We start from the raw sequence: 57671 nt of genomic DNA on the forward strand, positions 1-57671 counted from the left end.
TCGCGATGGCCGGGCTTTCAGCGCCGAGAAATATCTGCAGGGCCTGCCGGTCGGCGACCAGCAGCAGCCCGGCAAGGCCTTGACGCATGCGTTCTCAAGCATAGCTCAAAGCCGTTACTGATCTTCAATTACGCGGGGGATCGGATGACGAACTGAAAGACGGTTCCAGACGGATGGCCGAGCTATACAACGTACTTCCCGCGAAGCGGCGAACCATTCGTCAAGATCACACTCTAGGAGATTGATTATAACGCCACCTGATGATGTCAGGTTAAGCGTGCAGCCGACCAATGCGGTCAGTCGCTGACGGAGTTCGCGCATACCTCCATTCTACGATTCGCAGACAACGTGGTAAGTGGGCGGTTGATTGTCATGACTTCTGAAAGGTTTTCGGGTTTTTGCTTGGCTTTGTCTGAACCGGCTGCATCGGTTCCGGAAATGGTCTAACTGATCGACCGTGCCATGGCGGGCCATGCCCGCAGCTGGGGCGAAATGCGCGCCAGAAACATCTATGGCAACAGTATCGAGATCGGTAACCTCGATGTCGATGCTTACAGCCTCGGCCTACTGGACGCACAGCTGGGAAGACGAAGCCTATTTCGACGCTATCGTCATGCATTCATGGCTCCGCATTGATACGGAATCAGTCGCGGACTATAGTTCCTGCCTCCATGGCATGAATGGATGGTCTCTCGAAGCAGACAAGAAATTTTCGATCAGCGAAAAATGGGTGATCGAACCGCAGGCACAGATTTATTGGCAATACCAGCAGCCGATATTTCGACATCACTGGAGCGTCGTTTGAATATAGTGCTGGCAGTATTCAACGGCCCTTGGCGCCGCACACTTACTGCAATGGAAGGCAGATCTCCTTCTTAGTCACCCAGATTGATATCGAACAAGGCCATCATTTTTTCGCGCACTCTAGCCGTTCTGGTAGCAGATGATTTGTTTGGTGCAGTAGAACATTCAGGAAGTTCTGTGTAACAGGGTTGTCGGTTGAGAGGCTTACCGCATAGACATCAGCTACCAACGGGGGATGTTGAAGAGTCCGATAAATCACATTGGGACGCGATAGCTGGCTGACGGACTCAGGGGCTAGTGCAACACCGAATCCCGCCGCAACCAAACTGAGAAGCGAATATGACTCAACGACTTGCTGAGTGATACTCGGCACAAAACCGTTAGCGATACAGGCGTTCAGCAAATAGTTTGCAAAGCGGGAGTCCGCCAACCTTAGCGAGACATATTTTTCGTTGTTTAACCACTCAAGCCGAATGCTTTCGTGGTGTGCAAGACGATGATCAGCCGACAGAACAACGACGATCTTTTCGGGCCACGCCAGTTCAAGAGTGAGATCAGAATCTTCGGGCGGACTTCTGAGTATACTAAGCTCGGTTCGCCCGGCCTTCAGCGCAATGATTTGTTCTCCGGGAGACATCTCATGTGTGCGTACTTCAACGTCGGGATATTGAGCACAAAACGTATTCATTATATGGGCGAAATGACCAATCAAAATTGAGCCGGTTAGGCCTATATTCAGCACACCAGAATTTCCCTGACCAATTGATCTCGCGTGTTCAGATGCCATCTTTACTTGTTCGAGGATAGACAGCGCTCTTCGGCGGAACACTTCGCCAGCTTTGGTCAGTGTGACACGCCTGCTGGAGCGTTCGAACAAGTCCACGCCAAGTTCTATTTCCAATAGCTTTATCTGATGACTTAACGGCGGCTGCGATATCCCGAGCCGCTGGGCTGCTGTGGTGAAATTGAGCGCATCCGCCACTGCTAGAAAATACCGAAGATGTCGAAGCTCCATGGTCTCACCTCCATCCATATTTTCTTTGAATAGAGAGTAATCAATAAAATATTGGACGTCTAGGTTGTATCGTCAGATGCTATTGGAGGGCGATGGTGACAGGTAGTCCAACGAAGATACCTGACTGCATCGGAGCGGACCGTGTTGGATAACCCGCAGCGCTGATGCTAATAGCCCCATTGAGAGGGAGGATCAAATGGCGCGTTTTTTCAAGTCCCTGTTTGGGCAAGTTATCTTCGCATTAATCCTAGGTATATTGGTGGGCGTATTCTGGCCCCAGTTTGCTGTATCGTTAAAACCACTGGGCGATGGCTTCATTAAGCTCATTAAAATGATTATCGCTCCCTTGGTTTTCTGTGTTGTGGTCCACGGAATTGTTGGAGCCGGGGACCTGAAGAAGGTTGGCCGCGTGGGCTTGAAATCCCTGATCTATTTTGAAGCAGTTACCACAATCGCTCTCGTTCTGGGAATTATCCTCGCGTATACATTCTCACCGGGCAAGGGAATGAACGTCGACGTCAGCTCGCTCGACGCGACGGCCTTGACGACCTATACCGCAAACGCCGAACAGGTCACTGACACGGTTGGCTTCCTGATGAAGATTATTCCGACGACTGTTTTCAATGCGTTTACCACCGGAGACATTCTTCAGGTTCTGCTCATTTCGATTCTTTTCGGCGCTGGCCTGGCTCTCATGGGAGAAAAAGGCAGATCTGTGGGAAACATGATCGAAGAAGTGGGGGCCGTACTCTTTAAAATCATTGGGTTTATTGTGCGTCTTGCTCCGCTCGGCGTTCTGGGTGCGGTTTCCTTTACTGTCGGACGCTACGGCATTGCGTCGCTGCAACAACTCGGGTTTCTTGTATTGTTGTTTTACGCTGGCGTGTTTTTTTTCGTATTTGTTGTACTTGGTGCGATCCTGAGGATGGCCGGGTTCAGCATTATAAGCCTCATCAAGTATTTCCGGGAAGAATTGGCCGTCGTAACGGGAACAGCATCCTCGGATAGCGTCCTGCCGCAGGTCATGCGTAAACTGGAGGGATTGGGGATCAAGGATTCGACAGTTGGGCTGGTCATTCCAACGGGATATTCATTCAATCTGGATGCATTCTCACTCTACCTCACGCTTGTCGTTGTCTTCATCGCACAAGCGACCAATACCGATCTGTCATTCGGTCATATGCTGCTGATCCTTGGCGTCGCCTTGCTTACATCAAAAGGTGCGCACGGAATTCCAGGCTCAGCAATTGTCGTTCTCGCGGCGACGCTCTCGGCTATTCCCGACATTCCAATGATCGGGCTGGTCCTTGTCCTGTCGGTGGACTGGTTTGTCGGCATCGTCAGAGCTCTTGGAAACCTGATCGGAAACTGCGTGGCGACCGTGGTTATCGCGACCTGGGAAGGTGACATAGACAAGGAAAAGGCTGACCGCGTCCTTGCCGGCGAAAGAGATTTCGATACGTCGGTCGTTCTGACCGAACCAGCCTCGACCGTCGCCGTCAAAGTCAACAGCTGAGGACTAGCAATAAATCTAAAGAAATTGCGCCCGGCACCGTGCTGGGCGCGAGCCTCCCTTTTCCCGCGATCTACTCGCTGCATTTTAGAATTCGTGGAGAACGATTGTGAACAAACCAGCGTATTTTGCGCCTATCGGCGGTCATCCGGGTCAAACAGAATTATTGACAGGGCGTTCAATATTTACCCAAGCGTATGCCGTATTGCCAAAAGGAACAATGCGGGACATTGTCACCAGTTATCTTCCATTCTGGACTGGAACACGTCTCTGGGTTTTGGCGCGTCCCCTATCGGGATTTGCAGAAACATTTTCGCAATACATAATGGAAGTCCAGCCGGGAGGGGGAAGCGATCATCCTGAAACTGACGGCCGTGCGCAAAGCGTAATTTTTGTTCTCGACGGCACGGTGACACTGACCATTGAAAATGAACATCACGAGCTGGAGGCCGGGGGCTATGCATATATTCCAGCGGGAGCAGGCTGGAAGCTCCATAATACCGGTGACGTGGTCACTCGTTTTCACTGGATACGCAAACAGTACGAGATGTTGCATGGACTTACTTTTCCAGACCCAATAGTGGCAAACGAACGTGATATTCTGCCCACCCCTATGCCAGACACTGACGGGCGTTGGGCAACCACCAGATTTGTCGATCCCTCCGACATGCGGCACGACATGCATGTTACAATCGTTACGCTGGAGCCCGGCGCAGTAATCCCTTTTTGCGAAACCCACGTGATGGAACATGGGCTCTACGTGCTGGAGGGAAAAGCAGTTTACAAACTCAACAAGGATTGGGTTGAGGTAGAAGCAGGCGACTTTATGTGGCTTCGAGCGTTTTGCCCCCAGGCCTGCTATGCAGGTGGCCCGGGCAAGTTTCGATATCTGCTTTACAAGGATGTCAATCGACACGCCGAACTTCGGTACGGTTCCAGATAGTAGGCCCCGATGTCACTGGCATGGATTGCGTCTACTTGTGTAACGTAGCGAGGCCCGCGACGGCAACAGGCCTGGTTATAACGTTCGAGTTCGATTTTGAGAATTGCGACGGCCCGTTTGTGGCAAGTTCCCGTCATTAGAGCTAGGCTAGGTTCACCCAAATAGAAGGACTCGACTTCCGCCTCAAGTGATTGCCCATCACAGGATCTGTTCAAATGCCCTCTATTCGTTGCAGATACTGATCGTAGTTCCGCAAAATCCGTCATAACATTCCGGCTTCTTTTGCGTGAACGCCAGATCAATTCCAGCCGATGGCAGGGAGATGGCTTCGCGATCCAGCCGAGTTAGTTCTCCTGTCTCTGAATTTCCTTCAACATCAGCAAAGCAATCATCTCTGCCGACGGCATCAGGTCTCGCTAAGAAATTGGATGGCGAATGAACTGGATGACGGTACCCACGAGACACGTCGCGAAGAACTCGGGGTGACGTCGGCGCGAAATGTCCTGCCCTGCCTGCGCCGGAAGCAGTCGATCACACGGTAATGCTTGAACACGGGAAACTGGAACAGTTGATGTGTCGGACGGCGCGAAAGGTGGTCCTTTCACGGCTGCAGCAATCGTGGCAGGGCCTAAACACGGAAGCGCCACAGTTGCCGGAACTCATGTATCGTTCGTTCTTGAGACAGGTTTCCGCGGAACAGCAGTCGTCAAATATACGCTAGCGAATTCATTTGGCACGTCTGCTGTCCATACGATCAAGTTCCTCATGGCAGCAAGGCCGGGATATAGCCAAGGATCAGGAAGTGATTGGCATCCTTACGGCGCAAGTACAGTCAACGCGACGCATGGCACGCGACCAGTCTAACAATTTCGCCAGCCGAATGGAGAAACTGCACAATGAAGGAGACGGAGCCAGACGGAGTGATCTCGGTGGCGTCCGGTTGGGTTTTGCATCGGAAAAGGATGACCAATTAGCTAAGGCGTCTCGAACATCGCTGAACGAATTTGGAGAGACGGGGCAGACCGCATTCAACAACAAGATAGCTATCTGGTCTGGAGGATATGTGAACTTTGGTGACTTCAACGCCGACGAAACCGCGATCTCATCCACGACCGTCGGTGCCTCAGGAGGCATCGATTACCGTTTTTCATAATCCTTCGTTGCGGGCTTTGGTTTTGGTTACGGACGTGACAAATCCGATGTCGGTTCGGAAGGTCCTGAAAGCGAGGCGAAGGCTATTTCAGCAGCGGTATATGGATACTATCATCCATCAACCGGTATCTTCATTGACGGTCTTGCGGGCTACTCGTCGCTGGACTTCTCCAGCAGGAGATTTGTGACGCCCACGGGAGAGTATGCAATCGGTGATCGGAAGGGAGGTCAGCTTTTCGGGGCGATCACGTAGGATATGAATTCCGGAAGCACAAGCTCCTCATTTCTCCGTATGTCCGCGTTGAGGGCGCTTATGCGAAGCTAGATGCTTTTGACGAACTAAGTGGTCCCCCATGCTATCAGTTACAGCGACCAAGCTGTATCCAGCCTGGCCGGTGTGCTCGGGTGCGCCTCAAATATGAATTCGATATCAGGTTCGCCAGCGTCCAGCCCTCAGTTAGGATTAAATACACCTGCGACTTCGATAGTAGTTCACGTGCCAATGCTGGGCACACTGACCTCGTCGGGTTGACCAGTGTCATCGATATTGATGGCTCCGATAATGAACGCTTGGCACTTGGTTTGGTGTCGACACGAGCTTTGACAATGGGCTCACTTGGCATCGATTACCGCTACAGCACAGGCAATTCAGAAGGTAATCATGGCATCGGCTTGAGGTTGAAATCAACTTTTTGAATTTTGAGAAAAAAGCGTCGTGTTTTTGAAAAAACAAGTGGTGCTCAAAAATCGCCTTGAACCTGCAGATTGGGAGGCTTGTACCATTGGCTTTCGTCAATCTGGACCATGAACCCCTTTGGGTGCCAAAAGGACCAATACCCCACCTCATCTGGACAACGCCGAATGCTTGCGTCGCCGATGGTTTTGAAATGGGGAAGACCGACCGATCTGGTTCCAAGCTAATCATCGCTGTACTTCTGGAGCTTGCGCACAGCAATGCCGTCGTATCCTCGCCGGATTTCGTGCACGCCGGCAAGCCCATCGTTCCCACCGACCTCAACCGCTTCCGCTGTATCTGGACGCGCTTACAAGACGGAGCGATGTTTCGATGGCGTTTGAAAAGGACTGGCTGCCGTTGATATGCAAGGCTCCATAATCCTTGACGAGCCAAGCCTTGTTCGCGCTGCCGCTTAGAATGGAAGCGGCCCTAGCTATCTCATGGAAGCCGATGTACGTGAGGACATTGGGGACGGGTTCGCGCGTGTTTTCGGGGATTGGACGCCGCCCCTTGTGTCTCGCGCGCTCTATTATCTCAAAGCCGAGGCTTCGAGATAGGCCAGGTCCGACGTCAGTGCGCAGTGTGTTTTCGCCCAAGCTTAATTGACCAGATGACACAGCGTCTCGACATCCTGGTCCGTCAAAATCCCGGCCAGCATGTCGCGGCGGTTCATCGGCAGGATCGCTGCAATCGTATCGAGTGCTTGTGCGATGTTCGATTGGAGCGTCAGCAGTCATGGGTAAGCCCTCGATGATTCTGGGTGAAGTTTGAGGACGGTCTTTCCGAAATCCTGTCCCTTGAACAGAAGTGTTGACAGCAGCGACAGCATAGGAAGACCGTCTCCCATGTTCAGACCGGCGGCCACCGTCCCATGACGAAATTCATTGAGATGATGAACCGTTGCAGTGTCTCTGATCAGGCTACCGACAGAAAAGCGAATTTCTCTGCAAAGAGCGACAAGACGGTCTCGTTACCCCTTGCCGACAATCTGCTCGCTTCAGAGTGTGACTAAAATTGAATGCACCAACGACTTTTATAGAACGAAACTGGGTGCTTCCCTTTTGTCGTCCTTTCGATGCGAATAAGTGAGGTGCCGAATTAAACATCCTCGGCGCCCGAACGACTAATATGGCGTTTGAGCAAAGCGGCGGCAAATTCAAAGTCCTTGTTCTCGATGGCTTCCAGAATGCCTAAGTGATCTCTACAAGCCCTGCGGATGCGTTCTTCGCCCAAACGGTCAAAATCAGAATATTCGGTCATGCGGCGCAGATAATTTTGCCAACGCACAGATTGCGTAAAAAAGCGATTATTCGCCCACGAAACAATGGTTTCGTGGAAGTTCGCATTGGCGTTGAACCAAAGATCCCTTGTGAGGCTTCTAATAGGCAGTACCGAAATTTCTATTTGCTCGCGCTGTAAGGCGGCAAGCTGGTTGAGATCGGGCATATAATCTGGTTGCGAAAGCGCACCGCACTCGATCACCAGACGGAAGGCGTAGCTTTCATTGACCGCGCGCTCATTATCGAGAGACTCTGCAAAGCGCCAGCCATGGCCCGGAAGGCGTTCTGCCAGACCTTCGGTGGCAAAGCGCATCAGAACCCGGCGCACCGCGCCGCGTGTCGCACCCAACTGATCGGCAAGTTCGGTTTCTGATACCTCGTCGCCAACCGCGCCAGACGCGCGCGCGCTCATCAGACGCCGGTAGAGTTCTTCCGACTCCGATGGGGGCAGTAGATTGTCGTTGAGTTCGTTCGGCTCGGGAATGCGGTGCAACTGATATCCGCGATTGGGCGTTTGACTGACAATACCTTGCTTTACAAGAAGATTGAGCACCTGTCGCACGGGCGACCGCGATACACGGAGCTCTTTTGCAATGGCAACATCCGACAGCCGGTCGCCAATATTCCAGCGTGCAGCGGATATGAGCGAGACCATTTTATGTGCGACCTCCGCCTGAAGACTGCTCAGACCGATTTCGCCTTCCGTTGATCTCTCAACGTCCATATTCATGCGCAGCGCCCCCTGAATGCGTTCATCCATGAACCTGTGCTCAAAGAATACGGGATATTTCGCAACAGACCATTTCTTTCTCGTATAGCCTATCCCATTGGGACGACAGGCGAATATTCCTGCAGGAATGGTGAAAACACATTGTTTCTGACATTAACAAAAAACTGTTGACTCTGCAATAATTGAATGTGATTTGTATTAAGTAGATATAAAATACAAAACATGGATTGAATATGTCAGTTGTCCCATTTCCATTCGTTACAGTTTCGGGCGTGCCGGAAGAGCGCGGGCGCCAATATGGGGTGCTGGCAGCAGAACGCATCCGGCGCAGCGCTGGTCTTTATTCCGGCACGCTCGACGCGTTTGGTCTTTCGCCTGAACGCAGGCAAAGCCTCATCGAAGAATTTGCCGGCCGGATCGAGGAATTCGACGCGTCCTATGTCGAGGAAATGCGCGGTATCGCCAAAGGCGCGGATGTGCCGTTTGAGCAGATCGTCATGATCAATGCACGAACGGAAGTCGTTGCGATGGCGCGCGCGGAAACGGGTTCGCCTGATCCTGAAGAGCAGGATGATGGCTGTACCGGTGCTCTCATCATGCCTGCAAAAAGTGCCTCTGGTAATCTGGTTCATGGTCAGAACTGGGACTGGCGTTCTGAATGTGTGGAAACCGGTATCGTGCTACGTGTTCGCAACACTAACGGCCCCGATTTTGTGACGTTTGTCGAGGCTGGTGGACTGGCGCGCAGCGGCTTCAATGAAGCAGGAATTTCGATCACCGCCAATTATCTCGAATGCGAACGCGACTATAAGAAGCTGGGCGTTCCTCTCGGCCTCGTGCGCCGAAAGGTGCTTGAACAGGAGCATTTTGCAAAAGCAATCAAAGCTGTGGCTTCGACACCAAAATCCTGCTCCAACAATATCATGATTGCGACGAGTGCCGGTTTCGGCATCGATTTTGAATGCGCGCCGGATGAATCCTTCCCGATCCTGCCGGAGAATGATCTGATCGTTCATGCCAATCATTGGGTCAGTCCGATCGCGTTGACGAAGTTGCGCGACACCGGCATCCCGTTTGTACCTGAAAGCTTCTACCGCGATTGGCGCGTTCGCCAGTTACTTGAATCACATGTTGGAAAAATTGGCCGTAAGGAGTTGAAGGAAGCTCTGTTTGACGATTTCCTGACACCTTATGCTGTCTGCCGCCCGCCACGTTCTGGCAATCACGACAATATCACGGCCACAGTTGCTATGGTGGTGATGGAAGCAGCGCTTGGCATGATGGAAATCGCGCCGCTGCCTGCTTTGAACCGCCAGTTTGCGACCTACTGTCTGCAGGATTATACGCCGCTACCGTCCGATGCCGCGCCACGCGCGAAATCCCTCTTTATCGAAGGCTAAAGAAATGCTGCGCTTTGCGCTTTCCAGAATAGGCATGGCCATTCCAACATTGCTGATCGTGGCAGTGGCTGTGTTTGTGATTGTCCGGTTGATACCGGGCGATCCTGCAGCCCTGATGCTGGGTGATTCTGCAGATGCTGCGACGCTGGCCGCGCTGCGCGAGCAGTTGGGCCTCGATCACAGCATCTTCACCCAGTTTCTGATCTGGGGCGGCAATGTTCTGCATGGCGATCTTGGCGTTTCCATTGCCAACCAGCAGTCGGTTCTTTCGCTGGTTCTGGAGCGCTTTTCGGTAAGTGCACGTATTGTCTTGTCAGCAGTGGTGCTTTCTACGCTTGTCGCTGTTCCGCTTGGAATGGTCGCCGCCTGGAAGCAGAACAGCCTGACTGATCTGACGCTTGTGACCTGTGCCACCTTGCTGCTTTCGGTTCCGGCATTCTGGATGGGCTTGCTGTTGTTGCTGGCCTTTGGCCTCAAGCTCGGCTGGTTACCGGTTGTCGGCTATGTCAGCTTTGGTGAGAACCCATGGAAAGCGTTTCTCTATCTGGTTTTGCCGATCACCACACTGTTTCTGCATGAAATCGGCGTCATTCTGCGGATGGCGCGCGCCTCGACGCTTGAAGTGCTGAACCTTGATTACATTACCCATGCCCGCGCCAAGGGACTGTCGGAAGCAACCGTGATGTGGCGTCATGCTTTCCGTAATGCGTTTGGCCCGACCTGGACACTGTTGGGGCTGATCCTTGGCAATCTGCTTGGCGGTATCGCTGTTGTGGAAACTGTCTTCACGATTCCCGGACTTGGCAGGCTTCTCGTCGATGCCATCTTTGCTCGGGATTATCCCCTCATTCAGGGCTGTTTGCTGTTCACAGCCTGCGTTTATGTGCTGGTCAATCTGCTCGTGGACCTTCTCTATCCGCTCTTCGACCCGAAGGTGACGGCGAAATGAAAAATCCCTCTCTCAACGCGATTATTGGCGGAATTCTGACCGCAACGCTTCTCACGATAGCGGTGGTAGGTTCCTTCTGGACGCCTTACAACCCGCTGGCACTGGACTTTACCGCGCGCCTTGCGCCGCCAAGCGCTGTGCATTGGCTAGGAACGGATGAATTTGGGCGCGACCAGCTGAGCCGCCTTATGAGAGGCGCATCGGCCAGTGTTTCAATCAGCGTGTTCACAGTCTTTCTCGCCACCCTCGGCGGTGTACTTATCGGGGCGATCAGCGGCTTCTTGCGTGGCTGGTTCGACCGGCTGTTGATGATGGTCAATGATGCTCTGCTGGCATTTCCCGGCATATTGATGGCGCTTGGTCTGCTGGCCGTCTTCGGTGCCAACAAGAATGGCATCATCTTGGCACTTGCCCTGGCCTATATGTCTTCGGTGATCCGCGTGGTCCGTGGCACGGTTTTGAGCCTGCGTGAACGGGAGTTCGTTGAGGCTTCCCGCGTCATGGGCAACTCGGAAATCTATACGATGGTGCGCCATATTCTGCCCAACTGTCTGGCACCGGTTCTGGTCATGGCAACGTCCATGTGCGGCTGGGCAATTCTCGCAGAAAGTTCGCTCAGCTTTTTGGGTCTGGGTGTGCCGCCGCCAGCGCCCACTTGGGGCAACATGCTGGCCGGAAGCCGCAATTTCATTGAGCAGGCTGTTTGGCTTGGTATTTTCCCCGGCCTCGCAATTTCGCTGTCGCTGCTTGGTATTAATCTTCTTGGAGACGCGTTGCGCGATCGCCTCGACCCACGCATGAGGAAGCGCTCATGACTTCCGCACCCCTGCTTGAAATCGACGATGTAAGCCTGCGTGTTGGTGATAGTGCGCTGGAGATCGTCAAGCGCGCTTCCTTCTCCATAGAAGCTGGCGAAATTCTCGGCATCGTTGGTGAATCCGGCTCTGGAAAAACCATGCTCGCGCGGGCGGTCATGGGGCTGGTTCCGGCGTCCATTAAAACAAGTCATGGTGCGATCCGCTTCAAGGGTCAGAACGTGTCAACGATGTCGCCGACCGCTTTGCGCGGGCTCCGTGGCGATGGTATTGCCATGATTTTTCAGGAGCCGATGACTTCGCTCACCCCGTCACTGACTATCGGGCGGCAGCTTGAAGAAGGGCTTGAACTGCACTTTCCGGCCGAGAAGGCGCAACATGCCGAATGGATCAGAGCCATGTTGTTGCGTGTTGGTATTGCCGATCCTGATCGGGCAATTGAGGCGTTCCCACATGAGTTCTCAGGCGGAATGCGCCAGCGCATCATGATCGCCTGCGCGATGCTCATGAAGCCAGATCTGCTGATCGCGGACGAGCCGACCACTGCGCTTGATGCAGTTATCCAGCGCGAGGTTATGGAGTTGCTGGTCGATCTCACGCGGGAACGCGGCACGACCGTTTTGCTGATTAGTCACGATCTTCCAATGATTGCGCGCTATTCCAATCGTGTGGTTGTGATGCGCCATGGTGAAGTGGTTGAAACGGGCGATACCGCTGATGTTCTGGCAAAGCCTCGGCATGATTACACCCGCAACCTACTCTCGACATTGCCGGTTCGTGGACCTTCGCGCGTGGTTCCAAAGGCTGATCCGCTGATCAGCGTGCGCGATCTTGTTGTCGATTTTGAAGCCCGGGGTGGCTGGTTCAAGAAAACTGGCGGCAAACGAGCTCTGCATGGGGTTACTATTGACGTCCTGCCAAACGAGGTTGTCGCCGTGGTTGGCGGTTCCGGTTCGGGCAAGACTACAGCCGCGCGGGTGATGGCCGGACTAGTCAGGCCGAGCGAAGGGAAGCTGTTGTTCAAGGGGCAGCCTGTCGAGAGACGTTCATCCCAATATCACGAATATCGTTATCATACGCAGATGGTGTTTCAGGACCCTTATTCATCGCTCGACCCGCGTATGAAAGTGGGTGAGTTGGTCGGCGAGGCCCTTCGTTTCTCGAAAGAGCTTTCCTCCAGCCAGAAAGTGGATCGTATTCGCGAAACACTGGAGGACGTTGGCCTCGGTGGAGATTATGCCAATCGTTATGCGCATGAAATGTCGGGTGGTCAGCGTCAGCGCGTGGCGATTGCGCGCGCACTCGTGCGACGTCCCGCTTTTGTCATCGCCGATGAAGCAGTCTCGGCACTTGACGTAACGGTGCGCGCGCAGGTTCTCGATCTCTTCGCCAAGCTGCAGCAGAGCTATGGCTTCGGCTGCCTGTTCATTACCCATGATCTGGGCGTGGTTGAACAAATTGCCGATCGTGTGGTCGTCATGAACGATGGTCGTATCATCGAGCAGGGAACGCGCGACGAGATTTTCGACGCGCCACAAAACGACTATACCCGCCGACTTTTGTCAGCCATTCCAATGCTCGAACTGACGGGCGAGGGCGGCGTCAAACTCAAATGGCGGGGCAATAATGCAAATACGAAACCGGGAGAGGCGGGCGGTCATGTCCATCACTGAGGAAAAGCCTGTCACCAAGCGGCAGGGCCATGGTAAAAAGCTCAGCTTCTACGATTTCGGGGCGACCACGTTTTTTGCAAGTCAGTTCGATCAGCGTTTCAGTTACTGCCTTTATGTCCCCGAGGACTATGATGAAGACGGCACCGAGACGCACGAACTGCTCGTCATCATTCACGGGACGGGACGGACGGCGGCACAATACCGCGATCACTTCGCAAATTTTGCGCGAGAGAACCGCTGCATTGTACTGGCACCGCTGTTTCCAGCCGGCATCGTCGTGAAGGGCGATCTTGCCAATTACAAGCGCATTGAGTTCCAAGGCATTCGCTTTGACCATATTCTGCTGTCGATGATCGACGAGGTGGCCGCCAAATATCGCCTTAAAAGCAATCGCGCCCTCATGTACGGCTTTTCGGGCGGCGGGCAGTTCTGCCAGCGCTTTTTCATGCTGCATCCTCATAGGCTCAAGGCGGTCTCTATCGGAGCGCCGGGCGTCGTAACTCTGCTCAACTCTGATTATGACTGGTGGGTTGGCGTTCGCGATGTTGAAGCACGTTTTGGCTGCCGCCTCGATCTTGAAGCGATGAAGGCCGTGACGGTTCAAACAGTGATCGGTGAGGAAGACACCGCAACCTGGGAAATCGGCATCCCGCATAACAGCGCGCTTTGGATGGACGGAGCTGATCTGCAAGGCGAGTGTCGCATTGACCGTATTGAAGCACTGGCAAAGTCGTTTGAAGCGCGTGGCATCGCGGTTCACCGGGACAGGGTGCCGGGCGTAGCTCACGAGCCTTTCAAAGTGTTGGAGCCTGTCGAAGCGTTTTTCGCGGATATGCTCAGATCACAAAGCTGACCCATGCCGCAAAATGAAAAACAAAAGGGGAAACAAAATGTTCAATTCAATCTCACTAGGCTCTGCACTTAGCATTGCGCTATTTGGGCTCAGCATCACATCCCACCAGGTACTTGCTGCAGACGAGGAAACCTTGCGTGTCGCCATTCACTCTGATGTTGCGAGCATCAATCCGGGCGTTAATCGCGATGCAAATGCCGATATGGTTGTTGCCCATATTGCCGAAGGTCTGGTCGCTTATGGCGACGATCTCGCAATCAAGCCGATGCTGGCAGAGAGCTGGACCTCGAATGCCGATCATACGGTCTATGAATTCAAATTGCGCAAAGGCGTCAAGTTCCAGAATGGCAAAGACCTGACTGCCAAGGATGTCGTCTGGAATTTCGAGCGTTATCTCAAGCCGGATACAGCGTTTCAATGCGTCAATCGCTATAGTGGCAAGGTCGATTCCGAGTTGAAGACGGTCGAGGCTGTTGATGACAACACGGTGCGCTTCAGCTTCGCAGCTCCTGCGCCAAACTTTGTCATCACCATGGCTACCATCCAGTGTACCCCTTGGATACTGAGCCCGGAATCCGTTGATGCGGATGGCAAGTTTGTAAAGCCGATTGGTACAGGTCCCTATGCTTTTTCCAAATGGGAGCGTGGCCGTTATCTGGACCTGACCCGTTTCGATGATTATTCGGCTCTGTCCGGCGATCTCGACGGTCTGGGAGGGAACAAGAAAGGTCATGTAAAGACCATTCAGTTCATGACTGTTCCAGATTCCAGCACGCGCACGAATGGTCTGCTTTCCGGTGAGATCGACTTCATCGATGAGGTGGAGCCGACTGGCGTCAAGGATCTGGAAGCGAAGGGTATGAAGATCAATGTGCAGCAGACGCCTGCATGGATGGTGCTTCAACTTCAGTCCACTTCCGATAAGCTGAAAGATCCACAGATGCGTCAGGCAATTGCTCACGCCATCGATCTTAACCAACTGGCAGCGGCGATCGGTGAGGGCATGTACGCGCCAAACCCGTCGGTCATTGCACCAAACACCATCTATTCGGATAATCAGGCGTCTGCCTGGCCGGCATATGATCCAGCCAAAGCGCAGGATCTGCTGACCAAGGCAGGCTATAAGGGCGAACCGATCAGCCTTCTGGTCGCCAACCGCCAGAACCGCGTGCAGGTTGCCACGATCGTTCAGGCATTCCTTGCAGCCTCCGGGATAAATGCGCAGCTCGAAGTGCGTGACTGGGCGACCCAGCTCGATCAGTATCGTCGGGGCGCATACGAACTTGCCGTTTTCGCTTATTCGGCTCGCCTTGATCCGCTGTTGTCTTTCCAGTCGATGATCGGTGACAAGAAGGCTGATGCCGCGCGCCAGTGGGATGATGCCAGGGCGGAAGACCTTCTCAAGCAGGTTTCAGCGAAGAGTGATGTCGAAGAACGCAAGAAGCTCTTCAACGAACTCAACACACTGATGGGCGAGCAGGTTCCGATCCTTGGTCTGGTAAACTTGCCATCGATCACAGCTGCTGGCCCAAAAGTGAACGATTTCAAGGGCTGGGCTGGTGATACGCTTCGTTTCTGGACAGTCAGCAAGACACAGTAAAACGCTCCGCTTTGCGAGCTTAGCATTGGGATAACCCCATGACGTCTACATCCTTTGACTACACCCGGACCGACGCTGTCGGTTTGGGAGAGGCCATTCGCGCAAAAATTCTGTCTCCGCATGAGGCTGTTCATGAGGCATTTGCAGCGATTGATCGGTGCAATCCCAAGCTGAATGCTGTGATCCATGAGATGCGCGATCAGGCGGAAGAACAGCTTAAATCGCTGCCAGCGGGTCCGCTCAGCGGTGTTCCGGTTTTGTTGAAGGACGATTGCCCTTCCTATGCCGGTGCAGCAATGTCCTTTGGATGTCGTGCGGCCGAGGGAAATATCTCGCAGCGCGATCACGAGCTCGTCAAACGGTACAAATCTGCTGGTCTGGTTGTGGTAGGCAAGACCAATTTGCCCGAGTTTTCCTGCAATATCGCAACGGAATCCTCGCTGCATGGTCCTGCACTTAATCCCTGGAATGTGACACGCAGCATTGGCGGTTCTTCCGGCGGCGCTGCTGCGGCTGTTGCCGCGCGTATGGTGCCTGTAGCCTATGGCAATGACGGAGCAGGCTCGATCCGTATCCCCGCATTTTGTGGGGGGCTTTTCGGGTTGCGTCCGTCGCGTGGGCGTGTCCCATGCGGTCCGGTCTCGACAGAAAACTGGGGTGGAATGGTCAGCCATCATGTGCTGACGCGTTCGGTTCGCGATTCCGCAATGATGCTTGATTTGACAGATGCGCTTGAACCAGGTTCGCTTTACGCAGCCCCAGCCAAAACGGACCTGTTCGTCAACAGTGTCAAAATGGCGCCGCGGAAGCTTCGTATTGGCGTCTGGCAGAAGTCCGACCTTCGTCGTGATGTGGACGAGCAGACGGTCGCAGCACTGGAGGCCACGATCGCGCTGTGCAAACAGCTGGGACATAGCATTGTTCGGGTGAAGCCTGATTTTGACGGCGTTCAGCTTGCAGATGCCGTACAAAAACTGATCGCCGTTTACACCGCAATTGAAGTGACGGATGTTGCCACGACGATGGCAAAGCCTGCCAATGACCTCTATTTTGAGCCTTCAAATCTGGGGTTGGCCGCTTATGGCAATGGCTTGACTGCGACAGAGGTTATTCAAGCGCGTTTGACCGCGAACGGTACGGCGCGCAGCTTTGGTCGTCTGTTTGAAGAATGCGATGTGGTGCTAAGTCCGGTGATGCCGGTTGGATCATTTCCGCTTGGCATGCTCGATGTGCGCTCACCCGATTGGAAGGGTTTTGCCCGGCAGTTTCTGGAGCTGACAACCTTCACTCATCCGGTCAACGCTGCCGGCTTGCCTGCGATGAGCGTTCCACTTCACGAAACGTCTGATGGCCTGCCAATCGGCAGCCAGTTCATTGCCCCTTATGGGGCTGAAAATCTTCTATTCGAACTTGCAGGTCAGTTGGAGGCCATGTGCCCCTGGTCGGATCGAATACCCGCCGTTCACGCCTGAAATCAAGAGACAAGCGATGCTCTATACAAAGCCCTATTTCCAGCCGTCCGATATGACCGAGGTTTTCGATCTCGTAGATAGAATGGTGCTTGGTACTTTGATCACCAGCCATGAGGATGGCGTTGCGATATCGCACCCGGTCTTCGTGATGGATCGGACACGCGGCGAAAACGGCACGCTGGTCTCGCATGTTGCTGCATCCAACGATCATGTTGAGTTTCTGAAACGTGGCCTGCCATCAATTGCAATCCTGATGGATGCTGGTCATTATGTGTCATCGTCTTGGTATCCGGGTTGTCCGGAAAGGGACAGCGCGCCGACCTGGAGCTTCATGGTTGCTCATATCCATGGCACGCCCAAAATCTTATCGGAAGCAGCGACTGCAAAGCATCTCCAAGAACTCGTCAAACATATGGAAAAGGGTCGTGACAAGCCTTGGCAGATGAAGGAACTCGGCCCCGGTGGTCTGGAGCGGCGTCTGCGCAATATTGTCGGCTACGAAATGCCTATTGAGAAGATGGAAGTCAAGTTCAAGCTCGGACAGGATGAGCGGGCAGCAGATATGAGTGCTGCGATCAAAAAGTTGCATGAAGAGGGGCGGGAACACCTCGCCGAAATGATGGCCCGTCACTGCAAGCTTACAGAATAAACTGGATTGGGTTTGTGACAGTTCGAGAGTGCCGCAGGAGGCAAGGCAAGCTTGCTCGCTCGGCTTCAGAAAAGAGGCAGCACTGTAGTGCCTACAGAGCAAGAACCAATCAGCTTCTTTGCGAGCGCGGTGCGAAATTGCGGGCGGCATTATTCACCAGCAGATCAATCGAGCCGGCTTCCGTCAAGACGGTCTCGACCAACCTTGTCACGGATGCCTCATCTGTAACGTCACAAGGTAGCATGGTTATACCTTCCAAGTTTTGAAAATTTGCGCGCCTGTTCGTCCCGAACACGCGGTATCCGGCGTTAAGCAGTGCTTTTGCCGTTGCCAGGCCGATGCCGAAAGAGGCTCCGGTAACAAGAGCAACATCAGGTTTTGAGCGATTCATGGGATAGTCCTTAAGTTAGGAAATTTACAGCGCGCCGAGGCTGTCGGTTCGGTTTTTTGAGGCTGCCTCAAATTTCGCCGCTCCAAACGGCGGAAAAGTACGCTGGCATTCACGCCTCCGAAGCCGAAACCATAGGAACGCGCATATTCCATGACTTTCGACTGGGTTCTTTCGCCATGAAACCTAGACCTTTACCGACACTGTCCGGGTCATTTAAATTAAGAGTAGGTGGTACGATCTGGTCGCGCAAAGCAAGGATCGTAAAAATTGCTTCAAGCCCCCGCGGCCCCCAGAAGATGGCCGGTCGTTGATTTGGTTGCACTGACAGCGACGTTGGCCCCGGCACCAAATACGGATCTTATAGCCCTTATTTCTCTGGATCTCCGATCTGTGTGGAGGTTGCGTGTGCATTGACGTGAGCGATATCTTCAGGAAGAACGGATGCCTGAGATATTGCAATCTCTATTGCCCGGCGTGTGCCGCTGCCGTCTTCCGGACCAGATGTGATATGATGAGCGCGCCAGTGCCTGGGTGAAGGCTTCGATTACGAGGATTCCCGCACCTTCTCCCATAACAAACCCAGCGTCAAAGGAACGGGAGGCCTTTTCCGGAGTTTCATTGAAGCCAGTTGAGAGCGATCTTGCGGCAGCAAAGCCGGCAAGGCTGACTTTAATCACACAGGCTTCCGTCCCTACGCAGATCGCGGTATCGGCCTCGTTGGATCTGATAAGGCGCGCGGCGTCTCCGATTGGCCGTTCGTCGGTCCGTCGAAGACAGGGTGCTGTAAGCCGATCGTTTCTCAAGTAACTCAGGAATGTCAGCGTGCGCCAGTGGCCATACGGTGCAAATGTCCGCAGGTCGCTTGCCTCTTGGACGCCAGCCCCTGATCAGCGATATGTTGGCCTTGATCCAGGTCTCATCAATGAAGCAGAACAAAACTGATTTGGGAACCGCTGTCGCTCAGAAAAACACGGAAACGCTCTGGGACTAATTGTGCCCGGAAATAAGACCACATACATCCAGCCAGAACTTTGCGATAGAATCTGGAACACGGCCAGCCCTCCTGACCCAATGAATGCTCAATTAAAAATAATGGAACTCAAGCAGACATCAACCTGTCTTATGAATAAAAATAAGCTACCAACATCTTGAATAAGAGTTATAAATTTTATTCATCAAAACATAATAAATATGGAGTTATTTATTACGATTGACGCAATAATAATTTAATATAATTTCATCACTGTGAATTTAATAAAACTCCAGCACAATCCGCGCAAAAGATAATAAGGCGATATTCTTTATTGCATTTAATAAAGCATAACCACCTATCTGATTTCCGTATAAATCTCTTTGCGTCCATATAAGCTTGTCCGTTCAGGTTTAAGATCTTGAGTATGCATGACCAGTGGCCTCAGTATTTGTCCCCCATGTCGTTAAAGCAGTGAGACCAGTTCAAAACTGGTGTGTACCCTTACATCACTGAGTGTTTTTCGCTGTCTGTAGCTGAGTTTTCTGTGTCCCGACAACTGCCGCTGCAGCTGGTTCGCCCTCCCAAGTTGGTGGTCGTTGCGGCACGGTTTGGGAAACGACGGCTACAGCCTCCTATACATTTAAAAGGCGAGACAACATGCGTAATCGCCTCGCAATTCTGACAGGGAAGAAGCCAAGACTAACACAGAAACACACTAAAGGAGAGTATTATGCATACAAGAAAGACTATGCTCAGTATATCCTGTTTCATGATCTCGGCAGGACTGCTATCCGCCGCTCATGCAGCGCAAGTCGATGGTAAATTGCAGGTCAAGGTTAATATTGGATCAGCCTGTGAGTTGAAAAGCGGAGACACGTCAGTTCTTGATTTTGGAAATTTAACCAATCTGAACGATAAGGATCATGAGGCACAAACGACTACCGGCTCTGGCATTGAACTTCAATGCGGCAAAGGCATTGCATTCAAGGTAGGATTAGATGCGGGACAGAACCCCAAATCTCCCGGTAATGTTTGTTTACGCAGAATGAAATCTGGCTCTGAATATATTGACTATCAACTTTATTTACAGCCGAATAATTATCAACGATGGGGACTTGAAGAAAAGGGTGGAACATTTGTATGGTCTGGTATAGGTGACGGAACTATACAGAAGCATATCGTGTACGGCGTAATTTTGAAGCAAGCAACCCCATCCTCCGGAACGTATAATGATACTGTAACTGTTGTCGCGACCTTCTGAATATTTGTATAAGTATTCCGATAACGTGTTTTCTGTGTTCATTGTGGAGAAGGAGCGTGAGCCCCGGCATTGTCCCGGTTAGGATTCCTCGACAAACTTTGGCACGTTCAAAATGTCCTTGAGGGAAATGACTCAGATCAAGACATAGCAACCCACAAGAAATATACATAAATTCAGTAATTATAATATTGCATTAATTAGTATTATAGCAGATTATCCAATTAAATAATTGGAAATCAAGATTTTTCCTCATGAAATTGCGGTTTATTTTGAATAGCCATCCTTGGAATTTGCGTGATTAATAAAAGTATTAATGCTAACATTATTGTTAATTTAAGCTATACATCATTCTATAGTAAGTTGTTTGTATATTCTGCATTAAATGCCTTGCGATACAATTTACTATTTCCAGTATTACGTGGATAATATCCGGGTATTAATGCAATTCATCCCGTATAAATGAAAATCATGTAAAACATTCTCATGCTTTCACGATGCATGATTTTTTACAGTACGCCGACAATAATTCTCTATTTTAGATATGGAAAAACAACATATTAATTTCGCGATGTAAGTATGACTATAAGCAGAACATTAATTCAAACAGAACGCACACTAAAGGAGAATATTATGTATACTTTAAAACTAATGACCAACATATCCTGTTTGATGATCTTGGCAGGGTTGGTGCCGGCTGCTAATGCTGCACAAGTCAATGGTAAATTGCAGGTCAAAGTCAATATTGGAGCGGCTTGTGAGTTGAAAAGTGGAGATAAGTCCGTTCTCGACTTCGGAAGCTTGAATAACCTGAATGATAAGGATCATGACGAGCAAACTGCTGCCAGCACTGGTGTTGAGATTCAATGTAGCAAAGGCATAGCTTATAAAATAGGTCTCGGTTACGGGCTCAATCCATCTAATAGTCATCGCCAGATGAGCAATGGCGGTTCTTTTGTATCATATGATCTATACCGAGATTCTGCTCGCACTCTATGGTGGGGACGGCTTATAGACACTTCGTCTATACTTAGCGGCGTAGGCAATGGTGTTATCCAATCGTACCCGGTTTATGGACGCATTCCCAAGCAGGCCACACCTGCGACCGGCGCATATTCCGACACTGTATCCATTGAGGTTAGCTTCTAAAACCCTCCCGGAGATATTTCCATGTCCAGAATTTCAGTCTTGCTGGCGGTTGTCTCCGGGTTGGTTTGCGTGAGTAGCGTTCAGGCCGCATCTTTGCAGGTGTCGCCGATTTCCCTCGATCTCACCGCACCCGCCCGTACATCCTCCGTCACACTTCGCAATAATACCGACGGTACAACCAATGTTCAGATTCGTGCTTACAAATGGACTCAGGTCGCGGGTGTAGACCAATTGATGCCTGCCAATGACGTTATCGTTAGTCCGCCTGCTGCCGCGCTGCGGCCAGACACAACCTATACGATCCGTGTCGCTCATCTTGGAGCGCCTTCCCAAAAGATTGAGCAAAGCTATCGTCTCCTCATTGATGAACTGCCTGACATCAATGTTCGTCGCCGCAACACCGTCATCAATTTTGCCACACAATATTCCATTCCGGTGTTTTTTTCCGATCAATCCGCGAGTGCAGATTTGCGTTGGAAAATGCAGCGCAAAGGCAAGGAGCTGGTGATCGAAGCGACCAACTCGGGCACACGTCATGCCAAGGTTGCTAATTTAAGTGCTTCAACGCCTGGCGCACGCGTCAGTTTTGGCAGTGGTCTCAATGGCTATGTGCTGCCCGGCAGCACCATGCGCTGGGCCGTTGCAGTCGGCTCCATTCGGACCGGGGACAAAGTCACCATCAAGGCCGAAGGGGACGACTATGCCGTTAACCAGTCAGTCGTTGTCTCGGGCCACTAGATTAGTAATGACGCTCTGGTGCTTGTTATCCGCAAGCACCAGAGTGGCACAGGCTGAAGAAGCCGCGCCCGCCAACCCTTCAACACAAACATTTATGCTCGGTGTTGTTATTAATGATCAGCCAACCGATGCGATCGCCGCTTTCAAGCGTCTGCCCAATGGCAGATTTGTTGTCACACCGGGTGACTTGGAGACTGCAGGCATCAAGTCAAAGATTGGCAAGTTAGGTCCGGATGGCTTGATTGATCTCGATACGCTGGTCGGCGTTACATGGCGCTATGATGAACCGCGCCAGCTCATACTCTTTACTGCACCGGATGCCGCTCGTGTCCCTAAACGCATCGATATCGGTTCCACAGCCAAACCCATCGACTTTTCCCGCGTGCGCTCCAATCTGGGCTTTGTCCTTAATTACACGCTGTATGGCGCCACGGGTTGGGGCGGTGGTTCGCACAAAGCCTTTAGCGGCAGTTTTGATGCGCGGCTTTTGACACCATACGGTGTCACTTCGACCTCGGCGCTTGGCAAGTTTGATGCCTTCGTGGACAAGACGAGTGAATTCAGCAACGGACTAACCCGTCTCGATAGTAGCTGGCGCTATACCGATCCCAAAAGAGCATTGGTGTATCAGGCTGGTGACAGTATTTCTGGCAGCCTTCCCTGGAGTTCCTCCTGGCGATTTGGCGGCATTCAGTTAAAGCGCAATTTCGCCATTCGCCCCGATCTCGTCACCTCCCCGGTTCCCAATCTGTCCGGCAGCGCCTCCCTGCCTTCATCGCTGGACCTTTATCTTAATAATATCAAAGTCTTCTCAGGCAATGTGCCGGCCGGCCCATTCGATTTCCGCGGACTTCCCTTTATCAATGGCAATGGTGACGCAAGCATTGTCATGCGCGATGCACTTGGTCGTGAAATCCGTACACGTTACGCTTACTATTACGGACCCAACATGGTGGGTAAGGGAATTTTTGACTTCTCGACCGAACTCGGCTTTCCCCGTCTTGGCTATGGTGAGAACTCTTTTGAATATGATCAAAATCTAGCAGGTTCCGCCAGCGTGCGATACGGTCTGACTGACTGGCTAACCATAGAAGGCCATTTTGAAGCCACCAGAGGTCTGGTCAACGGTGGCGCTGGTTTCATCACCAGTCTGGGGTCTTTCGGATCGTTTAGTGCCTCATTGGCTGTCAGCCGTTACAGTGGCGCAGGCGGCGTTGAGAACGGTGGCAAGGCGACAGCCACGTTTCAGACCGGATATAATGGCTATTCGTTCTATGCCGATACCAGTCGTAGTTTTGGTGATTACAATGATATCGGCTTGGTCGTTGACCGGCTGCATGGAGCAAAAACACCGGTCTCCGTTCGCGCGCGCAGCATCGACAATGTGGGCATTTCTTTCCCGCTCTTTTTTGACCCCTCTTCGCTTGGAATTAATTTCTCCCGCGTGCGCGGTGCAGGCAAAGGTGACGATGCCAGTCTTTTGAGTGTTTCGTGGTCACGAACCGTGTTCGAAAAGGCCTCTCTCTATGCGACCGCCTATACGGATTTCGAAAAACGCAAGAACTATGGGTTTTTTGTGGGGTTCAGCATTCCGATTGGCGATAACATGACGGCCTCGGTCAGTGCCGATAGTGATGGTGTTGATACCACTTTGACAAAATCTGCGCGCCTTGGCGAAGACCCGATTGCCTGGTCATTGCGCGATCGCGAAAATCTAAGAGGCGGAGGTAACCGCTCAGCTACCGTTGATTATCGTTCCTCCTTTGGCGAGTTCTCCGGTTCCGTCGATCAGGCTGGTGACATGGGCCGCATAACGGCCACGGCAGATGGTGCGCTTATCATTGCCGGTGGCGGTATATTCTTTGTCAATCAGGTCAGCGACTCCTTTGCTGTCGTCAAGGGCGGCGGGCCCAATGCGCCAGTTTCACTCAATGGTCGGCATGTCACGAATACCAATTCCTCTGGACATGCTGTTGTATCGGACCTGCAATCCTATCAAAACAATACGGTCACCATCGACCCCACGAACCTGGCTGTCGATCTCCAGCCCGAGAGCACGCAGGCCATTGTTGTGCCCGCAGATCGATCCGGTGTTGTCATTGATTTTGGAACAAAACGAATGAGCGCTGCGACGGTCATACTGACAAATGCAGAAGGCAAACCTTTGCCGATGGGAGCGGAAGTCTTGCAGGACGGAACAGGACAGCCCGCAGTTATGGGGTATGACGGCCGTGTATGGCTTACCGACCTGTCTCCGAAAAACAACCTGACCGTAACGTTGCCCGAAGGGCTTGGCACATGCCATGCAAGCTTTGATTACAAGCCGGTTCCGGGCTCCATACCTGAAATTGGCGGGGTGATATGTAAATGAAACGGAGAGCTTTCATGTATATGTCGGGTGTTTTCCCCCCTAGCAGATGCCTGGGCAGTCACAAAACGGCTCAGTCGAACATCTTCCTCTGCCTGCTGGCTCCGATCATATTTGCCATCCTCACATTAGAACTGTCACCGGCTGCGGCCGGTGGCGGTGGGGTCTGTACCCTTAAGAGCCTTGGCACATTCGGCAATACAGTGGTCGATGTTGTGGGGAATGCGGCTGCATCGGCAACAAGTCAGGTGGAGTATAATTGCAGATCGTCCATTAAATTCAACAGTATACAATTTTGCACCTACATACAGGCTGCAGATGGCAATCAGGCAAACTCGCAAGCAGGCAGCACTTTCTATCAGGCGCGGGACGCCAATGCGCATCTTGCCTGGCAGATGAGGCTTCAAAATGGTGGAGATATGCCGGTTGGAAAGTATGGTAGCACAAGATCAACTGTTGGCTGGACACATTATACCAATTGGTCGCCATCAAATCAGAGCACCATTGCCTCACAGCAACTCACATTAACTTATCTCGACCGCCAACAGCAGGATCGTGTGAAGGCGGGCGTTTACAGCAACGCTTATCAACTGGTCACACAATACAAGTTCAATACCGGCACCCCTGCGTCATCGTGCAGTTCAGGTATTGCCGATCCCGACGGAACGATCTTCAGTAATTTTATGACAACTGCGAATGTTACCAAGAACTGCCAGTTGGAGAATTTTCAGGACATTGATTTCGGAAATCAAAATGGACTTGAGTTTACGTCCAGGGGTGCAGGCCAGTTCCGTGCTTATGGCAATGTCGGTATTCGTTGCACATATCAGACGCCCTACAAAATCAGTATAAATAGCGGCGATAATCCTGAAAATGGTGTCGCACGATTAAAGAGTGACAATAATTTTTTACCCTACAAACTGCTCCAAGCAGGATGTAAAGCGGCATGGGACGACAAGAATGTTCTTTCCGGTAACGGCAATACCGTCAACATTGTCGATAATCATCAGGTCTGCGCGGAAATTTTAACGCCACTCGCAATAGCACCGGCACCGGGTATCTATATTGATACCGTTATTGTAACAGCAACGTTTTGAAACAAAGAAAGGAGTAATATCGCCCTGGATTCTGTCGTAGAGTTTTTGGCTTTTCAAGGTTGGAGTTGCCCCTTAGACGTTTGATCACAGGCATGGATGGATCGGGATGAACCTGCATCGTTCTGGCTCTTTTGTCCAGTATTTGCAGATGAATTCATATGGAGCGAGGCCCTTGAGGGTCTTTAATCGTCGGGTAAAAATTGTAGGTCGATACGAAATTGTCGAGATGCTGGCGGAGTCGGTCGCGGCTCTCATAATAAAGCGCTTGACGGTGGTGTCCTTGATGGTTCGGTTTATGCGCTCGATCTGGCCATTGGTCCAAGGATGTTTTGTCTTGGTGGTGCGATGCTCGATATAGTTGGTGGCGCAAGTATATTCGGAGGCACGAGACGGCGGTAAGATAATGCGCGCCCCGCAACCAAAAATACCAAAAACCCGCCAAATGACGGTTTGGCGTTCAAAAATAGCTCACTCTCCACAACATACGAAAGCCGCTCCCAGCACGCTCCACGCTGACACTTCACCCTCGCACAAGAATCTGGAGGTGAGGAAAAGACTTGGCGTGGCGCGGACAATGAAAACTCATGGTACAACAGTTGTCGCATGATTAATTAGGCCTACCACATCCACGGTATCGCCAATCTTACAGCAAGTTTCTTCGACGGGACGAGGTCAACGTTTCCTGGACCACTACTTCACCAGCCGTACCGAACGCGTGTGAGGCGGCGTCGGTGGGGCGGTTGCTACAACAAGAACAATGACAAGTACCCAGTCTATGATGAACGGTCCGGAGATACGAGCCTGTCAAGCTGGGTGACCGCTATGCGTATAACGGAACGCTCGGGTTCCGTGTTTCATTCTAATCCTTTTCGTCTGCAGCTGAGTTTAATGCGTCTGTGTTAATTCAACAAACCGGAATGTTGGTTGGTCCCAAAACTCTTGCCGAATTCAATAGTTTAGCAAATCCTTTGATGACGAATAACATTTGGCGGGCGGTTGCGAATGAGCAATTTGGGCTGGCGGGAATTGCCCCTCCGCAACCAGGCTGTCAACGGCCCGGGTGGGACATCGGCGACCTGCAGGCAATGGAAACGGGGGAAACGTCGCTTCGCGAATTCGACTGCGCTGGGTCGCGTTCTGTGCGCGCTCATGGTTCCCGCAGCAGTCATCAGCAATTCCTCATTTGTAGGGCCCGTCCGTGCCCAGCAGCAATCTGGCTCGGGTGGTGCGGGCGGTGCGGAAGGCACGCCCCCATCGCATTTCGACGCCAAGGGAAATCCGGGCGGACAGGGCTCCGGTGCTTCCGCCATGTCCGGCGGTGGCGGCGGCGGAGGTGGAGCAGGCGGTGCCGCGGGTGGGAATCACGTTGGCAATAACGCTTCCGCCGGAAGGGGCGGCGCTGGTGGCGAAGGTGCAAGAAGCGCGCATGGCGGTGAAGCGGGCACCAACGGTGTCATTGGATATCTAGGGAGTTCGGTCCCCGGTGTTCTGCTCCTGCGCGGTTTGGCTGGCGATAGCGGCAAGCCAGGCGATGTCGGGAAAAAGGGGCAAAGTGCATTTGCAACCGGCAATGGCGCTTCCGGCGGTGGCGGGGGCGGAGGCGGTGGGGGCGGAACGGGCGCGATTTTCACCGGCGATGTGATGACATTGCACCAGCAGACGGTCATTGGTGGGGATGGTGGTGCTGGTGGTGCTGGCGGAAAAGGTGGCGACGGCGTTACCGTATGGAACGTCTTCACTGTTTCTCCGGGCGAGGGTGGCAGCGGCGGGGGTGGCGGTGGCGGTGGCGGCGGTGGCACCGGCATATCAACGGCTTTCAACCTTACTGTCCGCAGCGGTGGCACGATTTTAGGGGGCATGGGCGGTGCTGGCGGGGCTGGCGGCATCTCGGGCATGCATGCGGACGAAAACAACAGCGGCAGCATCATGGTCTGCGAGGACGATGAGGGCGAGATTGAATGTTCCAGCCCGATTTCGATCCCGTCCGCATCTTATGACACGCTTACAACCGGCGGCGGACGCAGTGGCGACGGCGGTGGCGGTGGAGACGCTATCAGCAGTTCGGGTCAATCCGTAATCGCGATTGAAACAGGTGTCACGGTGCGTGGTGGCGATGGCGGGCGGGGCGGTGCAAGTCTGCCCGGCGGCAATACGGCGTCCGATGGTGGACACGGAGGTCGTGGTGGCGACGGGATCACGTCGACGGGCGAGGCTGCAACCATCACTAATGCTGGTGCCATAAGCGGTGGTAATGGAGGCAACGGTGGACGCGGCGGTGGTGGTGCGGATACCGGCGGTAATGGCGGCAAAGGTGGCGACGGCGGCATCGGTATGTCCATGAGGGCCGGCGGAACGCTGGCCAATGTAAACGGGGCCAGTATCTCGGGCGGCAACGCCGGTGCTGGTGGTAAAGCGCCATCAGCTCCCTTCAATCCGCCATCCTGGTGGTACAAGGGCGCGGATGGGCAGAACGGAACCGCGGGGGTCGGGGTCTATTTCTCGTCCGGCGACGCGACGTTGTTCAACGCCGGTACGATTTCCGGCGGTGTCAATCAGGACGGTTCCTACGCCAATGCAGTTACGTTTTCCGGCAGCAACAATACGCTGGTCCTCGGAGCGGGTTACACCTTCAACGGCAAGGTGGTTGCGGGTTCGAGCGCCCAGAACACGCTGGTCTTCGGCGGAAGCGGTACGGCTCAGTTCGAACTGACTGGTTTTGAAAGGAGATTTCAGGGGTTCGACGCGCTGGAGAAGCGTGACAGCAGCACATGGACTTTGACCGGCTCGGCTGAAACGTTCAGCGGCGATCTCGGTGTTCATGGCGGAACACTGGTTCTGGCCTCCGGTGCTCAGCTCAACACCACAGACGTTCTTATCGGTTCGGTGCAGGGTGAAAGCGCCTTGCTGGAGGTGACGGGCAGCGGCACCAGCCTCAACATAAGCGGCGCGTTGAATGTTGGAGGTTACGGCGATGACTCGCTGAATGTTGAAAATGGTGGGCGGGTTAATGTCGGCGGCGATCTTTCCGTCGGCGACACTGCATCGGCGATTGCGGGTTTGCAAAATGGGTTGACGGTCAGCGGGAAGGGTTCCACGCTTCATTTCGGTGGCACCGCCGATATTGGCGCTCTCCTTTCTGTGACGGACGGCGGCGCGGTTCACGGCAGGCAGTTACACGTTGGTGCGGGTGATCCGGGCAGCAATGCGGCGCAGATCACGGTTGATGGTGCCGGTTCGCTCCTGAATGTTGCTAAAATCGATGTCGGTTCGGTCGGGAACGGTTCGCTGACGGTGTCGAATGGCGCAAGCGTTGGACAGGCTGCGGCGGGCAGCGTCTTGCAGGTCGGACAGAACGGCGCGCAAGGTATCGTGAATGTTGGCGCGGCTACGGGCGATACCGCGGCTGCAGCCGGAACAATTCACAGCACTGTGGCGCTGGGCAATCAGGGCACGCTCAACCTCAATCATAATACGACCGGCTACCGCTTCGATACGACGGTGGAAGGCACCGGCACGGTCAATTTCCTTGGCGGAACGACGACAGTCTCCGGGCAGGGACTGGCCCAGTTTTCCGGTCAGTCGAATATCGACAACAGCAGTGTGGTCCTGGCGAGTTCGGCTGTGGTCGGTGGCAATGTCGCCGTCAACACTGGCGGCACACTGAGTGGTTCCGGCACATTGGGCAGTACCATGGTCAGGAGCGGCGGTACGATCATTGCCGGTTCGCAGTCGCAACTGAAGGTCAACGGCGATCTCACGCTGGAGAGTGGGGCGAGCTTTAACTACGATCTAGGCACGTCCAACGCCCATAAGGCTGCGTCCATTCAGGTCAACGGTGATTTGACATTAAACGGTGCGACAGTGAATGTCACCGGCACCTCCGATAGCGCATTGATCGGCTATCATCGTCTGATTTCCTATGGCGGAGCGCTGACGACTGCCAATGCCGGTTTGGTGGTAGGCGAAACGCCGATTACCGATCCCATCGGTTATTCATATGCCATCGATTACGCGCCGAATGTCGTGGATCTCATAGCGCTGCCGAACGGTCTGGACCTTCTCCAGGTATGGGGCGGCAGTGCATCGGCTCTTGACGGCGGCGATGGAACCTGGTCGGCATCGGATCAGAACTGGCTCGATCCGCTGGGCGGCAGCAGCGCACTGGGTTCGGGATGGGGAAGCGCCTATGGGGTGTTCCGCGGCATTGGCGGTACGGTCACGCTGGATGGAACGCAAACAGCTGTTGGCCTACAATTCGTGAGGGGCGATTATACTATCACCGGGGGCACCGCCCTGAACCTCATCAGCTACTCGGGAAATGGTATTATCATCCCCGTGCCGGAATTACGGGTACTGGCCGGTGAAACCGCAACAATCGAATCGACGATTACCGGAAGCAAGGGTTTTGAGAAAACCGGTGACGGGCTGCTCATTCTGTCCGGTTCCAACAGTTATTCCGGCGGCACCATCCTCAGTGCGGGCACCCTACAGATTTCGGCGGCGGATAATCTAGGGCAGGCCAGGAACGATCTTACGATCAACAACGGCACCTTACAGACGATCGGCACCATATCGCTTGGCAGTCTTGTAACGCTCGGTGGTGAAGCGGCATTTGATGTCGCATCGGGCACGGAACTGCAACTGACCGGGATTATTTCCGGTTCCGGTTCGTTGACCAAGCAGGGCGATGGCACGCTGCTTGCCGGAAATACGGCCAACGGATGGTCCGGTGGCACGCTGATAGAAGCGGGAACATTGCGCATGGCGGCAGGTAGCGCCGGTGCGTTGCCCGATATGACCGACTATGTGATGACCGGCGGTACGCTGGATCTCAATGGCAATGCCCTGACCATGCGTTCCTTGTGGGGCAGCGACGGTATCATCGCTATCGATAATGCGAGTCTTACCGTCAATCAGGATGAGGACACGGTTTTTGCGGGCGACATAACGGGCGCAAGCGCCAATAGCAGCCTGACCAAGGACGGCGACGGCATTCTGGTCCTGACCGGCAACAACAGTTTTCAGGGGCGGACCAATATTCTGGGCGGTATGCTCGCAATATACGAGGCAGAGAATATCGGCACCGGAGCGGCAGGCATTTCAATCAGCAATGCAACGCTCACGACGCTTGGCGATATTACCTTGGCCCGCGATTTTGAACTTTCCGGTACGGCGACAGTCGACACGCTGCTTGGCACGGCGCTCGATCTGACCGCCGATGTGTCGGGCAGCGGCTCGCTATATAAGGAAGGGGCGGGCTCGCTTATCATCAGCGGCGATGCCAGCCATAGCGGCGGTACCACGATTGCCAACGGTTTCCTGCAAATCGGCAATGGCGGCACCACGGGTTCGATTGCGGGCAATATCGTCAATAATGGCGGTCTCGTCTTCGACCGCCTGAACAGCTACACCTATTCCGGCATGGTTTTGGGGGCGGGCGCGTTGATCCAGGCAGGGGCGGGCACCACTGTCCTCACTGGTGAAAACAGCTATACCGGCAACACGTTTATCGCTGGTGGAACGTTGCAGATCGGCGATGGCGAAACCACAGGCTCTATCATCGGTGGTGTTCTGAATGAAGGGATTCTGGCCGTAAACCGGTCGAACAACTACAATTTCGAAGGGCTGATCGTCGGCACCGGTTCATTCGTGCAGGCGGGCCCCGGTATGACCATTCTCACCGCCGACAACGCCTATTATGGCGGGACGACCATCGCCCATGGCACGCTGCAACTTGGGAACGGCGGTAATTCAGGCTGGATCGAAGGCGATGTCGTGAATAATGGCACGCTCGCCTTCAATCGTTCGAATGCAGTGCTTTTCTCCGGTGCTATCAGCGGCAGCGGCAACGTTAACCAGATCGGCGCTGGAACGACGGTTCTTGCAGGCGAGAACAGTTATACCGGTGGTACGATTATTCAATCCGGCGCGCTGGTCATCGGCAATGGCGGGATGACCGGCTCAATCAAGGGCAATGTCGAGAATGACGGCATCCTTGCCTTCAACCGCGCCGACACGATGACTTATGCAGGCACGATCAGCGGTTCGGGTGGGGTGCAACAGATTGGACGAGGCACAACCATCCTGACCGGCAGCAACAACTATACCGGCGCGACGACGATTGCAGCCGGGCGCCTGCAAATCGGCAATGGCGGTACGTCCGGTTCCATCACCGGTCACGTGCTCAATGACGGCACGCTGGCCTTCAATCGTTCCGATACGGTGACCTTCGACGGCATGGTGTGGGGCGAGGGAAAGCTGGAGCAGGCGGGCGCCGGTACACTCGTTCTTACCGGCAGAAATCAGTATGGCGGTGGCCTCACTATATCCTCCGGCACACTGCAACTGGGGGATGGCAGCGAAAATGGCACGCTTACCGCCAATGTCGAGAACAATGGGCAGTTCATCATCAATCGTTCTGGAACGGTCGTGCTGAAAGGCGATATTTCCGGTTCCGGTTCGCTCGAGCAAATCGGCAGCGGCGTGACGGTGCTCGCAGGCAATAACAGCTACGGTGGTGGCACCACGTTGCAATCCGGAACGCTGGTGGTCGGGCTTGGTGATAGCGGAGGGATTGCGGGCAATATCGTCAATAATGCTTCGCTCGCCTTCAATCGCGCGGACAAGTACAGCTTTTCGGGCGCCATTTCCGGGACAGGCGCAGTCTGGCAGATCGGCGAGGGTACAACCGTTCTCAGCGGCAACAGCAGCTATTCGGGCGCGACCGGCGTTTATGATGGCCGGCTGGCGATCAACGGCTCGATCGCGACCTCATCGCTGGTCACCGTCTATGGAGGCGGCGAACTTGGGGGGAATGGCAACGTTTCCACCACGCATATCGACGGGGGCACGCTTGCGCCCGGCAATTCCATCGGAACGCTGACGGTGAGCGGCGATTTGAGCTTCACCGGCACATCGACCTATGCCGTGGAGGTTTCGGCATCTGACGCCGATCGGGTCAATGTTACTGGTCGGGCGGATTTGGGTGGCGCGACGGTGGCAGCGACGTTCGCACCCGATAAATATGTCATGCGCCGCTATACGATCCTCAATGCGGGCGGCGGAATTGGCGATACTCGGTTCAGTGCGGAACTGGCGACCGATCTGCCGCAGAGCTTCAGCTCAAACCTCAGCTACGATGCCGGCAATGTCTATCTCGACCTGACACTGAACATCATCGGTCTCAACATGAACCAGCGCAATGTCTCGGCGACGCTGGTCGATTATTTCAATCGTGAAGGACAGATCCCGCTGGCCTATGGCGGGTTGGATGCGCAAGTTCTGACCGTAGCATCGGGCGAACTGGCGACGGCCGTTCAACAGACGACCGTCGATGCGATGAGCCAGTTCATGGCGACGCTGGCCGATCCGTTGGTCGCGGGAGGAACGAAAACAGCAGCCTCCGTTGAACACGATCCTTTCAAGACCCGCTGGAATGTATGGGGTGCAGGCTTTGGCTCATCGCGCTCGGTCGAGGGCGACAGCAACATCGGATCGCATGATTTGCGCAGCAGGATCAACGGTATGGCCGTCGGCGCCGACTACCGGCTGTCGCCCGATACCTTGCTCGGCTTTGCCGTGGGTGGCGGACATAGCAGTTTCAGCGTCTCCGATGGTCTCGGCAGCGGCAATTCCGACCTGTTCCAACTGGGCCTTTATGGTCGCCAGACGGTCGGAGATGCTTATTTCAGTGCGGTCCTGGCTTATGGCTGGCAGGATATCGAGACAGAACGCGCTGTCACGTTGAATGGTTTCGATACGTTACAGGCCGGTTATGACGCCAACGCATGGTCAGGTCGTCTGGAAGCCGGTTATCGTTTCGACACGCCATGGATGGGGATTACACCCTATGCCGCCGGGCAGTTCGTCAGCCTCGACCTGCCGTCCTATGGAGAAAAGGTCGGCAGTGGTGAGGATACCTATGCACTCGACTATGCATCCCGGCAGGAAACGGTCGGGCGTAGCGAACTGGGCTTGAGAGCAGACAGATCCTTTGCGCTCGGCGACGGAGTTTTCACCCTGCGCGGCAGGGTTGCGTGGGTGAGGAACTTCAACAATGACCGCATCACCTCGGCTTCCTTCGTCGAACTGCCAGGGGCCAGCTTTGTCGTGAACGGCGCTTCAGTCTCGCGCGATACGGGCCTTGCAAGCATTTCAGCCGAAATGCTGTGGGACAACGGCTTGTCGCTGGGTGCGGCTTTTGACTCGGAATTTTCGGAAGCGAGCAGCAATTATGCCGGAAAGGGCATGCTGCGATATAAATGGTAAGATCGTCGGGCTGGCGGAACTGCGCCAGCCGAGGGGGCAATTACGAACGCGGAACCCTGGTCCAATGGCCGGTGCCGCCGTCATTATAGAAATCGATGTCAAAACCCTGTACCTGACCTTGATCGACTTTGAAGACGATGGATGCAAGCGAACCAACAAGTTCGGCTTCTCCGACCGGGACGAAGGCGAAAGTGTCGCCGTCCCAATGTTGCAGCGGGAACTGCATTTGCTTCGGACCGAGAACGAGTGTCAGCGTTCCGTTGACTTCCTTGACTTCCGTCTTGCCAAAATAGGCATTATCGAAACTGCCGGTATATTCCTGCAAGGCTTTGGACGGTAATGGCGCGGCTGGCTTCTCCTTGAAGGACAAGTCGCCCTGTGGCTGGAAAAAGCCCTTCATGGCACCGTTATATGCGGCGAACCAGTCCCGGGAGGCTTTGCCGTAGAGCGCTATGTCCGTGAATTGCGCAACCACCGATTCCGCGGCGCCCACCGGTGCGCCATTGGTCAGGACGATGATGCCGATATCGGCCGAGGGTACGATCTTGAACGCCGTGCCCGCGCCGAGCAGGAAGGCGCCGGAATGGCCCATCGACGGGCGACCGCCGAGTTCCGTGTTGACGTTGAAACCATAGCCATAGAAGCCGGATCGGGCGCTGGTATCGTGTGCGCGGGCGCTGAAGGATTGCGGCGAAAGCGCTGGCAGGAGCGCCTCTTCCGCGATCAGGCGCTTACCCTTGTACTCGCCATTGGCCAGCAGCAGTTTCACCCATTCCGCCAGATCGACGACGGTGGACGACACGCCGCCTGCCGGCGCCTGTTCATCGGCATTGCGCTGCCCGAGAGGCAGGAACCTACCGTTCTGATAAACATGCAGTGCGGCGCGATTGTCATTCGCCACATAATCGGCATGGCGATAGCTGGTCGATTTCATACCCAGCGGCTGGAGAAGCTGTTCGTCGGCGAGTTTGTCCCATGGTTCATGCGCTGCCGCTGCAACCGCCTCCGCACCGATGGTCGTGCTGAAATTCGCATAATGATAGGAGGTGCGGAACGGATCGAGCGGCAAATGCTGCAAGCGGGCGATGACGTCGTTGCGTTTGAAGCCGAGGTCTTCGAGATCGTCGCCCGCCGTGCCCGGCAAACCGCTGCGATGTGCAAAGAAATCCCCGATGGTTCCGTGTTCGGACACATAGTCGTTGTTCAGTTTGAAACCGGAAAGATGTTTTGCCACCGGATCGTCCCACGCAACCACGCCCTTCGTCACCTCAATGGAAGCAACCGTCGCGGATATGGATTTCGAAATCGAAGCGATCTGGAACACGGTGTCGGCATTGACGGCGGCGTCCTTGCCGATTTCCCTTTTGCCGTAGCCTTTCGCAAACACGGTCTTGTCGCCGCTGACCACGGCGACCGCCATGCCGGGAACATGGCTGCGCTTCATGATGTCGGCCACGATCTGCGGCAGGGCCTTGAGCGCGTTTTCGGTGCTTCCTTTCGGAATTTGCACGACATCGGCAGCCGGATTGGGTTGGCGCTGAATGGAAACCGACTGCGACAGGGCAGCTGTCGAGCAGCCGAGCACGAACAGACAGGCTAGGACGATGGATGACGTACTGGTTCTCATGCTGGCTTTCATGGCTGCCTTAAAACCCCGTTTGATAAGCGATGCGGAAAACACCCTGATTGATGTTCAGGGTCTGGTCGCGTTGGTGGACGAGCCCTGTTTGCAGAATGATGCCGATAGGCGTGACATAGGTAACTGTGCCTGCTACGCCCCAATCCCAATCGGATTGAAGCCCGTATTGCGCCAGTCTTTCGTCCCCGCCGGACAGTTTGCGTATCGCGGTTGTGGCGTTGAACTGCCAGCGGTCGTGGGAGAGCGACAAGGATGTCACGCCATTGCCATTGGAGACCGGCGTGCCACGAAAGGCGCTTGAAAAAGTGGCTTCGTTGAACCAGCTCAGGTTCCACTTGTCGGTCAGAGCCGTGTCATAGCGCAGCCGGGCGGAAATCGTGTTGGCGCCTTCGCCATAACCGGGCTCCGCCTCCAGTCTTCCGACATCCACGCCGCCGGATATGTTCTTCAAGCCCGGCACGTTGCGGAAATCATAAGTCAGGATGAACGAGTTCAGGTCGTTGCTGAATGCAGGCGGTTGGCCTTCGGTGGGCGAGATGAAACCGTCGTCGAGGCTGAGGCGGCGGTCGAGAACCGTATCGTCGCGTTTGAACACCAGACCGGCGAAGGAATGCGCGCCCATATTTTCGGTATTGAAGGTATAGCGACCGCCAAGCCCGATGGAGCCCTTATACTGAAAATCATCGGTGAAGCCGGTGTAAAGCCCATCAATGGCGTGCCAGCCGTCGCCGAAGCCGATGTCCATCTTGCCGCCATAGAGCGCAAAATTGTCACGGGTGTAAGAGGCGAACAGGTTTTTCAGATTGAAGCCAAGATCGGAAAAGGCGTTGTCGTTCGTTGCTTCTACGGAAGAGTCGAAGGTGATTTTCGAAAGGATGGAAAATTGCTGCGACAATTGCCAGACAAGGGCGGCTTCCGCCGTGGGCTGCACGCTGTTCCAGTGCGAACGCGGAATCTGACCGTTGCTGTCCTTGATGCCGAAATAGCCGGTATAGCCGGTCATGAACAGCAGTTGACCGTTCAGTTTCGGATAATCGCCGGTCGCATCCGTGTCGCCCAGCTTGCTGTAGGGCGTCAGGAATATTTCGGTTTTGAAAATGTCGCGCTTTTCTTGCGCAAAAGCGTCCGGCGTTCCGGCCCCAAGCAAGGCTGTGGCACCAAGCAGAGTGCTGTATATCAGGTGACCGGAAAAGGCTGCTTTCTGTCGCCTGCCAAATCGCCGAAGCGGCGCGAAATTCTGCATGGTTATCGGGCCAGTTCAGCGGCCAGTTCGCGTATCTGCGAATGGATATTCTCGAACATGCCGAAATTGACCCGGCTGGCAACGACGAAAATACCGAGCTTGCGATTGGGCGACAGAACCGCATAACTCATGAAACCGCCGAGACCACCGCTTTTACCGAGCAGGAACGGGGTTTCATCACGGGGCAAGGTAGCAACCCAGCCAAGCCCCATGCCGTCCCCTGCCGTTACTTCGGTCCCAACTACATGCTTCAAGCCGTCATAAGGCAGCCAAAGCGTATGATCGATCAGGGCATCTTCCCGCAACTGGTCCGCACCGTCTAGGTGCCAGCGCATCCAGCGCACCATATCGTCCGCAGTCGTGTAGATACCGGCGCTGGCATACATGATATCGGGAACAGGGCTGTTGGCATCCGGCTTGTCGAGAGGGTCGAGCCCGGTCATCAGCCGCTTTTTCTGCTCGTCGCTTAATACGTTGGTCGTGTCGGTGAGCCCTGCCGGTTTCAGCACCTCATTGGCGAGAACAGTGGAATAATCTGCGCCGCCGGCCTTGGCGAGTGCATCACCCAGAAGGCCGTAGCCGAGATTCGAATAAATCGTCGTGGTGCCGGGAACATAAGCAGGCTTGTTGCTGCCGATCCACTTCCAGTAATAATCACGGTCGAAGGCCGCAAACGGATTATCCGTGATTTTCGTATCGGGGTTGGGCAATTCGCGCGGCAGACCTGCGGAATGCGTGGCCAGATCGAGCAGGGTGACAGGGCGTCCGTTAACTTCGACCTTGGCACCTTCCGGCGCATATTTTGCGAGCGGATCGGTCAGTTTGAGTTTGCCTTTGGCGGCGAGCGCCGCCAGCACATCACCGGCAAAAACCTTGGAAACGGAGGCAATACGGAAAACCGAATGCGCGTCCGGCTCGACATTGCTGCCGGGGGCTGTCTCCCCATAGGCCTGGATGATGCTTTTATCGCCCTGCACGACGGCGATGATCAGTCCCGGTGCACCGGAGTTGAGAAAAAGCTGCATGCCTGCCATGGATACGGCATCCTTCAAGGCAAGATCTTCAGCTTTTGTCTGAACGTTGTGGGCAAGCAGAATACTGGCGGTGGCCAGCGAGAGTATTGTGAAATGCGCTAGCATCCGAGATGGCATGCGGGAATCCTCAAAGAACCGTTGGGGAGGATGTTCTGGTGCTATCACCATCCAGTAAACTGTGGGAATAACAAGAATCCAAGGACGAAACGACGTGCCGGTTTGACGAATGACATGCCACCAAAAGCGCAATGGTTCCGACATGTTAAGCGATTATATGCCCATACGCTCGCGCAGTTGTTTTCGGTAGGAGCGTGACACGGGCCATGCCCGGTCAACAGACCGCATCCTGATCTGCCATTTGTCAATTTTTCTGCGGTCCACATTGACGACGTGCAGCGAATTGACGAAAGCGGTTCTGTGTACCCGGAGAAAGATTTTCGACGGCAGCAGGCTGGACCACATGCCCAGCGAGCGCGAATCGAGCAGCATAGACCCATCTTCGAGCCAGATTTCGCTGTAATTGCCTGCCGAACGCACCCCGACGATGATTTCAGGTTGAACGCCGCGCACCACGCCGCGATTGCTCAGATAGACGAGGGGCGCCGCATTTTCGGGCGCGATTGTCTTTTCCAGCGCGTGACCGGTCGAGTATTTTGCCTGTCCGATGAGATTGGCGCATTGGAACAGGGCGTTGACTTCGCTGGTCGACCATATCTTGTTCGCGACGGTCGTGTCGAAGCCGATGATGCCGCGCAGTTTGTTGTCATAGAAGACGGGTACGCTGAGGACGCTTTTATTGCCCTGACGGAGAAACTCTACCTGGATCGCACGCGCCGTCCGGGGCAGGTCTGTCACGTCGTGGACCGCCACCGCATGGCCCAGAACCAGATATTTGTGCAGCCAGGCGATGAGCGTGGTGGGCGTTTCCTGAAGCTCGGAGATATAGGCCCTGGTCTGCCCCCGGCACCATTCATGGGTGTTGCAGAACCGAAGCAGGTTTGGCCGATACTCGATCATCCATGCCCGGTCTGCGTTCGATGCCGTGCCCATCAGGGCGAGTTGTTCAGAGATAGCTTCATCGACGGCATATTTGAGCAGGTTCATGCCGCAGAGATAGGGCCAGTCCAGCACTGCGCTGCGCGCAAGGTCCGCCTTGGCGTGAATCCTGTAAGAGCCTAGGTCTTCTGACACGTCGGTCTGGAGCATGGCCTGTCCCCCGCCCAACCCGGAAATCGAGTGAAATGCCGCGGGGTGTTTTCTTGTCCGATTGGATACCCCGGCATCATTTGCACCAACGAAAAGGGGTGAGCCTACTGCTGATGAATTAGCAACATCAGTTTTGCTCCAACGAAGGGCTTAGTCAAACTTGAGTTTTGAAAATTGGCACTGTGCTGTGTTTTTGTGGGACGTTGTTCCAAAGACCCCGAGAACAGTTGAAGATTTTGGTTGGCGCAATTTTGCTGTCCGATCGCGATTATATCTTGCGCATGCTGAAGCCGGTCGTTTCGGTCTGCCTTTTTTCGAAGCATTTGTCTGGCGCAAATAAATAATCGACGCATCGCGCTTGCCAAAGGTGATGGCTAGCTTAATAAGGCGAAAATGAAAAACAGCTAAACGCTTGATTTTACTGGTGCCGCTTGCGTGACTCGAACACGCGACCCCATCATTACGAATGATGTGCTCTACCAACTGAGCTAAAGCGGCCCGGAACGTTGCGTTCCAATTTCCCGAAGGAGCCAACCGTTTCCGGCTGGACGGTGCGCTGATAACCAAAAGCAGGGAGGAAAGCAAGGCCCAATTCAAACAAACTCCATGTTTGTTCAAAAGCTTTCACAACATGCACGTCGCCACCGCCCTCCAACGCGCAAAAAGCCGGATTTATGAGTAAGCAGGCGATCGTGCCGTGCGAACCGGAAGGCAGTTCTCCCGCGCCAGCCGTCTCGCCGGCGCGGTACCGTCACGTTTCCCGGAATCATGCGCTTGCGCAAAGGCGCTGGCGGGCTTCCTTATATTCCCGCTCGAGGCGGTCGATCAGTTGTCCCGCAGGGGCTACTTCATGGATCGCCCCGATGCCCTGGCCGCAGCCCCAGATATCCTTCCAGGCCTTGGCGCCTTCCTGCTGCGCAGTCTCGAAATCCATCTTGGAAGGATCGGCTTCGGGAAGGTTGTCAGGGTCCATGCCGGAATTGGCGATGGATGGCTTCAGGTAGTTCCCTGCAATGCCGGTAAAGTAGTTGGAATAGACGATGTCGGAGGAAGTCGAGTGGACGATCATCTGTTTGTAGGCATCCGTCGCGCGCGCTTCCGTCGTGGCAATGAACGGCGAGCCGATGTAGGCGAGGTCAGCGCCCATGGCCTGTGCGGCAAGAATCGAGTTTCCGTTGGCGATGGCGCCCGAAAGGAGCAGGGGACCGTCGAACCAGGAGCGGATTTCCTGCACGAGCGCGAAGGGCGACAGCGAACCGGCATGGCCACCCGCACCGGCTGCCACCGCGATGAGACCATCCGCGCCCTTGCGAATTGCCGAATTGGCGTGACGGTTGTTGATGACGTCATGGAGGACGATGCCGCCATAGGAATGGATTGCCGCATTCACTTCCGGCACGGCACCGAGCGAGGAGATGACGATCGGCACCTTGTATTTCACGCAAAGGCCGAGATCGTGCTCGAGGCGCTTGTTGGAACGGTGCACGATCTGGTTGACGGCGAAGGGTGCTGACGGCCGGTCCGGATTGGCCTTGTCGTAAGCAGCAAGCCCTTCGGTGATTTCCGCCAGCCACTCATCGAGTTGTGCCTCTGGACGGGCATTGAGAGCAGGAAAGGAACCGACGACGCCTGCCTTGCACTGCGCCATCACCAGAGCCGGATGCGAAATGATGAATAGGGGAGCGCCAACCACCGGGATGCGCAATCTGCTTTTCAGAATATCCGGCAAGGCCATTTTCAATCTTCCTCCATGATTGACGTTTCCGTAAACGTAATAGTTCTAGCATCTCCTTGCCGGGCGGCAATATCAAAAGCACGCAAGCTGGTCTGTCGCCGCTCAGCCGTCTTTCGGCATTGCGACAGAACATGCCGAACACGATCGATATGGCGCCCCTTATTTATTGGACGACACGCGCGAAGAGAATCGCCGCTATAGTTGAGGATGTTTCGAGCACCTGCAATGGGTGCAGTTTGGTATTGCAGAACTATACGGATGGGGGAAAACCGCATTCAGAGTTAATATTTGGTGTCTCTGTTAAGCTTATCGGCTAGTCAAAGCGGGTGAAGAACAGGTAAATGCCTTGATTCAGACGTTAATTTCGCTGAGGCTTATGAAAGCGTCTGCATCGGGAACCGCTTGCACCTGTTGAGGGCGTAACGAGACGGCGGAAAAACGAACAAGGGAAGAGCAGCCTTTGGAAAGCATTGAGCGCGCGATCAGGAATGCATTTGCCAAGGCGGATGCACACAATCCGGCGACCCGCCAGCGAATCTATGAATCCGCCTGGGGTGCGCATGAGCGCGCTCTTGCGACAAACGCCGCGCTCAGCGATGCGCAGAAGGAACAGCGCCGCCAGAACCTCAAGGACGCGATCTCCGGCATCGAACAGGAATTCAAGACCGGTGGAGAGACGAGCGCCCGTCACGAGCCGACGCTCGATGCACCCCTGAGGGAAGACCCGGTGCTTGGCGGCAGGGTAGAGGAAACATCGCCCGCGCTCGATACCGGCGATATTCGTGCGACTTCGCGGCAGAAGAAGCGCAGCAATGCCGACCTCGGCTATGAGGGCGGCGTTTCGCGGAAGGACCGCCGCAAGAAGAAGCGCCATTCGCCTTTCTACAGCTACGGCATTCCAGGGCTTGTGCTCGCGGTTGCGGCTTTCATCGGCTATTCGCTTTATAACAGCTTTATCGATCTGAGCAGCGGACCGGCCAACAATCCGCTGCACAGTGAAGGCAATATCGCTCCCCTTAAGGAAGGCGAGGAGCCGGGCGGGTTGAAATGGATCACCATCTTCCAGCCTTCGGAAGCCACACGCATGTCGGTCAAGGGACGCGCCACGGCTGAAATCAGGCAGGAGGGCACGCGCAGCTTCGCCCGCATCCAGTCCGCCGGAGCCGAAGATACGGTCACATTCGATGTGGGTGAGGGCATTCTGGATCAGCTGGTTGGCAAGACGGCGACCTTCAACATCGTGGCCCGCGCCGACGACGGCAAGACGACCCAGATGTCTGTCAACTGCGATTTCGGCGGTCTCGGCGATTGCGGACGCAGGCGCTACGACGTGCGTGATTCCGTGAGCGATTTCCTTTTCGATATGGAAATGCCATCGGGTCAGAAGGCAGGTCGTGCAGGCACGATCACGGTCAATTCGGATCTCAGTGGTTCCGGCAAGGCGGTCAATATCTACGAAATCCGCGTTTCGACGGCGGCCAAATAATCAGGAAAGCAGCTTTTCGAGCGTTTCGAGCCGGTCCGCTTCGCGGGGCGGCTTGTCCCAGCGCAGCCGCGAAAAACGCGGAAAGCGCATGGCGACCCCCGATTTGTGGCGCGTGGAACGGTTGAGACCTTCAAAGGCGACTTCCACGACCAGCCCATGATCGGGTTCGGCGCGCACGGATCGCACCGGCCCGAAACGCTCGGTGGTATTCTCGCGCACAAACTTGTCCAGCAATTTCAGTTCCTCGTCCGTAAAGCCGAAATAGGCCTTGCCGACCGGCACCAGCACGGGTTCATCCTCCGGTCCCGTCCAGACGGCGAAGGTGAAATCGGAATAATAGCTCGACCGTTTGCCGTGCCCGCGCTGGGCATAGACGATCACCGCATCGACGGTGAAGGGATCACGCTTCCATTTGAACCACGGTCCCTTGGGGCGGCCCGGAAGGTAGGTACTATCGTGGCGTTTCAGCATGACGCCTTCGATGACCGGATGTGGCGGATTGGCGCGAAACCGCGCCAGTTCCTCAAAGTCGGAAAATGGCAGAACGGGCGAGAGATCGAAGCGGCGCGGATCGAGCCTGCTGACAAAGCTTTGCAGGCGCGCGCGGCGCTCCAGAAAGGGCAGGGCGCGCAGATCGGCACCGGTCTGCTGGTTCCCTTCCTGCAACAGGTCATAGGCCCGCACGAAGGCCGGATAGTCGCGCAACTGCTTTGCGCTTACCGTCTTGCGGTTCAGCCTCTGCTGGAGGTCGGAGAACGTGGCTGTCTCTATGCCGGTTTCGCCGTGATGGCCAACCAGCAACTCGCCATCGATCGCCCCTTCGAAATCCATGGCTTCCAGAATATCGGGGAACGCGCCGGAGATATCGTCCCCCGTGCGCGAATAGAGGCGGCGCAGGCCGTTTTCCGCGACAGCCTGAACGCGAATGCCATCCCATTTCCACTCGGCCGTAAAGGCGGATGCGTCGAGCGAGGGGATTTCCGCTTCATCAAGGGCCGTCGCCAGCATGACAGGGCGAAACGGAGCGGCTGCGGTGGCCGCAGGCTTTTCACCGCGGTCTTCCAGCCAGGCGAACAGCGCCTCATAGGGTGGTGACTGGCCGTGCCAGAGTTCTTCTATTTCCACGACGTCGACGCCGCCGAAATCTGCCAGCGCCTGCTTGGCCAGACGGGCGGAAACCCCGACGCGCAAGCCCCCGGTCACGAGCTTCAACAGTGCGTAACGTTCGGAAATGCCAAGCACATCGAGCCATCCGGCGACGAGCATCGGGCCTTCGCGGCGCGAAGCGTTCTGCAATTCGTGCACCACGATGCCAAGCGGCAGATCGGCTCCGGGGGCAGTTTCGCTGGGGCCGGGCCAGATCAGCGAGATCGTTTCGGCAAGATCGCCGACATAATCGTAGGAATAGGCAAACAATGTCGGGTCTGTCCGCTCGGCGATGAGCGCGCGCAGCATGGCCGGCTTTACGCTTTGCAGCTCCAGATCGCGGGTGATCGCTGCCAGCGCCACGCCGCGATCAGGGTCCGGTGCTGTGCGGAAATGGTCGATGAGCAAGCGCAGCTTGCCGTTGCGCTGCGGCGTCAGAACGAGCCGGTCAAGAAGTTCGGCGAAAGCGCGCATCAGTCGCCCTCATCTTCATAGCCAACGAGATGCAGCGGCTTTGCCGGTATGTTCTGCAACTCGCACCAGCGAACGAGAGCTTCTTCACGTCCATGGGTAACCCACACTTCTGCGGGGGCGATTTCCGTTATGGTCGCCGTCAGCTCATCCCAGTCGCAATGGTCGGAAATGATGAGCGGCAGTTCAACGCCTTGCTGTTTGGCGCGCTGTCGGATGCGCATCCAGCCTGAGGCAAAGGCTGGGACTGGATCGGGAAACCGTCGTGCCCAGCGGTCGGAGAAAGCCGAGGGCGGGCCGACGATGATCTTTCCTGCAAAATCCGGTTGTGCCGCACTGCGTTCCAGCGTGGCCGGTTGGAGAGGTCCGAGATCGACACCTTGCGTTTGATAATACTCGCAGATCTTTTCCAGCGCGCCGTGGATATAGATCGGTTCCCAATAGCCTGCATTGCGTATGAGCTTGATGACCCGCTGCGCCTTGCCCAGCGAATAAGCCCCGACAAGATGCGCACGCTCGGGAAACTGCCGGATCGATTTGAGAAGCGTCGCGATCTCGTGTGCTGCATCCGGGTGACGGAATACCGGCAGGGCAAAAGTGGCTTCGGTGATGAAGACATCACAGGCGACGGGCTCGAAAGGGGCGCATGTCGGATCGGCTGCCCGCTTGTAGTCGCCCGAAGCGACGATGCGGGTGCCATCCATTTCCACCGCGATCTGGGCCGAGCCAAGCACATGGCCCGCTCCATGAAAGCTTATCCGCACGCCATTGATCATGAGGGTTTCGCCGAGGCTTACCGGTTGCGTCGTTTCTGCGAAATTCACCCCATAGCGCAACGCCATGATGTCGAGTGTTTCGCGCGTTGCCAGCACATGGGTGTGGCCCGAACGCGCGTGGTCGGAGTGCCCGTGGGTGATGAGCGCACGTTCCACCGGGCGCACCGGGTCGATGTAAAAATCGCCGGGCGGGCAATAAAGACCTTTGGGAGAGGAGCATAGAAGCTGGTTGAAGCGCATGGTTTTCAAGATAGGTCACGAAGTCCACCCCGAAAAGGGAGGGAGCCTGCGTCTGCTGACAAAATGAGAACAAAAGTGAACAAACACCTTGGCGGTTCGCCTCGCTGCGATTAGATTGACGGCGTGACACTGAACCAGAAACCCGCCGCCGCATCTGCCGCCTTTCCCTTGCCGGACCGTTTTCTCAAATGGTTCGCGGCCAAGGGCTGGTCGCCGCGCGCCCATCAGTTGGAGCTTCTGGCGCGTGCCGAACAGGGCCAGTCCACGCTGCTGATTGCCCCGACCGGCGCGGGCAAGACTTTGGCCGGCTTTCTGCCTGCGCTGGTTGATCTGGAAAAACGCGGCCGCCTGAAGCCCAGCATGGCGAAACGCGGCGTGCATACGCTTTATATCTCGCCGCTAAAGGCACTTGCGGTCGATATTCACCGCAATCTCACCGTGCCGGTCGAGGAAATGGGTCTCGACATCACCATCGAGACGCGCACCGGCGATACGCCTGCGCACAAGCGCCAGCGACAGAAACTGGCGCCGCCGGATATTCTGCTGACGACGCCGGAGCAGCTTGCGCTGTTGATCGCATCCAAGGGTGCGGAACAGTTCTTCAAGGGCCTGCGCTACGTGGTGCTGGACGAATTGCACTCGCTGGTCATTTCCAAGCGCGGGCATCTTCTGGCGCTGGGGCTGGCGCGCTTGCGCCGCCTGCAACCGCAATTGCAGACCATCGGCCTCTCCGCAACGGTGGCGGAGCCTGACCAGCTGCGCCGCTGGCTGGTGGAACAGGATGGCGACGATTCCATGGCCGGTCTTGTGACGGTCGACGGCGGTGCCAAGCCGGAAATCACCATTCTCGATTCCGATGAGCGCGTGCCATGGGCAGGACATTCCTCGCGCTATGCCATCCCCGATATCTACGAGGCGATCCGCCAGCACCGCACGACGCTTCTGTTCGTCAATACCCGCAGCCAGGCGGAGATGTTGTTTCAGGAACTCTGGCGGGTCAATGAGGACACGCTGCCAATTGCGCTGCATCACGGTTCACTCGATGCGAGCCAGCGCCGCAAGGTCGAGCAGGCCATGGCCGCCAACACCTTGCGCGCTGTGGTCGCGACCTCGACGCTCGATCTCGGGATCGACTGGGGCGATGTCGATCTGGTCATTCATGTCGGCGCGCCGAAGGGGGCGAGCCGCCTCGCGCAGCGTATCGGCCGCGCCAACCACCGGATGGACGAGCCGAGCCGGGCCATTCTCGTGCCCGCCAACCGCTTCGAGGTGATGGAGTGCCGCGCCGCACTCGACGCAAATTATCTGGGTGCACAGGATACGCCGCCCCTGATCGAAGGGGCGCTGGATGTACTGGCCCAGCACGTGCTTGGCATGGCCTGCGCCGAGCCTTTCCAGGCCGACCAGCTTTACCGTGAGGTGCGAAGCGCCGCACCCTATTCGAGCCTTCCGCGAGACACGTTCGACCGCATTCTGGATTTCGTGGCGACCGGCGGCTATGCGCTCAAGACCTATGAGCGGTTTGCGAAAATCCGCAAGACCGTGGACGGCACGTGGCGGGTGTCCAATCCGCGCATCGCGCAGCAATATCGGCTCAATATCGGCACGATTGTCGAAGCGCCGGAGCTGAATGTCCGGCTTACTCGCGGCGGCAAGGGCGGAAGCGCAAGGGGTGGACGTGTCCTTGGCCGGATCGAGGAATATTTCCTGGAGACGCTGACTGCTGGCGACACCTTCCTGTTTGCCGGAAAGGTTCTGCGCTTCGAAGGCATCCGCGAGAATGAATGCATCGCCTCCAATGCGGCCGGTCAAGATGCCAAGATACCTGTCTATGCGGGAGGGAAGTTTCCGCTTTCGACCTATCTTGCCGCGCAGGTGCGCGCCATGCTCGCCGACCGCACACGCTGGCAGTTTCTGCCGGAACAGGTGCGGGAATGGCTGGAAGTGCAGCAATGGAAATCGGTGCTGCCTGCAACGGACGAGCTTTTGATCGAAACCTTTCCGCGCGGCAGTCGCTTCTACATGGTCGCCTATCCTTTCGAGGGCCGGCTGGCGCACCAGACGCTCGGCATGTTGCTGACACGCCGTCTGGAACGCATGGGCGCGCATCCGCTGGGCTTTGTCGCGACCGATTATTCGCTGGGCTTATGGGGCCTCAAGGATATGGGCGCGATGATCGGCTCGGGAAAACTCAGCCTTACCCGGCTCTTCGACGAAGACATGCTGGGCGACGATCTCGAAGCATGGCTTGATGAAAGCTACCTTCTCAAACGCACTTTCCGCAATTGCGCCGTGATTTCCGGGCTTATCGAGCGCCGTCATCCGGGACAGGAAAAGACAGGCCGTCAGGTTACGGTTTCCACCGACCTGATCTATGACGTCCTGCGCACCCACGAGCCGGACCATATTCTATTGCAGGCGACGCGCGCGGATGCCGCGACGGGGCTGCTGGATATCAGGCGTCTGGGCGACATGCTGGCGCGCGTGAAAGGCCATCTGCTGCACAAGCCGCTCGACAGGATTTCGCCGCTGGCGCTGCCTGTGATGCTCGAAATTGGGCGCGAGCGCGTGGCAGGCGAAGGAGATGAAATGCTGCTTGAAGAAGCGGCAGACGATCTGATCAGGGAAGCAATGCAATGAAAACTGCGGTGTGGGGAAGTGGAGAGGCCTACAATCTGGCCCATACGCAAGTGCGTGACGTTGCGGCTCTGTGTGATCCATCCGGCGCGCTGTTTCTGCCCGATCTGCACATACTCATCGTTTCCGACCTGCATCTGGAAAAAGGCTCGTCCTTTGCCCGGCGCGGCCAGCTCATCCCGCCCTATGACACGGCGGCAACGCTCGACATGCTGGCGGTGGCCATCGCGCGCTATCAGCCACGAACCGTCATCAGCCTCGGCGACAGTTTTCACGATGCCAAGGCCAGCGAGCGTCTGCCGTCGCTTTATGCCATCCGGCTGAAATCGCTGATGGAGCATCGCGACTGGTTCTGGATCACCGGCAATCACGATCCGGATCGCCCGGTCGACCTGCCGGGGGATTGTGTCGAGGAACTGGCGGTCGGACCGCTCACCTTCCGGCATGAGCCGTCACGCAAGGCCGGGCAGGGCGAGATCGCAGGCCACCTTCATCCCGCCGCGCGCATCGTCAGGCGCGGCCGGTCGGTGCGACGCCCCTGTTTCGTGAGCGACGGGGAAAGGCTCATCATGCCTGCTTTCGGAGCCTATACGGGTGCGCTGAACATTCTGGATCGCGCCTTCCGCGGGCTCTTCGCCGATGAGGCGCTGCGCGCCTATATGCTCGGTCAGGGCAAGGTTTACCCGATAGCGCGCGGTGCGCTTTATGGCGGTTAATCCCGACGGAACAGAATGCGCCCGAACCATCCGGTGAAGACGGCAAGGAAAACGGCAAACAGGCCGTAGAGAAAGCTGTTCTGATGGGCCGCGTTGTAGATGCTCTGCTCGAAACCCGCCTTGACGATTTCGAGGCTGGCATTGGCTTCCCGCAGGAAAACGCCGTTGCGAAACAGAAGCGCCCGGGCCTTGTGGCGACCCACCGGCACGTTGGCGGGGAGGTTCAGCGTGGCGCGGAACAGCGTGCGCGAAATGAACTCCACGCCACCGATGCGCTGCGTATAGAGGCCCTGGCGGATTTTCATCTCGCGCAGTTCATTGCCAAATCTCGGAATATTGCCCGACAGACTGGCAGGGTCTTCCGGCACGAGATAGAAATTGCGCACGCCCACGGAAAGCTGGCGATAGGTTTTCTCGTCGGTAATGTCCTGCAAATTGCGGGTGGATGCCAGCGAGTATGAGAGCGGGACCCCCATGAAGGTCTCTGAAACCGCATTCACCCAAACGCCGAGATAACGGTCCTTCTTGCGCACGACCAGATCGCGGGACGGGCCTTGCAGCACCACGATGATGTCGTAACGGCCCTGTCGCTGGATCGTGGGATCGGCATTGTCGAGCGCGCCGAATATTGTGAGATCGGTGCCGCCGAAATTCGATGTGATGGCGATGGTTTCGGTGGAAAGGCCGATTTCGATGGTCTCATCGGCGGGGTTCTGCAATTGCGGAACCGTGTTGCCATTGCCGCTGGAATCGACCTGCGCCAGCGCGCTTCCCGTCATCAGAAGGAAGATCAATGCGGAGGAAAGCGTGAAGCTCCGCATGTCAGATATCCGCAATCGAAATGGAGAAGAGGTTGTCCGGCCGCACGAAAAGCCCGAAGGCGAGGCGCAGGCCGACCGCCAGCACCAGAAGCGCCAGAAGAAGACGCAACTGCTCGCCGCGAAGTTTCTGCCCGGCACGTGCGCCATACTGCGCGCCGATGACACCGCCGACCATCAGAAGGAAGGCCAGCACAATATCGATGGACTGGTTGGTCGTTGCTTGCAGCACGGTCGTGACCGCAGTGACGAAGGTAATCTGAAACAGTGAGGTTCCGACAACCACATTGGTCGGAACATGCAGCAGGTAGATGAGCGCCGGAACCATGATGAAGCCGCCGCCGACACCCATGACCGAGGAAAGCAGGCCGATGAAGAAACCGATGCCGAGCACCGGAATGATGCTGACATAGATGGTGGACGCACGAAACCGCATCTTGAAGGGCAGGCGGTGTATCCATGTGTGCTGGCCCGAGCGCCGCACGGCCCCGCCTTGCCCCTTCTTCACGCGGCGAAGCGCTCGCAGGCTTTCCACGAGCATCAGTCCGCCGACGGTGCCGAGAAAGAAAACGTAGAGAATGGAGACGATCAGGTCCAGCTGGCCGAGATCGCGCAGCCATGAAAAGACGAAGATGCCGACGAGGGACCCCAATATGCCGCCTGCCACCAGAAACAGGCCGAGCTTGATATCGAGCGTTCGGCGTTTGAAATGCGCCAGCGCGCCTGAAACCGACGAGGCGATGACCTGATTGGCGCCTGTGGCGACCGCGATGGCAGGTGGAATGTTATAAAAGATCAACAGTGGCGTGATGAGAAAACCGCCGCCAACACCGAACAATCCGGAAAGAAAACCCACGGCGGCGCCCATGCCTAGTAGAACCAGCATGTTGACCGACAATTCCGCAATGGGAAGATAAATACCCAATTCCCAACCCGGCTTTCACGAACGCACGACACACAGCTGCTTGCGGTCGCGTTTCTCCGCAAGATGTCTCACCTTACCAAAGCATCTCCGGCAACATTATGAAAATAGTGTGCGCCCGGAAATGCATGAAAACAAGTAGTTAGGCTTTAGTCTGCTCGTGAGTTCCAGCCTGGCCACCTCTCATAATGTCTTGCTCTGTCGTCATCGGGAAGTCAAACGCCGAATGCCGATAAGGTTACCTTGCAGGACTATATTGAAGGAAAAATCCGGGGTGTTGTTCAAGAACAACAAAAAGAGCGCCCAAGATCATCGAAAACAGCTTTTTTCAAGATAATCCTACCTATTATATGGGATATACTATCAAAGATAGCGGCGCTGATGCGCAATGAATCAGTCTGCGGCGTTCTGGCGATTGCTGATGACGATATTGATATCTTCTTTCGGCGTGATGACCGAATGGCCGGACGACGGATAAAACTGCGCGCGGATCGAAATGTTGTCCGACATCTTGCTGTCGGTCAGGCTGCCGTTCTTTATGATGTAAAGGTAGGGATTGGTCAGGTTGACACTGAAATTCCCGGCAAAACGGCTGCTGGATTTGAAGCCGAAGCAGTTCATGCTTTCGGCATAATAGCTGCCATTCATCACATTCCAGTCTTCCATCGGGCTGGAGCGTGTCAGGCAGGTTTTCTTGCCGTCCGGCGTGGTGAAATTCGCATTGAACGATACGGCTATGAAGATGTTCTTCAGTTCAGAACTGCCGGAAAGAACCTTGAAAATGGATTTGTAGGGATGAATGTCTTCGGCGGGAATAAGCTGCTTGTCGCCGGAGGAGATTTCAAAGTCGATCGCATCCCCCTGGAAATTCTTGATATCCTTGTCGAGCGCGAGAGGGATTTTCGCGATGATACCGTTTTCCATGTCGTTGTTTACATGCAAGAGCATAGTCTATCCCCTCGTTGATAGGACGTAGATAATAAGCCTCAACGAGTCGGATCAACCTGTCACTTCTTTCAGAAGAATGCGGACGAAACGCAGGAAGGGCGGCCTGGGCCGCCCTTGCAGATATCCTTATGGCTCCAATGAGTTACTTGTTCTTTTCAAGCAGGAGCTGAACCAGTTTCTGGTCGACATCGCCGGTGGGCTTCTGTCCGTTTGCCTTCTGGAACGCCGCAATCGCGGCGCGGGTCTTGCCGCCCATAACCCCGTCGGCTGTGCCGATGTCATAACCGTTTTTCTGAAGGATGAGCTGGATGTTGCGGACGGCCTTCTTCATGTCCACCGAGCCGGTGGTGACAGGCTTTGCTTCGGTCCACGCATCCGGAACGTCGATGGAATTGGTCGCCTGATCGAGCGGCTTCGCCTTCCACAGCTTCACCATATCCTTGGCGCGTTCCAATTGCTCCGGCTTCAACGCCTTGGCGATCTGGTCGCGCTTGTCGGCTGCGTCCTTGTCACCGGCATTGGCGGCAAGCGAGAACCACTTGTAGCTTTCTTCCAGATTGACCGGCATGCCAAGGCCCTTGGCGGCAAGAATGCCGAGATTGAACTGGCTGTCCTTGACGCCGAGTTCAGCCGCATCGGTGAACCAGCGCACGGCTGAAGCATTGTCCGGGTTGCCATTGGCGCCGGTTGCGAAAAGCACGGCAAGATTATGCATCGCGCTCGCATTGCCCTGCTGGGCCGAGAGCTGGTACCAGGTCTTGGCCTTGTCCAGATCGCGGGGCATGCCAAGGCCCTTTTCGTTGAAGTTGCCGAGACGATACTGCGCGGGGGCAAAGCCCTGACCTGCCGAAATCTCGTACCACTGTGCCGCTTTGGCAAAGTCGGCGGCAACGCCGCGGCCTTCCATGTAACGGTTGCCGACTTCAAAGAGCGCGCGCGCGTCGCCCTTGGCAGCGGCTTCACGAAGCGCTGCCGGACCCGCTTCTTCCGGCACTAGCGGAATGGCAGCTTGAGACTGGGCTGCGGGCTCGGTCGCTGCCGTGGTTTCCACCGGCTGCACCGGATTGGCGGCCGTTTCCGTCGCTGTTGCGGCAGGCTGTTCAACCTGCGCCGGGATATCCATCGCGGCCTGTTGCTCGTCTGTCTGCGCTGCTTTTTCCTCGCGCGGTTCCGTGATCGGAGCTGGCGCCACAGGGGCAGCTTCAGCGGATGGCTGTGCTGCGAGCGTGGTGTCGGCGGTGATCTTGGCGGCGATTTCGTCTGCTGGCGCTGGCGTCGTGTCTGCGGCAGTGGTGTCGATCTGCGCTGGCGCGGTATCAATTGCCGTTTCCACCGGCTCGTCGCGGTTGAGGAATGCAGAACCGATCTGGAGTCCGGCCATGGCGATCATCACGGCGCCGATGGCCATCAGGATAGGCTTGCGCTGGCGCTGGATCATGTCGCCAACAGACGACTTCTTCTTGTTCGTGCGCTTCGCCGCACCCTTCTGAAGCTGCTCGGACTCGGCGGCGGCAAGCTGCGCGGCGCGTCGGGCGGCGGTTATGAAGTCCACCTTGCCGTTGGCGGCAAGTGCGGCATCGGCAGCATCTTCGCGCTGGCGGCGTTCTTCACGCACCCGCTTCATAATCGAATTGAGGTCCGGCATGCCTTCACCCTCGGGGCGAGGGGACGGGGTCCGTTCCAGCTCGGGTTCCTTGCGGGTGATCGCTTCCACGGCAGCCAGCTCGCTGTCGAAAGCAGGGGTGTTGAATGTCGCGTCGAAGGCACTGGCTTCGAGCACTTCGTCGCTCTTACCGGCGGATTTGTCGGCGCGGCGACCGCGTATCGCTTTGGCGAAACCGCCGAAGAGCGAGGACTTTTCAGCCGTGACGTCTGCTCGCGTGTCGGCGGGACCGGCTTCGCTCTGGACGGTTGCAAATGCCGCTGCCGCAGCCGCTGCGGCTGGTGACCGCGTTGCCGACGGGCGCTGCGAACCGGAATTGGGGGAGGGCAGCCTTTCGCCGTCCGCCCGTCCCGCGACGTCCTGCTCCAGCCTGGCCAGACGGTCGACGATCTTGACCAGCGTGTCATGGACGGTCTCGAAAGTCTTGCCGTTGCGCTCGTCGGAATTGCGCGCCAGCGCTTCCAGCGATTTCATGTCCTCGGCCAGCTGCCGGGCAATCACGCTGTCATTGTGCGATCCGTGCTGTAGAACGCGTGCAACGGCGCTTTCCGCCGCCTCACGCGCGGCATCGAGCACGGTTTCGCGATTGGAGGCGATGGAACGCTCGATGGAATCGAGACGCGGCTTCAGTTCGGCAATCTCGGCCACCGGTTGCGCAAGGTGGTGGGCGATGTTGGCAATCTGATCCTCAAGGCTCCGGATCGCCTTCACGTCCAGCCCCGGTCCGTCATAGGCCGGTGCCTGAAGGAGACCCAGCGAAATCTGCTGCGAAAGATCGTCGATCCGGCCTTCCAGCGTATGGAGCGCACTGGGGTCGACATGCTGCGTGGCATATTGCGCGTCGAGACGCTCGGTCAGTTCCGCAAAGCGGCGGTCGATCTTGTCCAGAACCAGAGGATGCGGCTCCTCCGACCGGCGCTCGGCTGCTTCGAGCTTCTGGCCGATGGCTTCAAGACGCGCTTCAACGGCGTGATAGTCGGACTGGCTGAGATTTTCCATCACCTTGCCAACCTGATTGGCGAGCAGGTTGATCTGGTGTGCGAGCTGGTCGATGACGCCATCCGGCAGCGCCGAACCGCTCGAAAGCCCGTCGATGCGTGAGGAAAGTTCGCCCAGCTTGCGGTAAAGCGCGTCGGAATTCTGCTGCGTCGCCGAAGTGGCGAGTTGGTCCGCAAGTTCCGCCAGACGGCCTTCGATCCGTTCCAGACGACGCGCGCCGTCCTGATCGGGCCGCTGTGCGCGGCTTGTCGCGATGATGGCGCGGCTGATTTCGTCCAGCCTCTCGTCGATCTGCTGGAGACGGTTCTGTTCGAGCGACGCGGCGTGTTGCGGGCTCAGCGATTCCTCGATGGAGTTTGCCAGCTGGCTGATGCGGTCTTCGATCGCGCTCAAACGGTTCGATTGCGGCAAGGTGCCGATTGCGTCGCGCACCTGCTCAAGCCGCGAGCCGATGGCGTCCAGCGCGGGATCCACAGCGTTGTGACGCTGCTCGAATGCCTCGAAACGGGCGTCGAAGCGATCCCAGCGGTTGTTGAGGCGATGCAGGGTTTCCTCGCGGGCAAGGCCCTGGACGGTGCGGTTGAGCTCATCGAGCTGGCGGCGGAGCGCCTGCGCATTGGCCTCGCTGCTGCGGTCTGCAAGATGGCGCACGCTGTCACTGATGCGTTCGAAGTCTTCGCTTACCCTTTGCGAGAGCCCTTCTTCGCTTGCGGCGCGCTGAAGGCGGGTCATTTCGCGGCTGGCGCGGCTGACCTCGACATTGGATGCATAAGACAGCGGCTCTTCATGGCTTTCGCGCATGCGGCGCAGGTTTTCGGCGATTTCGGCAAGGCCCGTTACGGTTTCGTCCGGATAGCGGGCGGGCTGGCGTTCCGAGCGCAGAATGTTGCGCATATCGGGAGCACCGTCCTGTTCCAGATCCTTCAGGCGCTTTTCCAGGCTTGCCAATGTGCGATTGAGTTCTTCCATCGCCGGCGAAGGCGCCCGGCGCTCACGGCGGGCGTTCAATTCGTCGATGATGGATCGTGAACCTGACGCCAGATCTGGGTTTGCCATGAGAAATTCACTTTTTCCAATGATAGAGACCGCCGGGGCAAATTCGCCAACGCAACTGGCAAGAATTTGCTCTGCCTACATTTGTACAAACGTGGTAAACAACTCGTTAATATATGCAGCTAAGTGAATGCTTTCCTGGGGGCGGCACGGCATCTCACGGTTGAGCGGACCGGACACGGCATGTCGAACACCGGACGGCATGAAAGCGGATCAATCAAGCATGGCAGGCGAGTGAGTTGCGGCGGCGAATGTAAACGAAGCTGCCGCACTGACAGCAGTGTCAATGTGAGCTGTCATCAATATTGGTTCCATCGCGCATGCGTGCGGTGACCGGGGTTTCCGGGGGCGGAAACAGGGTAGAACATGAGTAAACGGTCGAACGCGCCGGAACAGGCGGCAGATGTAGCGATTGCGGATCTGCTGACCGGCGCAGGTGGTAATGCGCGGAGGGAGAACCAGACAGGCGGTCAATTATATCGGATCGGCGATCTTTCCGAGGAATTCGACCTGACGTTGCGGGCCTTGCGCTTTTATGAAGATAAGGGATTGCTTAGTCCACGCCGTGCGGGTGTGACACGGCTCTACGACAACAAGGACCATACGAGACTGCGGCTCGTCCTGTTCGGGCGCCGCATCGGCTTCACGCTCGGCGAAATGGGGCAATTGATCAGCGTGTGGGAAAACGGCATTACCGATCCCGCCGAGACCGAGAACCTGCGCCAGCGCTTCAAGGAAAAGCTCCACGAACTTGAGAAGAAGAAGAACGAGATAGACCGGTCCGTCGAGGAACTTCGGGCCATTCTGGCGCGAATGGCACGCCCACCGATTTGATCAAGGCGGGGTTAGCGTCCCAGCCTCGTGGGAGGGACTACCAAGGCCTCTTTGTTTCAGCCTGTCGCATGAAGTGTGCCGCCCGGCGGGAACCTGCGCGCTTCACACCGGTTATTTCAGCCTTGCGACCGATAACGCATCCGCAAAGTGGTTTTTCGGATGCGTGTCAAACGAACCGACAGAGCGCTGGCCGGATTCAGATCAGGTCAAATCCGCTCTGATGCGAAAGTGAGGCTGAAAATGAAAAAGGCTCTTGTTCTGACCGCAGCGGTGTTTCTTGCCGGCTCGGGTATTGCGCTGGCGCAAGATCGGGTACTTGTCGAAGTGCCGCAAGCGGCACGCGATTATGTCATCGCAAATCCATCGGATCCCGTCGTCATCGAAGGCGAAATAAGCGATGGTTATGTACTGCCCGACGCAATCGCCGTTCACCCGATCCCCGACAATCCGGATTTCGGCTATATCTATGTCAATGGCGAGCCGGTAATCGTGTCCATGCAGAACCGCCGGGTCGTCTATTATGCCGAGGGGCCGAATGCCGGGCCGCCGGTGCCGACTGAAATCGTGACCTATATCGAAACCAACCCCGTCGATCCGGTCGTCATCGAAGGAGGCATCGCTGAAGGAACGATAATTCCACAGGATGTGCCTCTCGTCGCCGTACCCGACCAGCCGGCATATTCCTATGTCTATGTGGAAGATCGCCCGGCCCTGATCGATACGCAGACGCGCCGCGTCGTATGGGTCAAGTAAGGCCAGTTGGAAAGAGATGGAAAAGGCGGCAATTCTGCCGCCTTTCTTCATGGTCGCATGCGAATTGAAAGCCCCATCTGGTCGAGAAAATCCAATATTTTTTGGTAATTTTTATGTTAATTCGGGCGCTTTTCCGCTCTTCTTGAAAGAATTATAACGAAGTCGGATTGATGGTGAAAAAATAAATTTGGCTCGATGCCCTTGTAGTGGGGGTAATAAGGGTATATCTATTAAAAATCGATTTTGTCATCGAACGACAAGGCGCAACTGGCGTCATGACTTTTCTTTCAATTTCGTAAAACGCGACGAAAATTATTTCGTTATCTTCCAACCATGCGAATTGAAAGGAATTCTCTATGGCAAACGGAACAGTAAAATTCTTTAATGGCGGCAAGGGCTTTGGGTTTATTCAGCCTGAGGATGGTTCGCCGGATGTGTTCGTTCACATCTCTGCAGTTGAGCGTGCTGGCATGCATACGCTCAATGAAGGTCAGAAGGTGAGCTTCGAGTTGGTGGCGGATCGCCGTTCCGGCAAGAAAGCCGCCGATAATCTTCAGGCGCTTTAACTCGGGCGCAAAGTGATTGTCTCCGATCTTTGACCACGGATGTACTGGCACTGATTGTTGAGGCGATTGAAAGGTCGGGTTTTCCCGGCCTTTTTTATTTTCAAGTGCATCCCAAGTGTGAAGCGGCTTTTGACCGGGAGTAAGTAGAATGCTCGAACAAAAATCGGCAGGACTGACCAAGGACACGCTGTTCAAGAAACCGCTTTCGCGGATGGAAGCCAAGAATGCCATTACCGACAAAACGGCAAAGGCTATCCTGCAGCACGAAAAAGCCGCGGTGGATGCCAAGACGGAGCGATTGAAAGCCGCGCGCCTCGAGCGCGACAGGCGAGCCCCGTAGCCGGTCTGTGCAGTCATACAAGCGAATGAATTGAGGTGGCCGTGGCAACACGATGAAATAATTGGATTTTGTCGGTTTGTGCGCGGCTGAGAAAGGAGCTGAATTGCAAGTATTGGTAAGAGACAATAATGTCGATCAGGCGCTGCGCGTGCTCAAGAAGAAGATGCAGCGCGAGGGAATTCTCCGTGAACTGAAAGAACGCAGGGCTTATGAAAAGCCTTCGGAAAAGCGTGTGCGCGAGAAGGGCGAGGCTATTCGCCGGGCGCGCAAGGATGCCAAGAAGAGGGCACAGCGCGAAGGTTTGCTGCCGAAGCCGAAGAAGAAGGTTTCTCCCGCACGGTCGAGAACCCCGGTCGCTTCCGCACCGGCGACATCTTCTGCCGCCTGACCTGCGGCCCGAACCTTTCGGGCCTGAATCGTTCAAGACAGGCCGCCGGATCGAAAGCGTTCCGGCGGTTTTTTATTGGCCGCACCACGTAACGGCAAGCCTGGTTGACATTGCTGTCTTGCGCTTCCGGTCCGCCGGGGTGTGCATTTCCCCATCCCGCACGAAGTTGTGTAATTTTTGACGTTTACGGAAACGTCAAAGTAGGTTAGCTTCGGTCCGAAATTGACGGGGT

At 55.6% G+C, this 57671-nt stretch carries 42 protein-coding genes, 1 tRNA gene and 6 pseudogenes; 30 read left to right on the plus strand and 19 right to left on the minus strand.

The window, feature by feature from the left end; translation table 11 throughout:
• Positions 1–285: 285 nt before the first annotated feature.
• Positions 286–447: pseudogene (locus JNC63_RS16845) on the plus strand (DUF1778 domain-containing protein); the annotation flags it as partial.
• A 94-nt stretch (positions 448–541) separates the two neighbouring features.
• The gene (locus JNC63_RS16850) at positions 542–805 is read left to right on the plus strand and encodes an autotransporter domain-containing protein (protein WP_245670626.1); all 264 of its coding nucleotides are present in this window, start codon (positions 542–544) and stop codon (positions 803–805) included.
• 102 nt (positions 806–907) lie between these two features.
• On the opposite strand, the gene JNC63_RS16855 is transcribed toward JNC63_RS16850, so the two are convergent.
• The gene (locus JNC63_RS16855) at positions 908–1819 is read right to left on the minus strand and encodes a LysR substrate-binding domain-containing protein (RefSeq protein WP_050791029.1); all 912 of its coding nucleotides are present in this window, start codon (positions 1817–1819) and stop codon (positions 908–910) included.
• A gap of 196 nt (positions 1820–2015) precedes the next feature.
• Here JNC63_RS16855 and JNC63_RS16860 point away from each other — a divergent pair, with 196 nt between their 5' ends.
• The 6 genes and pseudogenes from JNC63_RS16860 (at position 2016) to JNC63_RS16885 (ending at position 6524) form a co-directional block, all read left to right on the plus strand.
• A complete protein-coding gene (locus JNC63_RS16860; RefSeq protein WP_006469370.1) occupies positions 2016–3335 on the plus strand; it encodes a C4-dicarboxylate transporter DctA in 1320 nt (439 codons plus the stop codon).
• A gap of 106 nt (positions 3336–3441) precedes the next feature.
• Entirely contained in the window at positions 3442–4275 is an 834-nt protein-coding gene (locus tag JNC63_RS16865) for a bifunctional allantoicase/(S)-ureidoglycine aminohydrolase (RefSeq protein WP_006469369.1), read from the plus strand.
• A 618-nt stretch (positions 4276–4893) separates the two neighbouring features.
• Entirely contained in the window at positions 4894–5139 is a 246-nt protein-coding gene (locus tag JNC63_RS16870) for a hypothetical protein (protein ID WP_374846589.1), read from the plus strand.
• Positions 5060–5428: a hypothetical protein gene (locus tag JNC63_RS16875; protein ID WP_374846590.1), complete on the plus strand. Its 369-nt coding sequence runs from the start codon at positions 5060–5062 to the stop codon at positions 5426–5428. The genes JNC63_RS16870 and JNC63_RS16875 overlap by 80 nt, the downstream gene beginning before the upstream one ends.
• 63 nt (positions 5429–5491) lie before the next feature.
• Positions 5492–5680: pseudogene (locus tag JNC63_RS16880) on the plus strand (autotransporter domain-containing protein); the annotation flags it as partial.
• A 529-nt stretch (positions 5681–6209) separates the two neighbouring features.
• Complete coding sequence (locus JNC63_RS16885) at positions 6210–6524, plus strand: type 2 periplasmic-binding domain-containing protein (protein ID WP_006470546.1); 315 nt, start codon at positions 6210–6212, stop codon at positions 6522–6524.
• A gap of 174 nt (positions 6525–6698) precedes the next feature.
• Here the strand turns inward: JNC63_RS16885 and JNC63_RS16890 are convergent.
• Positions 6699–6836: pseudogene (locus tag JNC63_RS16890) on the minus strand (integrase); the annotation flags it as partial.
• 425 nt (positions 6837–7261) lie between these two features.
• A complete protein-coding gene (locus tag JNC63_RS16895; RefSeq protein WP_006470548.1) occupies positions 7262–8203 on the minus strand; it encodes a GntR family transcriptional regulator in 942 nt (313 codons plus the stop codon).
• Between the two features lie 203 nt (positions 8204–8406).
• On the opposite strand from JNC63_RS16895, the gene JNC63_RS16900 reads away from it, so the two are divergent.
• The 8 genes from JNC63_RS16900 to JNC63_RS16935 are packed head-to-tail and all read left to right on the plus strand — an operon-like array spanning position 8407 to position 17584.
• Positions 8407–9573, plus strand: coding sequence for a C45 family autoproteolytic acyltransferase/hydrolase (locus JNC63_RS16900; protein ID WP_230349654.1), 1167 nt, complete (start codon positions 8407–8409; stop codon positions 9571–9573).
• A gap of 4 nt (positions 9574–9577) precedes the next feature.
• Positions 9578–10522, plus strand: a complete 945-nt coding sequence (locus JNC63_RS16905) for an ABC transporter permease (protein ID WP_006470550.1) — start codon at positions 9578–9580, stop codon at positions 10520–10522.
• Entirely contained in the window at positions 10519–11337 is an 819-nt protein-coding gene (locus tag JNC63_RS16910) for an ABC transporter permease (RefSeq protein WP_006469357.1), read from the plus strand. The genes JNC63_RS16905 and JNC63_RS16910 overlap by 4 nt, the downstream gene beginning before the upstream one ends.
• Positions 11334–13010: a dipeptide ABC transporter ATP-binding protein gene (locus JNC63_RS16915; RefSeq protein ID WP_006469356.1), complete on the plus strand. Its 1677-nt coding sequence runs from the start codon at positions 11334–11336 to the stop codon at positions 13008–13010. Before JNC63_RS16910 ends, JNC63_RS16915 begins: the two co-directional genes overlap by 4 nt.
• Positions 12997–13863 carry an alpha/beta hydrolase family protein gene (locus JNC63_RS16920; RefSeq protein WP_006470551.1) on the plus strand — a complete coding sequence of 289 codons (867 nt, stop codon included), beginning with the start codon at positions 12997–12999 and terminating at the stop codon, positions 13861–13863. The genes JNC63_RS16915 and JNC63_RS16920 overlap by 14 nt, the downstream gene beginning before the upstream one ends.
• Before the next feature lie 37 nt (positions 13864–13900).
• The gene (locus JNC63_RS16925) at positions 13901–15463 is read left to right on the plus strand and encodes an ABC transporter substrate-binding protein (protein WP_006470552.1); all 1563 of its coding nucleotides are present in this window, start codon (positions 13901–13903) and stop codon (positions 15461–15463) included.
• 38 nt (positions 15464–15501) lie between these two features.
• Positions 15502–16935, plus strand: coding sequence for an amidase (locus JNC63_RS16930; protein ID WP_006469354.1), 1434 nt, complete (start codon positions 15502–15504; stop codon positions 16933–16935).
• Between the two features lie 16 nt (positions 16936–16951).
• The gene (locus JNC63_RS16935) at positions 16952–17584 is read left to right on the plus strand and encodes an FMN-binding negative transcriptional regulator (RefSeq protein ID WP_063881727.1); all 633 of its coding nucleotides are present in this window, start codon (positions 16952–16954) and stop codon (positions 17582–17584) included.
• A 109-nt stretch (positions 17585–17693) separates the two neighbouring features.
• Here the strand turns inward: JNC63_RS16935 and JNC63_RS16940 are convergent, their stop codons facing one another.
• The 3 genes and pseudogenes from JNC63_RS16940 to JNC63_RS16950 all read right to left on the minus strand — a co-directional run.
• Complete coding sequence (locus tag JNC63_RS16940) at positions 17694–17975, minus strand: SDR family NAD(P)-dependent oxidoreductase (protein ID WP_006469351.1); 282 nt, start codon at positions 17973–17975, stop codon at positions 17694–17696.
• Positions 17972–18724: pseudogene (locus tag JNC63_RS16945) on the minus strand (beta-ketoacyl synthase N-terminal-like domain-containing protein); the annotation flags it as partial. The pseudogene JNC63_RS16945 and the gene JNC63_RS16940, both read right to left, overlap by 4 nt.
• Positions 18724–18902: pseudogene (locus tag JNC63_RS16950) on the minus strand (IS630 family transposase); the annotation flags it as partial. The pseudogenes JNC63_RS16950 and JNC63_RS16945, both read right to left, overlap by 1 nt.
• Positions 18903–19678: 776 nt before the next feature.
• On the opposite strand from JNC63_RS16950, the gene JNC63_RS16955 reads away from it, so the two are divergent.
• The 5 genes from JNC63_RS16955 (at position 19679) to JNC63_RS16975 (ending at position 25558) form a co-directional block, all read left to right on the plus strand.
• Entirely contained in the window at positions 19679–20209 is a 531-nt protein-coding gene (locus JNC63_RS16955; protein WP_050791028.1) for a Csu type fimbrial protein, read from the plus strand.
• Between the two features lie 630 nt (positions 20210–20839).
• Positions 20840–21355, plus strand: a complete 516-nt coding sequence (locus JNC63_RS16960; RefSeq protein WP_006470554.1) for a Csu type fimbrial protein — start codon at positions 20840–20842, stop codon at positions 21353–21355.
• A gap of 21 nt (positions 21356–21376) precedes the next feature.
• Positions 21377–22093, plus strand: coding sequence for a fimbrial biogenesis chaperone (locus tag JNC63_RS16965; protein ID WP_006469346.1), 717 nt, complete (start codon positions 21377–21379; stop codon positions 22091–22093).
• Between the two features lie 43 nt (positions 22094–22136).
• Positions 22137–24464 (plus strand): fimbria/pilus outer membrane usher protein, encoded by a 2328-nt coding sequence (locus tag JNC63_RS16970; protein ID WP_006470555.1) that lies wholly within the window; start codon positions 22137–22139, stop codon positions 24462–24464.
• 14 nt (positions 24465–24478) lie between these two features.
• Positions 24479–25558, plus strand: coding sequence for a Csu type fimbrial protein (locus JNC63_RS16975; protein ID WP_006470556.1), 1080 nt, complete (start codon positions 24479–24481; stop codon positions 25556–25558).
• 84 nt (positions 25559–25642) lie between these two features.
• Here JNC63_RS16975 and JNC63_RS16980 read toward each other — a convergent pair.
• Positions 25643–25936: pseudogene (locus JNC63_RS16980) on the minus strand (integrase core domain-containing protein); the annotation flags it as partial.
• 771 nt (positions 25937–26707) lie between these two features.
• Between JNC63_RS16980 and JNC63_RS16985 the strand changes: the two are divergent.
• Positions 26708–33826 (plus strand): autotransporter-associated beta strand repeat-containing protein, encoded by a 7119-nt coding sequence (locus tag JNC63_RS16985; RefSeq protein WP_285669397.1) that lies wholly within the window; start codon positions 26708–26710, stop codon positions 33824–33826.
• Positions 33827–33866: 40 nt separating this feature from the next.
• Here JNC63_RS16985 and JNC63_RS16990 read toward each other — a convergent pair whose 3' ends face one another.
• The 6 genes from JNC63_RS16990 to JNC63_RS17015 form a co-directional block, all read right to left on the minus strand.
• Entirely contained in the window at positions 33867–35453 is a 1587-nt protein-coding gene (locus tag JNC63_RS16990; protein ID WP_081252472.1) for a serine hydrolase, read from the minus strand.
• A 19-nt stretch (positions 35454–35472) separates the two neighbouring features.
• Positions 35473–36612, minus strand: a complete 1140-nt coding sequence (locus JNC63_RS16995; RefSeq protein ID WP_245670727.1) for a hypothetical protein — start codon at positions 36610–36612, stop codon at positions 35473–35475.
• A 98-nt stretch (positions 36613–36710) separates the two neighbouring features.
• A complete protein-coding gene (gene ampH, locus JNC63_RS17000) occupies positions 36711–37859 on the minus strand; it encodes a D-alanyl-D-alanine-carboxypeptidase/endopeptidase AmpH (protein WP_100229458.1) in 1149 nt (382 codons plus the stop codon).
• Positions 37860–38012: 153 nt separating this feature from the next.
• Positions 38013–38948: a LytTR family transcriptional regulator DNA-binding domain-containing protein gene (locus JNC63_RS17005; RefSeq protein ID WP_006470560.1), complete on the minus strand. Its 936-nt coding sequence runs from the start codon at positions 38946–38948 to the stop codon at positions 38013–38015.
• A 422-nt stretch (positions 38949–39370) separates the two neighbouring features.
• Positions 39371–39446: transfer RNA gene (locus tag JNC63_RS17010), tRNA-Thr, on the minus strand.
• Between the two features lie 268 nt (positions 39447–39714).
• Positions 39715–40683 carry an NAD(P)H-dependent flavin oxidoreductase gene (locus JNC63_RS17015; protein ID WP_006470561.1) on the minus strand — a complete coding sequence of 323 codons (969 nt, stop codon included), beginning with the start codon at positions 40681–40683 and terminating at the stop codon, positions 39715–39717.
• 460 nt (positions 40684–41143) lie between these two features.
• Here JNC63_RS17015 and JNC63_RS17020 point away from each other — a divergent pair, with 460 nt between their 5' ends.
• Complete coding sequence (locus JNC63_RS17020; RefSeq protein ID WP_006469334.1) at positions 41144–42169, plus strand: hypothetical protein; 1026 nt, start codon at positions 41144–41146, stop codon at positions 42167–42169.
• On the opposite strand, the gene JNC63_RS17025 is transcribed toward JNC63_RS17020, so the two are convergent.
• Positions 42170–43789 carry a cisplatin damage response ATP-dependent DNA ligase gene (locus JNC63_RS17025; protein WP_063620297.1) on the minus strand — a complete coding sequence of 540 codons (1620 nt, stop codon included), beginning with the start codon at positions 43787–43789 and terminating at the stop codon, positions 42170–42172.
• Positions 43789–44802, minus strand: coding sequence for a ligase-associated DNA damage response exonuclease (locus JNC63_RS17030; protein WP_063620296.1), 1014 nt, complete (start codon positions 44800–44802; stop codon positions 43789–43791). The genes JNC63_RS17025 and JNC63_RS17030 overlap by 1 nt, the downstream gene beginning before the upstream one ends.
• A 123-nt stretch (positions 44803–44925) precedes the next feature.
• Between JNC63_RS17030 and JNC63_RS17035 the strand changes: the two genes are divergently transcribed.
• A complete protein-coding gene (locus JNC63_RS17035) occupies positions 44926–47442 on the plus strand; it encodes a ligase-associated DNA damage response DEXH box helicase (RefSeq protein ID WP_063620295.1) in 2517 nt (838 codons plus the stop codon).
• The gene (gene pdeM, locus JNC63_RS17040; protein ID WP_006469330.1) at positions 47439–48155 is read left to right on the plus strand and encodes a ligase-associated DNA damage response endonuclease PdeM; all 717 of its coding nucleotides are present in this window, start codon (positions 47439–47441) and stop codon (positions 48153–48155) included. The genes JNC63_RS17035 and pdeM overlap by 4 nt, the downstream gene beginning before the upstream one ends.
• On the opposite strand, the gene JNC63_RS17045 is transcribed toward pdeM, so the two are convergent.
• The 4 genes from JNC63_RS17045 to JNC63_RS17060 form a co-directional block, all read right to left on the minus strand.
• Complete coding sequence (locus JNC63_RS17045; RefSeq protein WP_063620294.1) at positions 48152–48976, minus strand: TIGR02186 family protein; 825 nt, start codon at positions 48974–48976, stop codon at positions 48152–48154. The two genes, pdeM and JNC63_RS17045, sit on opposite strands and share 4 nt — an antisense overlap.
• 1 nt (position 48977) lies before the next feature.
• The gene (locus JNC63_RS17050) at positions 48978–49859 is read right to left on the minus strand and encodes a sulfite exporter TauE/SafE family protein (protein WP_025090993.1); all 882 of its coding nucleotides are present in this window, start codon (positions 49857–49859) and stop codon (positions 48978–48980) included.
• Positions 49860–50288: 429 nt separating this feature from the next.
• Positions 50289–50843: a hypothetical protein gene (locus tag JNC63_RS17055; protein WP_006469327.1), complete on the minus strand. Its 555-nt coding sequence runs from the start codon at positions 50841–50843 to the stop codon at positions 50289–50291.
• A gap of 142 nt (positions 50844–50985) precedes the next feature.
• Positions 50986–54237 (minus strand): peptidoglycan-binding protein, encoded by a 3252-nt coding sequence (locus tag JNC63_RS17060; protein ID WP_374846592.1) that lies wholly within the window; start codon positions 54235–54237, stop codon positions 50986–50988.
• Between the two features lie 687 nt (positions 54238–54924).
• On the opposite strand from JNC63_RS17060, the gene JNC63_RS17065 reads away from it, so the two are divergent.
• The 5 genes from JNC63_RS17065 to rpsU all read left to right on the plus strand — a co-directional run bounded on the left by JNC63_RS17065 (position 54925) and on the right by rpsU (position 57439).
• Positions 54925–55392: a MerR family transcriptional regulator gene (locus JNC63_RS17065; RefSeq protein WP_063620293.1), complete on the plus strand. Its 468-nt coding sequence runs from the start codon at positions 54925–54927 to the stop codon at positions 55390–55392.
• 240 nt (positions 55393–55632) lie between these two features.
• Positions 55633–56145: a DUF1236 domain-containing protein gene (locus JNC63_RS17070; RefSeq protein WP_063620292.1), complete on the plus strand. Its 513-nt coding sequence runs from the start codon at positions 55633–55635 to the stop codon at positions 56143–56145.
• 356 nt (positions 56146–56501) lie between these two features.
• Positions 56502–56711 carry a cold-shock protein gene (locus JNC63_RS17075; protein WP_006470569.1) on the plus strand — a complete coding sequence of 70 codons (210 nt, stop codon included), beginning with the start codon at positions 56502–56504 and terminating at the stop codon, positions 56709–56711.
• A 148-nt stretch (positions 56712–56859) separates the two neighbouring features.
• Entirely contained in the window at positions 56860–57051 is a 192-nt protein-coding gene (locus tag JNC63_RS17080) for a hypothetical protein (RefSeq protein WP_006469319.1), read from the plus strand.
• 103 nt (positions 57052–57154) lie between these two features.
• Positions 57155–57439 carry a 30S ribosomal protein S21 gene (gene rpsU / locus JNC63_RS17085; protein WP_063620306.1) on the plus strand — a complete coding sequence of 95 codons (285 nt, stop codon included), beginning with the start codon at positions 57155–57157 and terminating at the stop codon, positions 57437–57439.
• The last annotated feature ends 232 nt before the right edge of the window (positions 57440–57671 follow it).

Source organism: Brucella ciceri (assembly GCF_041930145.1).
Lineage (GTDB): Bacteria > Pseudomonadota > Alphaproteobacteria > Rhizobiales > Rhizobiaceae > Brucella > Brucella intermedia.

Excerpts from the sequence above, each read along its gene's own strand:
- JNC63_RS16850 (WP_245670626.1), top strand. The coding sequence starts at position 542 with ATGTCGATGCTTACAGCCTCGGCCTACTGGACGCACAGCTGGGAAGAC.
- JNC63_RS16855 (WP_050791029.1), bottom strand. The coding sequence starts at position 1,819 with ATGGAGCTTCGACATCTTCGGTATTTTCTAGCAGTGGCGGATGCGCTC.
- JNC63_RS16860 (WP_006469370.1), top strand. The coding sequence starts at position 2,016 with ATGGCGCGTTTTTTCAAGTCCCTGTTTGGGCAAGTTATCTTCGCATTA.
- JNC63_RS16895 (WP_006470548.1), bottom strand. The coding sequence starts at position 8,203 with ATGGATGAACGCATTCAGGGGGCGCTGCGCATGAATATGGACGTTGAG.
- JNC63_RS16900 (WP_230349654.1), top strand. The coding sequence starts at position 8,407 with ATGTCAGTTGTCCCATTTCCATTCGTTACAGTTTCGGGCGTGCCGGAA.
- JNC63_RS16905 (WP_006470550.1), top strand. The coding sequence starts at position 9,578 with ATGCTGCGCTTTGCGCTTTCCAGAATAGGCATGGCCATTCCAACATTG.
- JNC63_RS16910 (WP_006469357.1), top strand. The coding sequence starts at position 10,519 with ATGAAAAATCCCTCTCTCAACGCGATTATTGGCGGAATTCTGACCGCA.
- JNC63_RS16915 (WP_006469356.1), top strand. The coding sequence starts at position 11,334 with ATGACTTCCGCACCCCTGCTTGAAATCGACGATGTAAGCCTGCGTGTT.
- JNC63_RS16920 (WP_006470551.1), top strand. The coding sequence starts at position 12,997 with ATGTCCATCACTGAGGAAAAGCCTGTCACCAAGCGGCAGGGCCATGGT.
- JNC63_RS16925 (WP_006470552.1), top strand. The coding sequence starts at position 13,901 with ATGTTCAATTCAATCTCACTAGGCTCTGCACTTAGCATTGCGCTATTT.
- JNC63_RS16930 (WP_006469354.1), top strand. The coding sequence starts at position 15,502 with ATGACGTCTACATCCTTTGACTACACCCGGACCGACGCTGTCGGTTTG.
- JNC63_RS16935 (WP_063881727.1), top strand. The coding sequence starts at position 16,952 with ATGCTCTATACAAAGCCCTATTTCCAGCCGTCCGATATGACCGAGGTT.
- JNC63_RS16940 (WP_006469351.1), bottom strand. The coding sequence starts at position 17,975 with ATGAATCGCTCAAAACCTGATGTTGCTCTTGTTACCGGAGCCTCTTTC.
- JNC63_RS16955 (WP_050791028.1), top strand. The coding sequence starts at position 19,679 with ATGCATACAAGAAAGACTATGCTCAGTATATCCTGTTTCATGATCTCG.
- JNC63_RS16960 (WP_006470554.1), top strand. The coding sequence starts at position 20,840 with ATGTATACTTTAAAACTAATGACCAACATATCCTGTTTGATGATCTTG.
- JNC63_RS16965 (WP_006469346.1), top strand. The coding sequence starts at position 21,377 with ATGTCCAGAATTTCAGTCTTGCTGGCGGTTGTCTCCGGGTTGGTTTGC.
- JNC63_RS16975 (WP_006470556.1), top strand. The coding sequence starts at position 24,479 with ATGTATATGTCGGGTGTTTTCCCCCCTAGCAGATGCCTGGGCAGTCAC.
- JNC63_RS16985 (WP_285669397.1), top strand. The coding sequence starts at position 26,708 with ATGGTTCCCGCAGCAGTCATCAGCAATTCCTCATTTGTAGGGCCCGTC.
- JNC63_RS16990 (WP_081252472.1), bottom strand. The coding sequence starts at position 35,453 with ATGAGAACCAGTACGTCATCCATCGTCCTAGCCTGTCTGTTCGTGCTC.
- ampH (WP_100229458.1), bottom strand. The coding sequence starts at position 37,859 with ATGCCATCTCGGATGCTAGCGCATTTCACAATACTCTCGCTGGCCACC.
- JNC63_RS17005 (WP_006470560.1), bottom strand. The coding sequence starts at position 38,948 with ATGCTCCAGACCGACGTGTCAGAAGACCTAGGCTCTTACAGGATTCAC.
- JNC63_RS17015 (WP_006470561.1), bottom strand. The coding sequence starts at position 40,683 with ATGGCCTTGCCGGATATTCTGAAAAGCAGATTGCGCATCCCGGTGGTT.
- JNC63_RS17025 (WP_063620297.1), bottom strand. The coding sequence starts at position 43,789 with ATGCGCGCTTTCGCCGAACTTCTTGACCGGCTCGTTCTGACGCCGCAG.
- JNC63_RS17030 (WP_063620296.1), bottom strand. The coding sequence starts at position 44,802 with ATGCGCTTCAACCAGCTTCTATGCTCCTCTCCCAAAGGTCTTTATTGC.
- pdeM (WP_006469330.1), top strand. The coding sequence starts at position 47,439 with ATGAAAACTGCGGTGTGGGGAAGTGGAGAGGCCTACAATCTGGCCCAT.
- JNC63_RS17045 (WP_063620294.1), bottom strand. The coding sequence starts at position 48,976 with ATGCGGAGCTTCACGCTTTCCTCCGCATTGATCTTCCTTCTGATGACG.
- JNC63_RS17050 (WP_025090993.1), bottom strand. The coding sequence starts at position 49,859 with ATGCTGGTTCTACTAGGCATGGGCGCCGCCGTGGGTTTTCTTTCCGGA.
- JNC63_RS17055 (WP_006469327.1), bottom strand. The coding sequence starts at position 50,843 with ATGCTCTTGCATGTAAACAACGACATGGAAAACGGTATCATCGCGAAA.
- JNC63_RS17060 (WP_374846592.1), bottom strand. The coding sequence starts at position 54,237 with ATGACCCGCCTTCAGCGCGCCGCAAGCGAAGAAGGGCTCTCGCAAAGG.
- JNC63_RS17065 (WP_063620293.1), top strand. The coding sequence starts at position 54,925 with ATGAGTAAACGGTCGAACGCGCCGGAACAGGCGGCAGATGTAGCGATT.
- JNC63_RS17070 (WP_063620292.1), top strand. The coding sequence starts at position 55,633 with ATGAAAAAGGCTCTTGTTCTGACCGCAGCGGTGTTTCTTGCCGGCTCG.
- JNC63_RS17075 (WP_006470569.1), top strand. The coding sequence starts at position 56,502 with ATGGCAAACGGAACAGTAAAATTCTTTAATGGCGGCAAGGGCTTTGGG.
- JNC63_RS17080 (WP_006469319.1), top strand. The coding sequence starts at position 56,860 with ATGCTCGAACAAAAATCGGCAGGACTGACCAAGGACACGCTGTTCAAG.